61 protein-coding genes and 1 other annotated feature (1 of these 62 running past the window's edge) are annotated in these 57,671 nt (G+C 45.0%); of the genes, 15 read left to right on the top strand and 46 right to left on the bottom strand.

Annotation, left to right across the window (positions count from 1 at the left end):
* Nucleotides 1-605, bottom strand: partial view of a Y-family DNA polymerase gene (locus FC96_RS10565; protein ID WP_056942974.1) — the 5' portion only. 703 nt of this gene lie to the left of the window's left edge; 605 of the gene's 1,308 nt are visible here — the first part of the coding sequence; its start codon is at nt 603-605; the stop codon falls past the left edge of the window.
* 189 nt (nt 606-794) lie between these two features.
* On the opposite strand from FC96_RS10565, the gene FC96_RS10560 reads away from it, so the two are divergent.
* Nucleotides 795-2,774, top strand: coding sequence for an ABC transporter ATP-binding protein/permease (locus tag FC96_RS10560; RefSeq protein WP_056942973.1), 1,980 nt, complete (start codon nt 795-797; stop codon nt 2,772-2,774).
* 134 nt (nt 2,775-2,908) lie between these two features.
* The gene (locus FC96_RS10555; RefSeq protein ID WP_056942972.1) at nt 2,909-3,406 is read left to right on the top strand and encodes a DoxX family membrane protein; all 498 of its coding nucleotides are present in this window, start codon (nt 2,909-2,911) and stop codon (nt 3,404-3,406) included.
* 74 nt (nt 3,407-3,480) lie between these two features.
* Here FC96_RS10555 and FC96_RS10550 read toward each other — a convergent pair whose 3' ends face one another.
* The gene (locus tag FC96_RS10550) at nt 3,481-4,809 is read right to left on the bottom strand and encodes a dihydrolipoyl dehydrogenase family protein (protein ID WP_054659850.1); all 1,329 of its coding nucleotides are present in this window, start codon (nt 4,807-4,809) and stop codon (nt 3,481-3,483) included.
* Nucleotides 4,810-5,388: 579 nt separating this feature from the next.
* Between FC96_RS10550 and FC96_RS10545 the strand changes: the two genes are divergently transcribed.
* The 7 genes from FC96_RS10545 to FC96_RS10515 all read left to right on the top strand — a co-directional run bounded on the left by FC96_RS10545 (nt 5,389) and on the right by FC96_RS10515 (nt 10,168).
* Complete coding sequence (locus FC96_RS10545; RefSeq protein WP_056942971.1) at nt 5,389-6,189, top strand: amino acid ABC transporter ATP-binding protein; 801 nt, start codon at nt 5,389-5,391, stop codon at nt 6,187-6,189.
* 3 nt (nt 6,190-6,192) lie between these two features.
* Complete coding sequence (locus FC96_RS10540; protein WP_056942970.1) at nt 6,193-7,014, top strand: transporter substrate-binding domain-containing protein; 822 nt, start codon at nt 6,193-6,195, stop codon at nt 7,012-7,014.
* Between the two features lie 15 nt (nt 7,015-7,029).
* A complete protein-coding gene (locus FC96_RS10535; RefSeq protein ID WP_054659844.1) occupies nt 7,030-7,740 on the top strand; it encodes an amino acid ABC transporter permease in 711 nt (236 codons plus the stop codon).
* On the top strand, nt 7,737-8,441 hold the full coding sequence (locus FC96_RS10530) for an amino acid ABC transporter permease (protein ID WP_056942969.1): 705 nt from the start codon (nt 7,737-7,739) through the stop codon (nt 8,439-8,441). Before FC96_RS10535 ends, FC96_RS10530 begins: the two co-directional genes overlap by 4 nt.
* Nucleotides 8,438-9,481 (top strand): uroporphyrinogen decarboxylase family protein, encoded by a 1,044-nt coding sequence (locus FC96_RS10525; protein WP_056942968.1) that lies wholly within the window; start codon nt 8,438-8,440, stop codon nt 9,479-9,481. The genes FC96_RS10530 and FC96_RS10525 overlap by 4 nt, the downstream gene beginning before the upstream one ends.
* 125 nt (nt 9,482-9,606) lie before the next feature.
* Complete coding sequence (locus FC96_RS10520; protein WP_054659840.1) at nt 9,607-9,864, top strand: SDR family NAD(P)-dependent oxidoreductase; 258 nt, start codon at nt 9,607-9,609, stop codon at nt 9,862-9,864.
* Between the two features lie 100 nt (nt 9,865-9,964).
* Nucleotides 9,965-10,168: an SDR family oxidoreductase gene (locus FC96_RS10515; RefSeq protein ID WP_056942967.1), complete on the top strand. Its 204-nt coding sequence runs from the start codon at nt 9,965-9,967 to the stop codon at nt 10,166-10,168.
* Between the two features lie 179 nt (nt 10,169-10,347).
* Here the strand turns inward: FC96_RS10515 and FC96_RS10510 are convergent, their stop codons facing one another.
* The 12 genes from FC96_RS10510 to FC96_RS10455 form a co-directional block, all read right to left on the bottom strand.
* Nucleotides 10,348-10,800 (bottom strand): GNAT family N-acetyltransferase, encoded by a 453-nt coding sequence (locus FC96_RS10510; protein WP_056942966.1) that lies wholly within the window; start codon nt 10,798-10,800, stop codon nt 10,348-10,350.
* A 13-nt stretch (nt 10,801-10,813) separates the two neighbouring features.
* Entirely contained in the window at nt 10,814-11,563 is a 750-nt protein-coding gene (locus FC96_RS10505; RefSeq protein ID WP_056942965.1) for an amino acid ABC transporter ATP-binding protein, read from the bottom strand.
* Nucleotides 11,560-12,342 (bottom strand): amino acid ABC transporter permease, encoded by a 783-nt coding sequence (locus tag FC96_RS10500; RefSeq protein WP_056942964.1) that lies wholly within the window; start codon nt 12,340-12,342, stop codon nt 11,560-11,562. The genes FC96_RS10505 and FC96_RS10500 overlap by 4 nt, the downstream gene beginning before the upstream one ends.
* Nucleotides 12,343-13,191 (bottom strand): transporter substrate-binding domain-containing protein, encoded by an 849-nt coding sequence (locus FC96_RS10495; RefSeq protein ID WP_056942963.1) that lies wholly within the window; start codon nt 13,189-13,191, stop codon nt 12,343-12,345. It lies immediately after the preceding gene.
* A gap of 14 nt (nt 13,192-13,205) precedes the next feature.
* A complete protein-coding gene (locus tag FC96_RS10490; protein ID WP_054660076.1) occupies nt 13,206-14,120 on the bottom strand; it encodes a glutathione S-transferase family protein in 915 nt (304 codons plus the stop codon).
* A gap of 154 nt (nt 14,121-14,274) precedes the next feature.
* On the bottom strand, nt 14,275-15,243 hold the full coding sequence (locus FC96_RS10485; protein WP_054659827.1) for a glutathione S-transferase family protein: 969 nt from the start codon (nt 15,241-15,243) through the stop codon (nt 14,275-14,277).
* Between the two features lie 17 nt (nt 15,244-15,260).
* Nucleotides 15,261-16,406 (bottom strand): amidohydrolase, encoded by a 1,146-nt coding sequence (locus tag FC96_RS10480; protein WP_056942962.1) that lies wholly within the window; start codon nt 16,404-16,406, stop codon nt 15,261-15,263.
* A 301-nt stretch (nt 16,407-16,707) separates the two neighbouring features.
* A complete protein-coding gene (locus FC96_RS10475) occupies nt 16,708-17,421 on the bottom strand; it encodes a gamma-glutamyl-gamma-aminobutyrate hydrolase family protein (protein WP_054659825.1) in 714 nt (237 codons plus the stop codon).
* A gap of 9 nt (nt 17,422-17,430) precedes the next feature.
* On the bottom strand, nt 17,431-19,041 hold the full coding sequence (locus FC96_RS10470; RefSeq protein ID WP_235804759.1) for a peptide ABC transporter substrate-binding protein: 1,611 nt from the start codon (nt 19,039-19,041) through the stop codon (nt 17,431-17,433).
* A 46-nt stretch (nt 19,042-19,087) separates the two neighbouring features.
* Nucleotides 19,088-19,322, bottom strand: a binding site (T-box leader).
* 74 nt (nt 19,323-19,396) lie between these two features.
* Nucleotides 19,397-19,936, bottom strand: a complete 540-nt coding sequence (epsC, locus tag FC96_RS10465) for a serine O-acetyltransferase EpsC (protein WP_056942960.1) — start codon at nt 19,934-19,936, stop codon at nt 19,397-19,399.
* The gene (locus FC96_RS10460; protein WP_056942959.1) at nt 19,902-21,086 is read right to left on the bottom strand and encodes a trans-sulfuration enzyme family protein; all 1,185 of its coding nucleotides are present in this window, start codon (nt 21,084-21,086) and stop codon (nt 19,902-19,904) included. The genes epsC and FC96_RS10460 overlap by 35 nt, the downstream gene beginning before the upstream one ends.
* A gap of 14 nt (nt 21,087-21,100) precedes the next feature.
* Nucleotides 21,101-22,012 carry a PLP-dependent cysteine synthase family protein gene (locus FC96_RS10455; RefSeq protein WP_056942958.1) on the bottom strand — a complete coding sequence of 304 codons (912 nt, stop codon included), beginning with the start codon at nt 22,010-22,012 and terminating at the stop codon, nt 21,101-21,103.
* A gap of 428 nt (nt 22,013-22,440) precedes the next feature.
* Here FC96_RS10455 and FC96_RS10450 point away from each other — a divergent pair, with 428 nt between their 5' ends.
* The 4 genes from FC96_RS10450 (at nt 22,441) to FC96_RS10435 (ending at nt 28,535) form a co-directional block, all read left to right on the top strand.
* Nucleotides 22,441-23,490, top strand: a complete 1,050-nt coding sequence (locus FC96_RS10450) for a prenyltransferase/squalene oxidase repeat-containing protein (RefSeq protein ID WP_056942957.1) — start codon at nt 22,441-22,443, stop codon at nt 23,488-23,490.
* Between the two features lie 589 nt (nt 23,491-24,079).
* Nucleotides 24,080-25,162: a hypothetical protein gene (locus FC96_RS10445; protein ID WP_056942956.1), complete on the top strand. Its 1,083-nt coding sequence runs from the start codon at nt 24,080-24,082 to the stop codon at nt 25,160-25,162.
* A 258-nt stretch (nt 25,163-25,420) separates the two neighbouring features.
* Nucleotides 25,421-27,565 (top strand): DUF5776 domain-containing protein, encoded by a 2,145-nt coding sequence (locus FC96_RS10440; protein WP_056942955.1) that lies wholly within the window; start codon nt 25,421-25,423, stop codon nt 27,563-27,565.
* An 88-nt stretch (nt 27,566-27,653) separates the two neighbouring features.
* Complete coding sequence (locus FC96_RS10435; protein WP_056942954.1) at nt 27,654-28,535, top strand: DUF4430 domain-containing protein; 882 nt, start codon at nt 27,654-27,656, stop codon at nt 28,533-28,535.
* Nucleotides 28,536-28,679: 144 nt separating this feature from the next.
* Here the strand turns inward: FC96_RS10435 and FC96_RS10430 are convergent, their stop codons facing one another.
* The 10 genes from FC96_RS10430 to FC96_RS10385 all read right to left on the bottom strand — a co-directional run bounded on the left by FC96_RS10430 (nt 28,680) and on the right by FC96_RS10385 (nt 37,257).
* The gene (locus tag FC96_RS10430) at nt 28,680-29,414 is read right to left on the bottom strand and encodes a DUF4430 domain-containing protein (protein WP_056942953.1); all 735 of its coding nucleotides are present in this window, start codon (nt 29,412-29,414) and stop codon (nt 28,680-28,682) included.
* Between the two features lie 34 nt (nt 29,415-29,448).
* Nucleotides 29,449-30,024, bottom strand: coding sequence for a histidine phosphatase family protein (locus FC96_RS10425; RefSeq protein WP_056942952.1), 576 nt, complete (start codon nt 30,022-30,024; stop codon nt 29,449-29,451).
* Nucleotides 30,021-30,788: an adenosylcobinamide-GDP ribazoletransferase gene (locus FC96_RS10420; protein WP_056942951.1), complete on the bottom strand. Its 768-nt coding sequence runs from the start codon at nt 30,786-30,788 to the stop codon at nt 30,021-30,023. The genes FC96_RS10425 and FC96_RS10420 overlap by 4 nt, the downstream gene beginning before the upstream one ends.
* A 29-nt stretch (nt 30,789-30,817) precedes the next feature.
* Nucleotides 30,818-31,555 carry an AIR synthase related protein gene (locus FC96_RS10415; RefSeq protein WP_054659799.1) on the bottom strand — a complete coding sequence of 246 codons (738 nt, stop codon included), beginning with the start codon at nt 31,553-31,555 and terminating at the stop codon, nt 30,818-30,820.
* A 22-nt stretch (nt 31,556-31,577) separates the two neighbouring features.
* On the bottom strand, nt 31,578-32,081 hold the full coding sequence (locus FC96_RS10410; protein WP_235804758.1) for an ECF transporter S component: 504 nt from the start codon (nt 32,079-32,081) through the stop codon (nt 31,578-31,580).
* Between the two features lie 101 nt (nt 32,082-32,182).
* A complete protein-coding gene (locus tag FC96_RS10405; RefSeq protein WP_056942949.1) occupies nt 32,183-32,917 on the bottom strand; it encodes an ECF transporter S component in 735 nt (244 codons plus the stop codon).
* The gene (locus FC96_RS10400; RefSeq protein WP_056942996.1) at nt 32,914-34,569 is read right to left on the bottom strand and encodes an ABC transporter ATP-binding protein; all 1,656 of its coding nucleotides are present in this window, start codon (nt 34,567-34,569) and stop codon (nt 32,914-32,916) included. The genes FC96_RS10405 and FC96_RS10400 overlap by 4 nt, the downstream gene beginning before the upstream one ends.
* A complete protein-coding gene (locus FC96_RS10395; RefSeq protein ID WP_235804757.1) occupies nt 34,548-35,480 on the bottom strand; it encodes an energy-coupling factor transporter transmembrane component T in 933 nt (310 codons plus the stop codon). The genes FC96_RS10400 and FC96_RS10395 overlap by 22 nt, the downstream gene beginning before the upstream one ends.
* A gap of 93 nt (nt 35,481-35,573) precedes the next feature.
* On the bottom strand, nt 35,574-36,533 hold the full coding sequence (locus FC96_RS10390) for a prenyltransferase/squalene oxidase repeat-containing protein (RefSeq protein WP_056942948.1): 960 nt from the start codon (nt 36,531-36,533) through the stop codon (nt 35,574-35,576).
* 16 nt (nt 36,534-36,549) lie between these two features.
* Nucleotides 36,550-37,257, bottom strand: coding sequence for a DUF4430 domain-containing protein (locus FC96_RS10385; protein WP_056942947.1), 708 nt, complete (start codon nt 37,255-37,257; stop codon nt 36,550-36,552).
* A gap of 406 nt (nt 37,258-37,663) precedes the next feature.
* Here FC96_RS10385 and glpK point away from each other — a divergent pair, with 406 nt between their 5' ends.
* Both glpK and FC96_RS10375 read left to right on the top strand, forming a co-directional pair.
* Nucleotides 37,664-39,163: a glycerol kinase GlpK gene (glpK, locus tag FC96_RS10380; RefSeq protein ID WP_056942946.1), complete on the top strand. Its 1,500-nt coding sequence runs from the start codon at nt 37,664-37,666 to the stop codon at nt 39,161-39,163.
* Between the two features lie 185 nt (nt 39,164-39,348).
* Nucleotides 39,349-40,446, top strand: coding sequence for a helix-turn-helix domain-containing protein (locus FC96_RS10375; protein WP_056942945.1), 1,098 nt, complete (start codon nt 39,349-39,351; stop codon nt 40,444-40,446).
* Nucleotide 40,447: 1 nt separating this feature from the next.
* On the opposite strand, the gene FC96_RS10370 is transcribed toward FC96_RS10375, so the two are convergent.
* The 22 genes from FC96_RS10370 to FC96_RS10265 are packed head-to-tail and all read right to left on the bottom strand — an operon-like array spanning nt 40,448 to nt 57,156.
* Nucleotides 40,448-40,924, bottom strand: coding sequence for a EutP/PduV family microcompartment system protein (locus FC96_RS10370; protein ID WP_235804756.1), 477 nt, complete (start codon nt 40,922-40,924; stop codon nt 40,448-40,450).
* Nucleotides 40,925-40,977: 53 nt separating this feature from the next.
* The gene (locus FC96_RS10365) at nt 40,978-41,685 is read right to left on the bottom strand and encodes an MIP/aquaporin family protein (RefSeq protein WP_056942944.1); all 708 of its coding nucleotides are present in this window, start codon (nt 41,683-41,685) and stop codon (nt 40,978-40,980) included.
* A 31-nt stretch (nt 41,686-41,716) separates the two neighbouring features.
* Nucleotides 41,717-42,499 (bottom strand): tyrosine-protein phosphatase, encoded by a 783-nt coding sequence (locus FC96_RS10360; RefSeq protein WP_054659778.1) that lies wholly within the window; start codon nt 42,497-42,499, stop codon nt 41,717-41,719.
* Nucleotides 42,489-43,493, bottom strand: coding sequence for an oxidoreductase (locus FC96_RS10355; RefSeq protein WP_156403218.1), 1,005 nt, complete (start codon nt 43,491-43,493; stop codon nt 42,489-42,491). The genes FC96_RS10360 and FC96_RS10355 overlap by 11 nt, the downstream gene beginning before the upstream one ends.
* A gap of 10 nt (nt 43,494-43,503) precedes the next feature.
* Complete coding sequence (locus tag FC96_RS10350) at nt 43,504-43,848, bottom strand: BMC domain-containing protein (protein WP_056942942.1); 345 nt, start codon at nt 43,846-43,848, stop codon at nt 43,504-43,506.
* A 16-nt stretch (nt 43,849-43,864) separates the two neighbouring features.
* A complete protein-coding gene (locus FC96_RS10345; RefSeq protein WP_056942941.1) occupies nt 43,865-45,049 on the bottom strand; it encodes an acetate/propionate family kinase in 1,185 nt (394 codons plus the stop codon).
* 15 nt (nt 45,050-45,064) lie between these two features.
* Nucleotides 45,065-46,186 carry a 1-propanol dehydrogenase PduQ gene (locus tag FC96_RS10340; protein ID WP_056942940.1) on the bottom strand — a complete coding sequence of 374 codons (1,122 nt, stop codon included), beginning with the start codon at nt 46,184-46,186 and terminating at the stop codon, nt 45,065-45,067.
* A gap of 3 nt (nt 46,187-46,189) precedes the next feature.
* Complete coding sequence (locus FC96_RS10335; protein WP_056942939.1) at nt 46,190-47,617, bottom strand: aldehyde dehydrogenase family protein; 1,428 nt, start codon at nt 47,615-47,617, stop codon at nt 46,190-46,192.
* Between the two features lies 1 nt (nt 47,618).
* Nucleotides 47,619-48,095, bottom strand: a complete 477-nt coding sequence (locus FC96_RS10330) for a GlcG/HbpS family heme-binding protein (protein ID WP_054659774.1) — start codon at nt 48,093-48,095, stop codon at nt 47,619-47,621.
* Nucleotides 48,096-48,100: 5 nt separating this feature from the next.
* The gene (locus FC96_RS10325) at nt 48,101-48,676 is read right to left on the bottom strand and encodes a cob(I)yrinic acid a,c-diamide adenosyltransferase (RefSeq protein ID WP_056942938.1); all 576 of its coding nucleotides are present in this window, start codon (nt 48,674-48,676) and stop codon (nt 48,101-48,103) included.
* Between the two features lie 14 nt (nt 48,677-48,690).
* On the bottom strand, nt 48,691-48,963 hold the full coding sequence (locus FC96_RS10320; RefSeq protein WP_191976666.1) for a EutN/CcmL family microcompartment protein: 273 nt from the start codon (nt 48,961-48,963) through the stop codon (nt 48,691-48,693).
* Nucleotides 48,951-49,454: a PduM family microcompartment protein gene (gene pduM, locus FC96_RS10315; RefSeq protein WP_054659769.1), complete on the bottom strand. Its 504-nt coding sequence runs from the start codon at nt 49,452-49,454 to the stop codon at nt 48,951-48,953. Before pduM ends, FC96_RS10320 begins: the two co-directional genes overlap by 13 nt.
* Before the next feature lie 30 nt (nt 49,455-49,484).
* Nucleotides 49,485-50,117, bottom strand: coding sequence for a phosphate propanoyltransferase (gene pduL / locus FC96_RS10310; RefSeq protein ID WP_054659767.1), 633 nt, complete (start codon nt 50,115-50,117; stop codon nt 49,485-49,487).
* A gap of 28 nt (nt 50,118-50,145) precedes the next feature.
* Nucleotides 50,146-50,424, bottom strand: coding sequence for a BMC domain-containing protein (locus FC96_RS10305; protein ID WP_275452783.1), 279 nt, complete (start codon nt 50,422-50,424; stop codon nt 50,146-50,148).
* A gap of 12 nt (nt 50,425-50,436) precedes the next feature.
* A complete protein-coding gene (locus FC96_RS10300) occupies nt 50,437-50,940 on the bottom strand; it encodes a BMC domain-containing protein (protein ID WP_054659765.1) in 504 nt (167 codons plus the stop codon).
* The gene (locus FC96_RS10295; RefSeq protein ID WP_054659763.1) at nt 50,937-51,305 is read right to left on the bottom strand and encodes a glycerol dehydratase reactivase beta/small subunit family protein; all 369 of its coding nucleotides are present in this window, start codon (nt 51,303-51,305) and stop codon (nt 50,937-50,939) included. The genes FC96_RS10300 and FC96_RS10295 overlap by 4 nt, the downstream gene beginning before the upstream one ends.
* Before the next feature lie 2 nt (nt 51,306-51,307).
* Nucleotides 51,308-53,137, bottom strand: coding sequence for a diol dehydratase reactivase subunit alpha (locus FC96_RS10290; RefSeq protein WP_056942935.1), 1,830 nt, complete (start codon nt 53,135-53,137; stop codon nt 51,308-51,310).
* 15 nt (nt 53,138-53,152) lie between these two features.
* Nucleotides 53,153-53,674, bottom strand: a complete 522-nt coding sequence (locus FC96_RS10285) for a diol dehydratase small subunit (RefSeq protein ID WP_056942934.1) — start codon at nt 53,672-53,674, stop codon at nt 53,153-53,155.
* Between the two features lie 12 nt (nt 53,675-53,686).
* Entirely contained in the window at nt 53,687-54,403 is a 717-nt protein-coding gene (locus FC96_RS10280) for a propanediol/glycerol family dehydratase medium subunit (protein WP_056942933.1), read from the bottom strand.
* A gap of 19 nt (nt 54,404-54,422) precedes the next feature.
* A complete protein-coding gene (locus FC96_RS10275; protein ID WP_056942932.1) occupies nt 54,423-56,099 on the bottom strand; it encodes a propanediol/glycerol family dehydratase large subunit in 1,677 nt (558 codons plus the stop codon).
* A gap of 15 nt (nt 56,100-56,114) precedes the next feature.
* Nucleotides 56,115-56,831: a propanediol utilization microcompartment protein PduB gene (gene pduB / locus FC96_RS10270; RefSeq protein WP_056942931.1), complete on the bottom strand. Its 717-nt coding sequence runs from the start codon at nt 56,829-56,831 to the stop codon at nt 56,115-56,117.
* A 37-nt stretch (nt 56,832-56,868) separates the two neighbouring features.
* Nucleotides 56,869-57,156 carry a BMC domain-containing protein gene (locus FC96_RS10265; protein ID WP_054659756.1) on the bottom strand — a complete coding sequence of 96 codons (288 nt, stop codon included), beginning with the start codon at nt 57,154-57,156 and terminating at the stop codon, nt 56,869-56,871.
* Nucleotides 57,157-57,671 lie beyond the last annotated feature (515 nt).

Raw genomic sequence — 57,671 nt, 5'->3', positions numbered from 1 at the left:
CAAATGTCGGTCATGTCGGGCACCGTCCAAATTTTGTCCGCCACGGTCTCATAGTGAATCTCACTGATGAAGGTCGGTGTGTGCTTCGCGTAAATGTCTAAGGCAATCTTTGCTTGAACCGGGTTGTCACCAATGCCAATGGTGGTGTACAACCCCAATTCCTTGCGCACCGTATGCTGAATTAGTTGGGCGACCTCCCGGGGTGAGTCCCCGAACAATCGCCACGAGTGGGTCAAATCTAGAATTGATTCATCAATTGAGTAGGACCAGAGATCCTCATCGGCCACGAACCGCCGAAAAATATTATTGATTTGCAGGTTGCGCTGAATATATAGGTTCATTCGGGGCGGGACCACTTTTAACCGGGAGTCCTGCGGTAAATCCCGTTGACGCGACACATTGGCCTGAAGGTGAAACAATTTTTTAGCCTCCGGTGACGTGGCTAAAATCAGGCCACCATTCGTGTTCTCCTGTTCACTCATCACGACCAACGCCACCTTTAGCGGATTCAAGCCGCGCATCACAGCTTCCACACTCGCGTAAAACGATTTGTTGTCGATTAAGAAAAAGACGCCGCGAGGTTCCTTTTTATAATCATAATCCATCTTACTTCACCACCCGAACATGTGTTTGTTTATAATCATAATACAAACATTTGTTCGGCCGGTCAAGACTCATTTACCGCATTTCTCATGATTTAACTAAGTCGCCGGATTTACGGTTGACGTGGTATAACACATACATTATAGTTAGCAGGTTGCAAGGTTTAACAGAAATTCTAGGGAGGTACCACATTGGCATTTTTAGAATTACACAACATTCACAAGTCCTACTACCTCGGGCAAGAAGAATTTCCAGTTCTAAAGGGCATTGATCTGAACTTTGAACTCGGTGAATTCGTTTCTATTCTTGGTGAATCCGGTGGTGGTAAATCGACCTTAATGAACATTATTGGCGGTCTCGATCGTAACTTCGAAGGGGATGTCATGATTGACGGCACCAAGCTTGATCATAAAAAACAAAAACAGCTAGACGATTATCGTCGGGGAACCATCGGCTATATCTATCAAGCCTATAACCTCATTTCACACCTCAACATTGTCGACAACGTCATGGTTTCGTTAAACATGACCACGTTAAACAGTGGTGACCGACGTAAGCGCGCTGAAGAACTGCTGACAAAAGTTGGTCTTGGTGATCAACTTAAGAAACACCCGAACCAGTTATCCGGTGGGCAAAAGCAACGGGTGGCCATTGCCCGGGCCCTCGCCAGCGACCCTGAAATCATCATTGCTGATGAACCAACCGGAGCGCTTGATTCTGTGAATACGGCTGAGGTCCTCGAAATCTTAAAGGGCATCGCCGCTGACGGCAAGCTCGTCATCGCCGTCACCCACTCCCAAGACGTGGCTGACCACGGGACCCGAATCGTGCAGTTAGTGGATGGTAAGATCAACGATGACATGCGCGTTCGGCCCGCTTACGACGTCGCGCAACCCCAACCGGCATTTAAATCCAAGCCGCTCTCAGCAACGGCAAGCTATAAAAACGCCTTTCAACACTTGATGTATAACTTCTGGCGAAATTCTATCATTATGATTGGGACCGCCATTGGACTGTTCGCAGTCATGTTATTCACCGGGTTAGGAAACGGGGTTAACGCCTTCATCCAAGACCAGATCAGTTCGATGATCAATCCGACCTCAATTACCGTCATTAATAACCCGACCGGAAAACACCTCTCGTCAACCCAGTTGCAGCAGAAGATGAGTCAGTACGCTAATCAACCTCAAAAGCTGTTAATCAGCGATACTAAACTTAAAAAATTGAACACCGTTAAAAATGTAGATAGTGTTGAAGCGGGTTACCAATTCAGTAACTTCACATTAGCTTACAACAAGAAAAACGTGACGGGCTCTAACTTCCAAACGTGGACAAAAGCCTACGCATCAGACACCGTTAAGTCTGGTCATAAACCAGGTAATAACGAAATTGCTATTGATAAGAACCAAGCCATCAACCTTGTCGGTAGCGACTACAAGAAAGCCCTAGGTAAAACGGTCTCGTTAACGTTAGCCACTGTGACTAAAAACAACCGCCCCGTTCAAGTTCACGGTAAGGTTAAGGTTGTTGGAATTACAAGTGGTGGGCAAGGAAACTCAATTGTTGGGACCAACTACACCACGATGCGCCGCCTCTTGGAACGCAGTCACGCGGTCACTGATGCGAACTTTGTGTCAGTTAACGCATCGAGTGCCACGAAAGTTAAAAAAGCTGCGGAAGATATTCGGAACCTGAAAGATAACGGCAAGTATCTATTTGGCGCAACGACGGTTGGTGACATTCTAGACACCGTCAACCAATACGTTCAGATTGCCTCGATTGTTCTCGCTGCAATCGCTGGCATTTCGCTAGTGGTCTCCGCGCTCATGATCATCGTCACCATGTACATGTCCGTTTCTGAACGAACCAAAGAAATCGGAATCTTGCGGGCGTTGGGTGAACGGAAGAAGGATATCCGACGTCTCTTCACTGCTGAGTCACTCCTAATTGGTGTCTTTAGTGCTGTTCTTGCAGTAGTCGTGACCTGGCTAATTGGTAGTGGATTGAACAGTATGCTGTACGGTATCGTGAAGTACAACATGGTTCAAATCACTCCTGGTAATGTGATTGGCACGTTTGTCATTGCCTTGATCATCGCTTTCCTAGCTGCGCTATTACCAGCACGGCGGGCTTCACGGCTGAACCCAATCGACGCCCTTTCTGCCGATTAACCCTTAATTTTAACAACGCTAATCCCTTCAGCATGATGCTGGGGGGATTTTTTAGTGGGCATCGAACGTTATTGTTTGATTTTTCACATAATCAGTCATATACTTACTAAAAATACTTACAAGGAGTGAGTACAATGGTTAAATGGTTACGTCATTCGACAAGCGGCATGGTTATCACAACGTTGCTTCGCTTGTACGTTGGATTCTTATGGATTGGCGATGGCTGGTCAAAGGTGTCAAAGGGATTTGATGCGACTGGTTTTATTACTAATGCCATCAAAAACCCGGTGATGACCCCTGAAGGGCAACCCGCATACGGCTGGTATACCAGCTTTTTGAAGGGGTTTGTTCAACCTCACATGTCGTTGTTCAACGTCATGGTCTCATGGGGCGAATTATTAGTCGGTTTAGGCTTATTCTTCGGCACATTAGCAACTGCGGCTGCCTTCTTCGGGATGGTGATGAACTTCGCTTACTTATTTGCTGGCACTGTTTCGGTTAACCCGCTATTTATTATTATTGAAATTTTTATTTTAGTAGCTGGCTTTAATGCAAGTAAGATTGGTTTGGATCGTTGGATCATCCCATGGTTACGGGATCACGTTTCGTTTTTGAAACGGTCGGTTGAATAAAAAAATCCTCGAGATAGTATCTCGGGGATTTTTTTGTGGTCTTCATTCGGACGTCACTGATACGAGCTCATCCGCTATAATTTTTCCCACGCCGACGCTGCAATCGTTGGGAATAAATGGACAATCCGGCCAATTTGACTGGCATCCAGCCCAAACTCAATAGCCGGTAATAAGGTGTCGATGGCATTGTCCGCCTCTTCACTACATTCAGTGGCCCCAATCAGCTTATGATCAGCGTCAAAGACTAACTTGCTAGCACCCAACGTTTGCCGGTCAACTTGCCGGTACCAATCATCCTTGATCTGATTCGTCACGACTTTATCACCCTTTTTCTCGGCCGTTTCCACCGATTCACCCACCTTAGCAATTCGTGGCGAGGTGAAAACCGTCGACGGAATCGCTGGATAGTCAATTGGCTGATCCGTTTGCCCTGAGAATAACTGCATCAGGTAGACTGATTCAAAAATGGCCGTTGGTGTTAGCTTCGGCTGTTGTTTATCAATGACATCACCCGACGCATAAATGTTAGCCACACTGGTTTGTAGATGATTGTTAACCTCGATCCCGTGTTCGTTAAACACCACGCCAACCGTTTCAAGGCCAATGTTTTCCACGTTAGGAATCCGGCCCGTTGCATCTAAAATCCAATCCACTGTCAGACTTTGGCCATCACCGTATATGACCGTGTAGGCGTCACCGGACTGAGCAAACTCGCTCACCTCGGCATTTTTAACAAACGTCACCCCACGCTTAGTCAGATCATCGATAACCGTTTCAACGAACGGTTGGTGGAACTGTCGCAGCGCTCGGTCGCCGTGCATCAGCACCGTCACCGCTGCCCCAGCAGCATTCGCCATGGTGGCAAATTCCATGCTGATGTAACCCGAACCAACGATCGCCAGCCGTTTTGGTAGCGTCGTCAGATTCATAAAATCTTCACTGTCATGCGCAAGTTCCGTGCCCGGAATGGCCAACTTGTTTGGCCGGAGCCCCGTCGCAATCACGAGCTTATCGGCCGTGATTGGCTTGCCGTCCACCTCAATGGTGTGCGCATCCGTTAATTCACCACGACCCGTGATAATTTGGACACCAACACCGGTCAGCAACCCGCTAATCATGTCGGGGAGCGGATCAATGACGGCCTGCTTTTGAGCGACCATTTGGCCCCAATCCAACGACCAGTCGCCATTAACAATGCCTTCCAGCCGTTCTTTGGCCCGCGTCAATTTAACCGGGGCATCCAACGTAATCTTTGCGTTGCACCCGCGGTTCGGACACGTCCCACCAATTAACCGGCTTTCAATGACGCCAACTTTCTTGCCCGACTGAGCCAATGGAATCGCACCATCAAAAGTCCCGTGACCACAGCCAAGGTATAAAACATCGTAATCATAATCTGCCATCCGTCATCCTCCTTATCAATTCGGAAACGTTACCATACAAGTTTAGCGTAACTTATTTGGACTGACGAAGGCAATTGATATGAATTGGAAAATTAATAGTGCACAATTAATTATGAATAAGTTTGTTTCTCCGGTTCTATTTATCAGAAATTTAATCTGATAAATCAGCGCTGCAATGGGATTTTCAGCATTTTTCACATTTATTTTCTAAAATTCATCATTGACAATAAGCTCACTTAGACTTATTGTAATCACATTCAGATGTAATCGAATTTTAATAATTGATGTTGATGGGAAGAGTACCTAAGATTGCCAATCCACTAGAAAACCCGGACGATGGAAAAGGGGGGATTGGGTCATGGGGAATATGAGCCTGGATATCATTTAGAAGTGCAAGCTTCTAAATCGCAAGGATGCGTTATCATCCCTAACTTGAACACGAGTTGTTGAGATTTACTTTGGTAACAAGGTAAATAAATTAGGGTGGTACCGCGAGAAAACGTCCCTTTACTGGCTTTTAGTCAGTAAAGAGGCGTTTTTTCGATTTCTCTGAATATTTAAGAAAGCGAGGTCTTGAAAATGCTAAAGTTACGAAATATCCATAAGCAATATTCTGATAGAACAGTATTGAATGGAATTGATTTAGACGCTAAAAAAGGTGAAGTCGTCACCCTTATTGGACCAAGTGGAACTGGAAAAACGACTCTACTCAGAACCATTAATTTACTTGAAGTCCCGCTTGAGGGAAAAATAGAAATTGATGACTTATCTCTGGAAGCCCCCAATTTATCAAAAAACGATAAACTTGCCTTACGACGTAAGACGGCTATGGTTTTTCAACAATACAATCTTTTCAAAAATGAAACTGTTTTTCAAAATGTTGTCCAGCCTCAGTTGCTAGTTAAAAAGCGCAGCAAAATTGAAGCTCATCAGATTGCCATAGAAGCGTTAAAGCAGGTTGGTATGCAAGATTATCTGAAATCTTACCCTAGTCAACTATCTGGAGGACAACAGCAGCGCGTTAGCATTGCCAGAGCCTTAGCACTAAACCCCGAGGTCATTTTGTTCGATGAACCGACAAGCGCACTAGATCCAGAGTTGTCCCAGGAAGTATTAACTGCCATTCGGAAAGTTAAGCAAGCAGGTATCACTATCATACTGGCTACCCATGAAATGCGATTTGCCGAAGAAATATCCGATCAAGTAGTCTTCATGGAAAAAGGTATCATCGTTGAAAATGGGACTCCCGAGCAAATTTTCCATCATCCTCAAAAGCAACGCACACAGGCATTTTTAAAACACTACGTTCAGCTGCCTAGTATCAAAACAGTTGATGCATCATCCCGGTTCTCCTCAATCAAAAAAATAAAGGTGGTTTAATTCATGTCAAAGCATAGAATCAGATTTAGCCTTATCTTAACACTGATACTCATCACATTAACAGCTTGCGGAAAGGCTTCTAGCCAAAATAAAAATGACTATCAGGTCGCTGTTTCATCTGCTAGCAAACCACTTAGTTATACAGAAAACGGAAAACTCACAGGATACGAAGTGGACGTTCTAAAGGCCGTTGAAAAAGAACTGGGAAACGTCAAATTTAATTTTAACGCGGTTTCTCAGACTGCAGAATTAGTTGGACTTGATTCAAAAAAGTATGACTTTGCAGCCAATGGTTTTTATAGTAACCCAGAACGAATTAAAAAATACCACGTTGGTCAAGAAAATGATGGATTAAGTTTAGTCAAAATATACACCAACAAAAAGAACGTAAAAAACAAGATTTCCAATCTAGATGATCTAAAAAAACTTAATCTTGCTCCAGTTAGTCCCAACGGAGGCATGTACAATCTCCTAACTACTTGGAACAAAGAGCATCCGGAAAGCAAAATTAATATTAAAACAAGCGACGAATTTCCACTGCAACAATTACTTAAAGATGTAAATAGTGGCAAATACGATGCCTTAATTGATCCCTCTAACCTTGGTCAAGAAGATATTATTAAAGGATTGAAGTTGTCAAACGTTGCGACCTCAGCCCCTGTTCGAGCATTTCCAACCTTCTTCTTGTTTACAAAAGACAACGCTTCGATTGCAAAGAGAGTCGATAAAGCACTAAAAAGCTTAAAAGATGATGGCACATTGGCAAAACTATCAAATAAGTATTTTGGTGAAAATGTTTTTAAGTACGCCGTTAAAGAAAAATAAAAATGAGGCGATATCATGACTTTTTCAGTAGTTCTTAATACGTTTGTCCAATTATTTAAAGGAGTCCCTGTGACATTAACCTTTATCATCTTTGCTTGGATTTTAGGATCATCCTTATCCATTCTTGTAACCGCTGGACGGCTAAGTCAACATCAATGGTTGAGAGCTATTTTAACCGTCTACGTTTCTTTTATTCGCAGCGTTCCTATTGTTTTACAGCTATTTTTAGTCTATTACGGGCTTCCGTTAGTTGTGAAACTTAGCCTTGGAATCGATTTATCTTCAGTTAGTAAAATGTTGTTTTGTGTAATTACATTTACACTGTACTATGGCGCTTACCTATCTGAAATTCTGCGACCTTCTTACTTAACAGTATCCGCTGAACAACGAGATGCTGCTTTATCCATGGGTTATACACCCCTACAAGCTGATATTCACGTTTTGATTCCGCAGACCTTGTCCATTGCAATTCCTGGCCTTGGAAACGAAATTATTAATCTGGTTCACCAATCATCCATTCTCTTTGTATTGGGTACTGTTGATTTGATGGGGCAAGCTGACACAATTGTCTCTAATGACTACACCTCATCACCACTATTAACTTATTTTTGCGCAGGTCTAATCTACTGGGCAATTGTCATTATTTTGAACCTTGTCCTTTCTTTTCTTGAGGTTAGAATTGACAAATTTCGTGATCTCCCATCTGAAAGGAGTCTTATACGATGAATCAAAAAATTTTTCTATCTGATTTCTGGAATATATGGACAGTGGTTCCTCAAACTCTTTTTTTAAGTCTACTAATTCTACTCCTTAGTATTATTTTGGGCACGGGGTTAACCCTATTACGTCAATCCCAAAATCGACTTACGCGAATTATTTATCGTATTTACATTTCGTATTTCAGGGGTGTCCCTCTATTAATTCACCTACTCGTTTTCTATTACGCACTACCACCGATTGTTAAACTCTTTAGCGATCATCTTAACCTGCATGTAGACACACTACACCTAAATCCAATCTACGCCGTCTTGATTTCTTACACTCTTTACGCCGCAAGTTTTTTATCCGAAATTATTCGCAGTTCTTTCAAATCAGTTGGCAAAGATCAACTTGAAGCTGCAGCAGCACTTGGTTACACCAAGTACCAACAGTTTTTCGCCATTAAACTGCCACAAGCATTAACAGATGCCATACCCAAAATTTTAAATTACTACACCTTGTTAATCCGCCAACTATCACTAGCATTTTTGGTTTCTGTTGTCGATATTTTTGCAAAATCAAAATTAGAATCTGCTGATAATTTCTACTATATTGAATCGTTTCTCGCTGCTGCACTTGTTTATTGGATTTTATGTATTGCATTGACGCTACTATTCTCAAACTATGAAAAATACCTTCGTCGATTTGAAAGGAGCAATGCCGCATGAACCACTATGAACGCATTAAAGCCACCTTGCAACAACACCCTGTTGATCGAGTCCCGGTCAACTTATGGGCCCACATGCCAGAGGTTGATCAAAATCCGAAACTCCTAGCTCGAAAACAAATCGAATTCGCAAAAAAATACGACTTCGATTTCATCAAACTAATGCCATTCGGGCTGTATGGTGTCGAAGACTATGGAGCCGAAGTTAAGTATTTTACCAAATTAGACCATCCAGCAGTTTTACATCGACCAGGCATTACAACCTATCAAGATTGGAATCGCCTACAACCCCTATCTGGAACATACGGCACCTACGGAAAGCAAGTAGAACTGGCCAACTACGCTCGAGACTTTTCAAAGAACCAATTTCCAATCGTGCAAACCATTTTCACTCCACTTACTAACGCTTTAAAACTTTCTGGAGATCGATTGCTTTTAGACATTAAAGAACATCCCGAAGCTGTTAAATATGCCTTAAGTGTTCTGGCTGAAACCACGATTAACTTTATTAAAGAAAATATCAACGCTGGCGTAGACGGTTTCTTTTTCGCGACACAAACTGCAACTTCTAACCTTTTCACAAGAGAAGAATATCTTGAGTTTGGTGAACCTTTCGACAAAGTTGTACTTGATGCTTTTAAGGATAAAACTTGGTTCAACATTGCTCACATTCATGGCGATCATACTTATTTCGATATTGTATCAAAATACCCCGTTCAGGCACTAAATTGGCATGATAGATCTGTATCACCAAGTTTATCAGAAGCTCGGAAGTTAACAAACAAAACACTGATTGGTGGGTTACATGAATTGCCATACCGTAATAAAGATACCGGAGAGATCGAACAACCTAGCATTTTAAAGTCAGGCAATCCAAAGCAAATTCTCACCCACGTTCAAGAAGCTATCAGAGAAGTTGACGCTAAAGGAATCATTATTGGCCCCGGCTGTGTTGCAAGCCAATCAATTCCAGAAAAAAACATTTATGCTATTCGATCAGCTGTTTTAGGAGAATCAAATATCACGGCAGAATTCGGATAGTACTCTCAAACTGTTTAGTCAAAGACGTAGCCATTATGGTCATTACGACCTAGGCTACGTTTTTTAGAATCCCCAGTTATTAATAAGTCGGATACTAAGCCACTATCTAAAGGCGGGCTTGTCTTATGACACGTCAATTAGCGGATAAAATTGCCATTGTCACTGGTGGTGCTACCGGTATCGGTAAAGCCATCATCGAACGGTTCGTGGCTGAGGAGGCAACGGTTGTTTTCACCGACATTAACGAAGCATCAGGAAATAGCTTGAAAATGCGCTTAACTCCCCCAAAACCGTCTTTCTCAAACAGGATACAAGTTACGAAGCGGATTGGGATCACGCCGTCACCAAAACCGAGCACAAATTGGGACCAATTAATACTTTAGGCAATAACGCCGGGGGTTTCCGGTTAATTAGTATGGCTGACACACCGTTAAACAATGGGACTGGCTCATTAATATTGACGCAAAGGGCGTCTTTTTAGGGATGAAATCAGTGATACCCCAAATGGCCGATTACGCGGCAAATAAGTACCAAGCCCCTAAGGACCAATTAGAGGACAGTTACCATCCAATGGCCCGGGGAAAAACCGCAGAAATCGCCCGTGCCGCGTTGTTTTTAGCTTTCTATGAAGCCTCATTCATTACCGGTGTCGAGTTACCGGTTGAGGGTGGGTATATGGCTCAATAGCCCACAACATAAAGGCTTACTCGGCACCGCACAAAAAGACACAACATCCCAATCAATCAGGAATGTTGCGTCTTTTTGTGCGGTGGTACCCGTTCTTACCCCAGACCCTAATCCTGGGACCTGACTTTTACCATTTTTGACTTAATCAATACGAGCCTTTTTTCTACAATACCACCAATTTAAACTTCAGCTGGCAACAGCTGCTTCTCCGTATAAATTGTTGAAACCCCATCATCTTGGACAACCGCGCCGCCTTGAGGAACGTAGCCAAGTTTCTGATAAAAGCCGATTGCCGTATCCAAACTGGTAATGACCACCTGGTGATAACCACGCTCCTGGGACCACTGTTCTGCCTTTTCAATCAACAACCGACCAAATCCCTGGCCTTGGTAGCCGTCAATGACTGACACTCGCTCAATTTTAGCAAAGTCGGTGTGGGTAAAATTCAACCGGCATGTCCCCACTGGCTGACCGTCTTGTTCAATCAATAAATAGTGGTATGGTTGATCCCACACCTCATCAAACTCAATCTGCTTAGCTGGAATGCTACCATGAATCTTAGTCTGCCGACGGATGGTATAAACATCGGCAAGTTGCCAGATTTGGCTCACTCGGTAAACTTCAACTGTCATTTTAGTCCGCCTCCTAGATAGCCCGTGCTTGATACCGCTGTAAGAACTGCTTGACCCGATCATTTTGGGGGTGATCAAACACATCGCTAGGCGACCCGTCCTCCAAAATTTGACCCTGATCAAAAAACAACACTCGTGATGCGACTTCTTTGATAAACGACAATTCATGAGAAATAATAATAACGGTCTGGTTAGTATCCTGCCTGATGACATCTTTAATTGTGTCCAGGACATCACCGACCAACTCTGTATCTAGGGCTGATGTTGGCTCATCCAACAGCAAGACGTTTGTCCCCATCGACAGCGCCCTCGCAATGCCGACTCGCTGCTTTTGACCCCCTGATAGTTGCCCCGGGTACTTATTGATATGATCTGCCAATCGAACCCGTTGAATCTGTTCTACTGCAACCTTCTGTGCTTCAGATCGTGATAGCCCTTTCACTGTCACCAATCCCTCGCTAACATTTCCTAATATGTTCTTTTGCCTGAACAAATTAAATTGCTGAAAAACCATGCTCGATTGACGCCGAAATTGGATTTTTTGCCGGTTAGAAATTTTAGGTGCGTGGTATGTTAATCCATCGATCGTTAACGAGCCACTATCTGGGGTTTCTAGTAAATTCAAACAACGTAGCAACGTTGACTTTCCAGCCCCTGAAGGGCCAATTAATCCAATGACTTCACCCGACTCGATCCGTAAGTTTAAGTCCTTAAATATAAGTTGGCGGTTAAACGACTTCGTTAATCCCTTTAATTCGATCACTGTGTCACCCGCTTCCTAATGAAGAACCGGTTTAGCCCAGATTGCTGATCATGATTGGCCACTCGTAACTCAGATGCACGTTCAAAAACTGTAAGCCGCCGTTCTAATAGCCGTAAAATTTGCTCAGTAATAATCGTTAATCCCCAATAAATAATCGCTAGTGAAAGGTAAGATTCAAAATAACGATAACTATTACCGGCCAAGATTTGGCCTTCCGCCGTTAGGTCGACCACGGAGGCCACAAATGCCAATGACGTGTTTTTCATTAAGCCAATAAAGGCGTTCCCAAGTGTTGGAAGCGCCACCACGAACGCTTCGGGTATCGTCACCCGGCGCAGCACTTCCCAACGAGTCATCCCAAGCGATTGGGCCGCTTCCAGTTCTCCTTTATCAACTGCCAAGATGGCCGCTCTGATGTTTTCCGAATTATAAGCTGCTTCATTAAGCGAAAAGGCTAATAAGACAAAAGCTAAGGCCGGAATGGCGTTCACACTGTAAGTTGTCCCCTGATAGTAATTCAGATATTTCAAAAAAATTGGGATGCCGTAATAGGTTAAATACAACTGCACGATAATGGGCGTCCCCCGAATAAAGGACACAAAGACTGCAACAACCTGACTCAAGACGGGGATGCGGTTAAGCTTGACGATGGCGAGGACGAGCCCCACTGCCAACCCGATAATCATTGAGAAAAAAGTGATCATTAACGTGTTGGGCAAGTATTGAAGTAACGTCGGAATTTGGGTGAATATCAGCTTAAAATCAATAAGGTGTTGCATTTAATCGCCTTCTTTGGGGGTATAGTCACCGTAAAAGTACGTTTCACTAATTTTCTTGGCAGTGCCATTCGCTTGAATTTTAGTAATCGCAGCGTTGATTTTTTTTAGCAATTTTTTACCCTCTGGCGTTTTTTCGACCAACAAATAGCTGTACGGGGTACTTGCCGAAATCTGTTTACTATCTAACTGAGTTAAATTGACTGCCTTGATTCCTGATAGATGGTACGTCTTTTGATAATTTTGATAAAGTGGTTTATCGATTAACACGTAGTCGTACTTGCCATCTTGAACGTCCTGCAGCGTCTTAGCCGGATCTTCGTTTGAATAGGTAATCTTTGATTTAACCTTCGCCTTTTTGTTAAACGTTTCAACGGCGGTCGTAAAATTGACGCCGGGCGCGCTAATCGTTGTTTTACCCGCAATGTCATCAAACGATTTGATGGTATGATTGTTTTTTTTCACAACAATCACATACTGGTCCTTAAACGTCGGCTTTGAATAGTAATACTTTTCGCGCCGTTGCGGATTGGACGCGAAGTTATTGGCCCCCACCTGGAAGCGTCCCGAATCAAGGCCCGCCAAAATTGAGGGAATCTCGGTCTTTTGAAAATTCACTTTTAATCCCGGGATCTCTTTTGCAATGGCTCGCACCGTGTCAATGTCATACCCCACCAACTTTTGGTGACTGTTCACGTACGTAAACGGCTTGGGCGCGCCGGACGTTCCGACCGTAATGGTCTGGGTCTTATTGTCGGCTTTAGTTGATTTTGAACAGCCTGAAAGGCCCAACCCACCGAGGATAATCAGGGCGGCCGCTGCTAAAACGGTTAAACGCTGTCTTATTTTCATTTGTCTTCCTCCACTTAGTCTTCATCCCAGATCCGTTGATCCGGACCCTTTGACAAGATGTTGTACGGATTGTCCTTAATCAACTGATAGCCCTTTTTGATTGCTTCAAAGTTCGTCGTATCACGAAATGCCGGAATACGATACAACGTCTTGGCATACCGCCACAAGTTAGGAAAATCAATGAGGCGATTACGATTGCAGTGAAAGACGGGATAGTAGGCCGTATCAAACCGGGCAAGGGTCACGTAGAGGCGCACGTCTGAGTCGGTTAGCTGGTCGCCGAATAAAAACCGCCGGGTCGCCAACCGCTCTTCCAGCCAATCCAACCGTTTAAACAACTTATCATAAGCGGTCTCGTAGGCCTGTTGAGATTCAGCAAAACCTGCTTGATAAACCGCGTTATTGACCTCATGAAACAAGATGCTGTTGAGTTGATCAATCTCTTCTCGCAAGTCGACCGGGTAAAGATCGGGAGCATCGGCTTTTTGATAGTCTTTAAAGGCCACTTCAAACTGATTAGTTAACGTATGGTAATCGTTATTCACGACTTTTCCTGACGTGATATCAATTAAAGCTGGAATCGTTGCCCGATTACTGTACTCGGCATCCGCTTTTAAGTACGCCTCGCCGAGGTAGTGAATCCCTAATACCGGGTCGACGTCATCCAGATCCAGCGTAAAATCCCAGCCCTCAGACGTCCGAATCGGTGAGACTTTCCCGACACTAATCACGTCTTCCAATCCCAACAATTTGCGCACAATAGCGGCCCGGTTTGACCACGGGCAAATCTCACCCCAAATTAAGCGATAACGGTTGGGTTCAGCGGCTAGTTCATCGGGGCCGTCACCAAAGCGTTGGGTAAATTGGTTGGTCTGGCGTTCAAACGTTCCGTCATCAGCAACTTCTTTGGCCTTTTCACTGGTCGAAATATGGCTACTTAAGATCTCATATTGATACGCGTCAACTTCCCGTTTAACGGCTTTCCCGGAAGAAAAATCAACGACACAAAAGGCGTTTGCGTCACTTGTATCAATAGCTTGTAATTCTTGAGATAGTTCTTTTTCTGTCATCTTTAACGCCTCCTTAGGCTTGTGCTTCAAAGCGATTGCGATTATTGGGTGCGAGCCAAACCGATTCATCAGGGCCTTTAGGAATGGCTTTAAACTCATCAGTTGTTCCCGTCAAATGACCCGAGGTATGATAGTGGATTTTAATGGCATCAAATTCCGTCGCTTCCTTAAATGCTGGAATACTATACAGATCCTTAGCGTATTCCCAAAGGTTGTCATAGTCACGAAGGCGGCGCTTGTTGCAACGGAACTTGTCATAGTAGGCAGCGTCAAATCGTGCTAACGTCGTATATAGCCGGACATCCGAATCCGTCAGTTGATTGCCAAATAAGTATCGGTGATGACTCAAGCGTTCTTCCAACCAGTCTAACCGGTAAAACAGCCGGTCATACGCCGCTTCGTAAGCTGCCTGTGACGTGGCAAATCCCGCTTTATAGACACCGTTATTAACATCGTGAAAAATAATGTCATTTAAAGCATCAATATCTGGCCGCAACTTTTCTGGGTAAAGGTCTGGGGCATCTTTTCTTTGAAATTTTTGCCATTCAACTTCGTAGTAGTTCGTCAGTTTGAAATAGTCGTTCTGGACAACCTTTCCACTCTCAATATCAACAATCGCTGGCACTGTCGGGCGACCGTCATAGTTAGGATCGGCCTTTAAATAGGCTTCGGATAATTCATGAATGCCCAGTACCGGATCCACACCCCCGTCGTCTAGGTCAAAATTCCAATCCGCAAATTCTTTCTTAGGCCGAAGCGGGCTGGCTTTGCCAATGCTGATAGCGTCTTCTAGTCCCAGAAGTTTAATGACAATTGCGGATCGGGTGGCCCAGGGACAAGCGGCTGACCAAATTAACCGGTACTTGCCGGCAACCACGGGTAATTGACCAGCTTGGTCCCCAAACGGTGTACTAAATTCATTGCCTTGCCGTTCAAATTTTCCGTTCGTTGCAATTTCAGATTTATACAATAATTCTGTCATTATCGTCACACTCCATTTTATTTGGTTGAAAGATAAGTCAATAAGGCTTTAGCGTTGTAGTAGTACCACTTAGCGGCAGGAAGCAAGCCAGCATCGTCTAGTCTTAAATCAGCATGGTGCCAATCAGAATTACCATGACTGCCAATAAAGGCAAAAACGCTTGGAATCCGCTGACTAAAAAATGCAAAATCTTCCCCCGCATTTGATGGCTGAGGCGCCACCACGTCGAAGTGCTCGCGACTCTCCGCTTCAACGACCGCTTCTAGTTCTGGATTGTTATCCACGACGTCCGGCCCCGTCTGCCAATTAATTTCAGCTTGAACCCCAAAGGTTGCAGCTTGACCATTGATAACTTCCGTAAATCGCTGTTTTGCAACCGCCCTTGCCTGATGATCAAAGGTTCTAACGGTCCCTTCAAACCACGAAGAGCCCGGAATGACATTCCAAGTGTTGCCTCCTTCAATATGAGTCACCGAGATAACCGCTGTTTGTTGGGGATCCTCGTTTCGACTGACGATGGTCTGCAGGGCATTAACCGTGTGTGTCAGGGCGATAATTGGATCACGGCCAAACTGCGGCATGGCGGCATGGGTACCCACCCCGGTAAACGTCACCTTGAATTCATCAACGGCGGCCATCAGACCACCGGGTAATAAACCAATCGTGCCCGCTGGCAAATCGGGTTTATTGTGGAACCCGATAATGGCGTCTAGCCCCTCAACGCCCCCGGCATCGCGAACCTCTTGGGCACCGACGTGGGTCTCTTCAGCCGGTTGAAAAACGAGGCGAATGGTACCGTTCAACGACGCCGCTTCTCCAGCTAGTAACTCAGCGGCTCCCAGTAATGCCGCCATGTGAAAATCGTGCCCACAAGCGTGCATGACCCCGTCATTTTCGGAACTAAAGGTTAGCCCGGTCGCTTCTTTAATCGGCAGTGCGTCAATGTCGGAGCGCAAGCCAACAACCGGTTGACCATGACCAATTTCAGCGATGACCCCGGTCCTTAACCCCGCTGGTGTGATGATCCGATACCCCAGTGCCACTAATCGTTTCGTGAGATACGCTGTCGTCTGGACTTCGTGGTCCGACAATTCGGGATACTGATGTAAGTAATGCCGTGTCTCGCGAATCGTTGTTTCTAAATCCGTCTGAGTTGCTGTCATTGTGACGTCACCTTTCCTTTCAACAAAAAAAGTTTCCGCCCCCTAACCAAACAATCTGGTTAAGGGACGAAAACTCGCGATACCACCCTACTTCGCCGCACTATTACTAATGCAGCCTCTACGACACCTGTTGATGTCTGGGATTATAACGGATCCAACCGTGGCAGAAGCTTGCACTCATGTCAGATATTCAGAGTTCATCTTCGTTAGTCCTAGAAACTATCCCTTCTCATCAACACCGGGATTCGCTGTTAATTTCCTAACCCACTACTCTTCTCTTCATCTTCATTAATTAAACTGATTAAACCAAATCCACCAAATGCTGGAACACCTCGCGGAATTCCGGGTGGGTCTTAAACATCATCTCAGGATGGAACTGAACTCCAAAAACCTGACCATCGGCTGATTCAAACGCTTCAATGACCTTGTCGTCACTGACTGCAGTGGTCGTCAAGTCAGCCCCCAATTGGTCAATGGCTTGATGGTGGAAGCTGTTGACTAAGAACCGGTCACCAAACTTGGCTTGAAGCCAGGACCCCGCTGTAGCGGTCACATGCTGCGTTGGAATTTCCCACGACGTTGGGTGTTGGTTGTGCTTACCAGTGGCCCCGATCTGCGTGTAGATGTCTTGATAAAGGGTGCCCCCCAACGCCACGTTGACGATTTGCAGGCCGCGGCAGATTCCTAGAACCGGCTTCCCCGCTTTGACCGCCGCTTTCACCAGCGCAATTTCAAATTCGTCTCGGTAGATATCGGTTTCTTCAACCTCTTTAATTGGCTCCGCGCCGTACAGAATCGGTGTGACCCCTTGTCCACCCGTTAGCAACAGTGCGTCGACCGACTCGATATACGTTTCCGCTTCGTCAGGCTGGCCCAGCGGTAAGATGAACGGGACCCCGCCCGATTCACGAATGCCATCCACATAATCAATCTGGATGTAGTCAATGTAGTTCGTATCAAACCGATCGCTCGGGTGAATCCAGTGGTTGCTTGCTATTCCAATTTTGACTGCCATGTCATCCTCCTATTTCCAACTCACATACTCGTAACGTTGATACCCAATCAGGGGATATTCCAACCCCTTCAGATCTGTTGACCGCAAATGAACTGATGCGTATTGGTACAGCGGTGTGACCCCTTGCTCGGCGTTCAAAAGTTTAGCGGCTTTCTGTTGTAACACCACCCGTTGAGCAGCCGTTTGATGATCCGTATCGTTAATCTGATCAATCAATTTCTGATACTCAGCGTTGTGCCATTTCGTGAAATTAATCGTGCCACCATCGGCCGCAATGTTTAAATAATCGATTGGATCGGGATAATCCGTGCTCCAACCCATTGTCAACGTCTGGAAATTCCCGCTAGAAAACGTGTTAACTTCCTGTGACAGTGGTTCCGTCTTAATCGTCACCTTCAACCCGGGGAGCTGCTTTTCTAACTGCCCTTGAAGGTATTCGCCAACCTGCTTATACGCATCCGTATCAGCCGTCACAATTTCTAAGTTGATGGTCTTCTTACCTAACTCCTGTTGAGCCTTAGCAAAATCTGCTTTGGCTTGGGTTGGATTATACGCCAATCCATCGCCAACCCCAGCGTTAAAGTCTTGACCATCAGCTTGTTTAACCTCACCTTCCGGCACAATGGACTTCGCAGCAATCGAGCCATCCTTCAAGACGTTTTTAACGAGGTCTTCGCGGTCAATGGCAGCGCTGACTGCCTTTCTAAGGTTCTGATTCTTAGTAGTGGCATCCGTATTACTCCAAGGCAGGAAGGCCAACTGGCCATACTTACTTTGGACCAACTCATCTTTATACTGTTTAGCGGCCATGGCGACGGTATTGCCAGAAATCTGAGTTTCTTGAACTTTTTTAGCTTCAAATAAATTAAGGCCGGTTTGTGGGGTCTTGACCACTTGGAAATTAATCTTCTTGATTTTGACCTTGTCCGCATCGTAGTATTGCTTGTTTTTCTCGAGATTCCAGCTATCCTTTGAGGAATTCCAGTCCTTGATTTTATAAGCGCTGTTCGACACGGCATGCGCTGCGTCAGTGTCGTATTTACTTCCCCACTTATTTAGTGCTTCGATATTCACCGGATAAATTTGGGAAGCTAAGATGTAGTCAAAATACGGAACAGCATGCGTTAATTGAATTTGCAGTTTATATTTTCCGAGTGCTTTAACGCCTAACGTACTTGGCTTTGCCTTACCAGTCGAGGCGTTCTTGTAACCCACGAAGTCTTGAAGCCGTTGGGCCCGTTGGGACTTCGTCTTTGGGTTCACCTGCCGTTGGAGGGCGACCACAAAATCGTTGGCCGTGACTTGCGACCCATCGTCCCACTTGGCATCCTTTCTTAGCTCAAAGGTGTATGTCTTGCCATCGTTCGTTGGTTTAACAATTTTAGTTGCTAGAGCTGGGACGATTGTGCCCTTATTGTTCGTCTTGTATAGCCCATCCAGCGTCTGTTCCAACATGAAGTCGCTCCCCACGTCACTCACTCGACTGGGGTCCAACGTCAACACATTGGCTTGCGACGTCACATTCAACGTTCGACTCGTCCCACTTGCCTGATTGCCACAACCCGCCAAAAGACCGCCTAAAACCAAAATGGTCCCGATGCCTGCTAACTTACCCTTCATGCTCAACCGTCCCTTCTTCATCAAAAAACGCCCTGCTACATTGCTGTAACAGGACGTTGACACGTGGTACCACCCGAATTTGCAGCCAACTCACGCTGACCACCTCAGAAACTCTCCAACTGGAAAGTCCAAAACAATAACGGGTTTCTACCGCTTAACTAGCTTGCACCGGTTAAAAGCTCCAAGATCATCTTCAACCAACCCTTAACGTCGCGATTTCACCGTAGCTCGCGCTCTCTGCACCATAATGATTGGCCTACTCTTCTCTTCATCACTTCATTTAATTACAGTTATAATGCTCACTGTTTTTTAATCTGTCAATCTGATTTTGAAAAAAATTTCAACTAGCCGAAAATTAACTCAATTGGCGGAAGGTCAGCACCTTTCGAGAGGCCGACTGTAACGGGCGCGCGGGGTTGCCCACTGCGGTGGTATGCGGGGCAACATCTCTTAAAACAACCGCACCAGCGCCAATCTTTGCGCCCTCACCAATGGTGATTGCGCCCAGAATAAGCGCATTGGCGCCCAAAAACGCACCGTGTTTAACGACCGGATGGCGCCGGCCGACATCCGTTGGATAACGTGCGCCCAACGTGACGCCGTGCAAAATCGTCACGTCATCTTCCACAATTGCCGTCGCCCCAATCACAACGCCCACCCCGTGGTCAATAAAGACCCGGTGCCCGATCACCGCTTCTGGATCAATTGAAATCCCGGTCGTCATGGCCGACCACCGACTGACAATCCCGGCCAGTACATAACGGTGATACCGCGCACAAAAATGGGCGATGCGGTGCCAAAAAAGGGCGTGCAAGCCCGGGTAGGTCAAGATCACTTGGGCAAGGGAATGCGCCGCAGGATCACGCTTGAGAATGGACCTTGCCGTTTGCCACATCATCAGCCTGCTCCTTTACACTTTGAAACCCCCGCGTCAGATCCGCCAGTAAGTCCCGTTGGTCTTCGACCCCGACGGAGAGGCGAATTAACTCATCTTTGATGCCGTTCTTGAGCCGTGTTTCCCGCGGAATGGCACCGTGGGTCATCAACGCCGGAATCTCAATCAAGCTTTCTAACGCGCCTAAACTTTCAGCTAACGTGATGACCTGTAAGTTTTCAACAAACGTTTCCGGATTGAGACCATCTTGAAGTTCAAACGAAATCATGGCACCGAACCCGTGCATTTGCTTCTTAGCAACGGCGTAATCCGGGTTGTCGGGGTCACCGGGATAGTAAATTTTGGCAACGGCCGGTTCGTTCTTTAGGAAGTTAAAGACCGCTTCCGCGTTAGCTAAATGGGCGCGCATTCTAAGGGCTAGCGTCTTCATCCCCCGTTGTAATAGCCAGCTTTCTTGGGGTGCTAAAATACTGCCGATGGCGTTTTGCAGGTACCCAATTTTTTCACCGAGCGCGTGATCCTTAGTGACGACTAACCCACCGATGACATCGGAATGGCCCCCCAGGTATTTAGAAGCCGAATGCAAAACGATATCGACACCCAACTCTAGTGGTCGTTGGACGTACGGTGAACTGAACGTATTGTCGATAATGGTCAGCAACTCATGATGGTGCGCAATTTCTGCTACGGCGGAAATATCGGTCACCCGTAACAGGGGATTGGTCGGTGTCTCAAGGTAAATGGCCTTGGTTGCTGGCGTAATCGCGGCGGTTACCGCTTCTAAATCCCGGGTATCAACAACTGTAAAGGTCAACCCGAAGCGCTTTAAAACCGAGTCAATCAAGCGGAACGTGCCACCGTAAACGTCATCACCAATCACAAAATGGTCGCCAGCTTGAAACATTGAAAAGACGGTATTAATAGCCGCCGATCCGGATGCGAAGGCAAAGCCGTCCGAGCCACCCTCCAATTCCGCGATTAACGCCTCAACAGCGTCCCGCGTTGGATTACCAGTCCGTGAATACTCGTACTTGTTTTCACCGATCTTTTTTTGCCGGAAAGTCGATGCCATGTAAATCGGCACCGAAGTCGCGCCCGTTGCTGAATCTTCGCTAATCCCGCCGTGCAATAATTTCGTTTCAAATTCCATTTGAATCATCCTCCCTAATTATCGTAAATGTTTTCACTCATGTAACGCTCGCTGCTATCTGGAAAGACCGTGACAATCGTACTGTGGTCTGGTAAATCTTTGGCTACCTGCAGACTGGCTGCCAGCGCCGCCCCTGATGAGCTCCCAATAAACAGGCCTTGGTGGCGGGCCATTTCACGAACCTGAGTAAACGCGTCCTCGTCTGAAATTGTTAAAATTTTGTCTGGTACAACATCCTCAAAAAAAGGTGGTATAAATTCAACGCCGATGCCTTCCGTCTTGTGCGGATGGGCGGGACCACCGTTTAAAATGGATCCAGCGGGCTCAACAACGACCGTTTGGATGTTTGCATTTTGTTCTTTCAGGTATTTTGCAATCCCCGCAAACGTCCCACCGCTGCCTGCGCCAGCGATAAAAGCATCAATAGGTTGCGCCAAATCTGCCACTAACTCGGGGGCTAGTGTGTGATAATAAGCCGCCGGATTCGCCGGGTTTTCGAACTGCATTGGGACGTAACTATTGGGCGTCGCCGCCGCAATGTCACGAGCTTTGGCAATCGCCCCTTTGATTCCCTTTTCGGACGGCGTATTAACCAACTGCGCACCCAATGCACGCATCAGTGTCTGCTTTTCAAAACTAAACTTTTCTGGCACCACTAAAATGGTCTTAAGCCCGTGTTGTTGTGCGGCGAGTGCAACGCCAATCCCCGTATTACCAGCAGTCGGTTCAATGATGGTCGTTGCATCGTTAATTTTCCCTCGCTCGATCCCGTCTTTGATGAGGTACTGACCAAGCCGATCCTTGATGCTGCCACCTGGATTAAACATTTCTAACTTGGCGTAAATGTGACTATGATTGGGCACTTCAATCGCTAAATCAAGTAATGGCGTGTGACCAATTAGGTCGTTAATTGACTGGATAATCATCCGAATCTTCCTTTCTGGGTACAAAAAAAGGGGCACGGAATTCGTTTCAGAATTCGCGCGCCCCTAGTCCATCTAGCCTTTCAGCTAGCGACTTTTAGGTTAACTCCACCTTCAAAAGTCAATGCTTAACAGGCCAAACATCGCAAGTTGCGCGACATTTGACAACAGTTAACGCTAGCATTGAACATTTCGTTGGTCATGAGCTTTCCTCCGCTCTGGTAATTGGTGTTAGTGTACGAGGTTTGAGTGGAGATGTCAACTGGGAATTTGAACATTGGTCATCTGGCCTTAATAATGGCACGAAATTATCGTCATCGACACCATTTGATTAACCAGTACAAAAAAGTGCTAATTCTGACGCTAAGTCGACAAAGAACCTCTACTGCTTGATGCTAAAATACTAACAGAAACTTTTAGGAGGGACTCCCTTGAAAAAACACATCTTACTCGCAACCATCCTTACCTCAACATTGTTCGTTGTTGGCGGTCTACAGCGCGATTCGGCTCACGCCGCTACGACGTTTAAGACGTCGACAAGTAAAGTGGTTAAGTCGAAAACTAGCGCAACTGTTCGTTACGCGAAAGAAATGCTTGCCACTAACAAAAACGGCTTTACGACTGATGCTGCACCGATTTTTAGTCGTTCAGCCTACCCAACTAGTGGCGCCGCTGACGGCTATTCTGATTTTCTTTTGGGATTAAAAGGAAACGGTTACAAGTTCACCGGTCGTCAGAAAGCCTTTATCCGAAAGAACCTTGTGCTTAATTCAAAAAGTGACGCTGCCACTTTATCGAAGGCCATTGTGGGGCTAAAAGCAATTGGCTATAATCCCCAAAAATTCCGTCCGTATGGGAGTCAAAAAACGCTAAACTTAGTCGCCCAGCTGTATCAATCAAATATCAACAACCAGACGACTAGTGCCTTAAGCCAGGTATTAATCGCCGTATCTACGGGAAATTATAAACAACCGAAAAACGCAAAATTTAGTCGAACAAAATTAGCTATGACGCTTTCAGCCCTCCAACAAACTAATCATGGATGGGCCTATGACAACCAACTATCAAACGTTGATACGGATACAACGGCCATGGCTATCATTGCCCTAGCACGGTCAAAGTCAACGACTCAGCAAGTTAAGGCCAGCCTAATTCAGGGCCAGAACTACCTCAAATCAAAGGTTGCGACTACTGGCGCCTTTGGGTATCAGTATCTCGGTAAAACGGTCCTCAATGCCAATTCCACAGCGGAAGCCGTATTAGCCTACGCAACAAAATTGAACACCGTAAAATACGTCAACCATTCACGATCAATCAAGACCCAAAACGTCTCCCCATTAACTGCATTATTCAAATACGTTAACTCAACCGGCTCTATCAAAGGCGCGTCTAGCCAGTTATACGGCATTGGCCAAGTTAACCTAGCCATTGCTGCTTATAAAACCGCCCTGCATCACCGGTCGGTGTATACGATTAACTAGCCACCCCTTTATACAATATCCTCCTAAAAACACCCAATCTTGCAGTGCGTAGCATCCCGCAAGATTGGGTGTTTTTATAAATGAAAATTAGGACTGCTTATGAGAACGTGGCTAGCCACAACCTCTATGCTTATAACCACTGGTGATTCAGCCATTTAAATCATTTTCATTACAGAATGCCATTAAAGTGAAGCAACCGTTTTATACGGTAATCAAATATCTATAAAAAATCATAAATCGGCCACAAATTAAACATAATTTTAATTTATAGTTAAAACTACAGATAGGAAAAGCGCTTACATATAGATGACCTTTTCAATCATTCGGTATATAAGTCGTGTTATCGAAAACGGCCACCTCTGTGCCCCAACTTTTTCGTATCAATCGCTGGTTTAAATTTTTAAGCGATAATCTATTAGAGAATGGGTGATGGTCGAAATGGAGGTCAGTCTGCTTCAATATAGCGTAACACTAATCTGAAAGCGACACTGGCAACGCTTTTCAACAACTTACTAACTGCTACTACCAATCACAAATCAAAGGAGCCATAAACCATGAAAAAACAACAGCCAAACAATCGACGCTTAAAATGACGTTCAGCTTCTTGCTTTTCTCTAGTACCTTTGGTTTCACTGTCGTAGGCAATACGCAGGCCCAAGCAACGGAAACGCCCACAGCGGTTGTTCAAAACGTGAAAACTAGCACGCCAAAGGCGCACGCAACCTTCACCACCTCAGTTAAATCCATTAACCAGGTCGTCCAAGCTGATGATTACGCAACCGCAATTACCCAAGAGGTCAACTGGATCAACACCCAAGTCGCCGCCGAAAAATTGACGGGATGGGATGCGCTAGCTCTCGTTCGTAGTTCAACCGGCATTACCGATGCTCAAAAAACTCAAATTCAAACCAACATTGAAACAAATTACGCAGATCCAAGTACCCAACACCAACCTACCGATTACGCCCGTGATGTCATTGGCTTAATTTGCGTCGGCGCTGATCCAACAAACGTGAACGGCCAAAACCTGGTTCAAGAAGCCGTCACAAACGGTATTGCCGCAGACGCCGATGTCTATGCGGTCACTTATGGCTTAATCGCTGCTACTGCGGCACAATCAAGTAATCTTGGCAATGTTCAAACTGCCGATCTCCAGATTATGGTGACCAACTTGCTGGGTATGCAAAATTCCGAGACGGGGTATTGGACGGATCAATACGGGTACACCTTGGATACCACTGGGATGGCTTTACAAGCCTTAGCGCTTTATCTTGGAAATTCAGAATTTGACACCGATGGACGCATTACTAATGCTGTTAACTCAGCATTCAATACCATTACTCTCATTGGCGGTAACGGTGCTTTACAAGAAGACGGTAACTTCAAAGATCCGTTTGTTGCTGATGCAGCCGTCAATAGTTCAAGTGATGCAATGCTGATTGCCGGGTTGGCAGCTTGTGGCACTGAACTCCCAGACGAGTCACCACTAAGTGCTCTTTTATCTTTCCAAGTTCTACATGGAACTGACGCTGGTAGCTTTAATTGGACACCAGAAATGACATACGATAGACAACTTTCAACACAACAAGCCGTTTATGCGCTAGATCAATATAGCTATAGCGTCGATGGTAAAGGATCAATCTTTGACTTTACCGCAAATCCAGTTAACTAAGCCAGATATCAAACTTTATAAAACAGGGCGCCCCGGAAAGGGCTACCCTGTTTTTTCGTGAAAACAAGACTCTAATGATACGATTTTACTATAACCGTTTATTTAAGCTAATTAATCGTAGCTCTTATCGCATTCCGGGCAATTCGTAATACAATTTTGCAAGACTTTCTGAAATAATTGTATTCATAATGTTGTTTTTTTAGAATATATGTAAGCGTTTTAGTGTTTTTAGAAATCTAAGAAAGGCACATCTAACTTATGAAAAAAACTGTTTTAGCGTCAAATTTATTATTACTGTCAACCTTGCTCGGATTATTGCTTCCAACTTCAAAAATTTCAACACTGGTTTCCTTTTTCAAGGATACTGAGGTATCTGCCGACTCTACCTCGGATACTCAGCAGGCGGATATTGACGCAGCCACAGCAAGAGTGAACGACTTGGCTTCTAATATAACTACTGAGATCAACAACTCTGATGCCTCAGAACCAGTAAAACAGATTGCTATCAACAATCTTGCAAAACTACAAAAACAACTTGATTCTGCTGTTAACACCTATAAACAAGGGGGCACTCAATCCACCTTCCAAAGTGTTGTTGATACTTTAATTCTATTTATTAACGACGTAGCCACTCCAAATGATTGGCAATCAGCAATTAATCTGCAGACAAAAATATTTGCCGAACGAACCAATGAAATTAACGAAATAACTGAGACTGATCCCGATAATGCAGCGGCGAAAACCAACAAGGATGCCATGGGAACCGGAAAGTTGAAACCTATCGAGACCCTTGCGAAAACTAAGTCCAAAAAAAGCTCGATAACCTCAATATGTAACACAATCATCGGTATTCCTTTACTTAGTAAGAGCCTCCAAGGAACTAATTCAACATCCACACCAAGTACTCAAGATTTAAAATTTGCTAACTTCATTCTTGATAGCATGGCTGAGTCTAGAGAAGATGCCATAAACGCTCTTGTCACCCCTACTGAAGACCAGAAGAACGAGGCCGTTAATGCCCTTAAAACCGCGTATTCTGACGACAAAAATCAGCTAAATGCGCCGAGTGTCACACTAAGTGATCTCCAACAGATGTTGCCAAATTTTTACAAACAATTTAGCAACATTGTTCCTACAACGGATGGTAATGCTGCTAGTGACTCTAGCAAGACTAACGCCATTGCCGCCCTAAAAGCTGCCTACGATACGACCAAGCAAACGCTCGATGCTGTTTCCGGCTTCGATGATGCTGTAAAAACCGCGTTAGCAAATGCCAAAACGTTATTGAATCAGTATACGAGTCAAATCAATGCTGCCACTAGCTTAAGCGACGTGAACACTATTCTAAACACCGGTAAAAATAAGATTAAATCGGCTAGTTACCTTTACCCGACTAATGATGATGTAACGGCCACCGTCAAAATGATTGATGATGCCGCCGCAGCTCAAATTGCCAGCATCAATGCTGACACAGGCGCCTCGGATTCAGCTAAGACCACCGCAATCACGACCGTTAAGAATATTACCTCGCACTATAGCCAAAACGCCCAAGCCAAAAACATCACGTTACAAGTTCTAAAAACCATCCAAACGGCTTCCGTTTCAAGTCTCAAAGCCATCACTCCAATCCACGACCTAACCACTAAAACGGTCACCGCCAGTCAACTTAACACTGCCACCAACGCCATCATTACGGCTGGAAATGCTAAAAAGACCGTCATTCAAAATGACCCAGCTCTATTAGCCACTGACAAAGAAGCAGCGTACACCGCAATTGATGGATTGGTAACCACTTACACCAATCAACTTAAACAAGCAACGACGACCACGGCCTTAAGCCAGGTTCAGAGTGCGGGTGTCACAGCAATCACCAACTTTCAAGCAACTCAGTCGGTAACAACCACCAGCCCTGTAACACAGCTGATAACTACAAAAACAACCATCATCAAACCAACTAACCAAAAACTAGTTTATGCCATCTCAAGTTTGAAACTCTATCAGAGTAATCAGTTGAAAGGCAAGGTCATTGCATCCTATGTCAAACATCGACGTACTAACCGACCCGTTTTCAAAGTGCTGAGAACGGTTAAAAATGACGCTGGAAAGAAAGCCTACTACGTGCAAAACCAAGTTAGCGGCAAAAAGGGGTACATCACAACCAACGCCAAATCGGTGGCTTACACCTATTACCAAACAACCCCTAAGCAGATTAGAGTCATCTCTAACGGTGGCCTTAACCTGTACAAAAAGTCGACGCTTTCTGGCAAGCAACATCACTATCAGAAAGGACAAAGCTTGAAGGTTCATAAACTTATCAAAAGCGGCACCATGACGCGGTTCCAGTTGATGAATGGGAGCTACGTCACCGCCAACAAAAAACTGGTCATCAGCACCGCCTACTAGCGAATTAATCCCGTACCACCATTCCTCTATTTGGTCACAATGTGCAACATAAAAATACAATGGCTCATACAGTAAGGAGATATGCAAAATGAAACGACTTCGTTTAACAAAGTTATTAACCGTTACCGCGCTTTTACTTGGTGGATTAGCGCTTGGAACCGGCACCAGTTCAACCGCCCCATCCGCTCAGGCTAAAACAAAGAGCACCAAGGTGGTCAAAGCGACTTACAAGCGCCTTACAAAAAAAGCCTACCACGTCACAAGTGGCGTCTTCTATAGCACTAGCAAATTAACGCGGGCAAACCACTACGCCGTTAATTATCCCCACACAACTTTTTACACCTATAGTCAGGCCACGATTACTCGCGCAAACGGTAAACGATCCGTTTACTACTACATGACAACCAGCAACCACAAAGTAAAGGGGTGGATTTGGCACGGATATTTAAAGAAAGGTAGTGCTCCGGCTGTCAAAAAGACACCTGCAAGTCAAACAACCACCACAACTACGACGACCACGGTAACTACGCCAACAGCACCAACAACAACCACAACTGGCTCTCAAGCACCAATTACGCCACTCGTTGGCAATACTGGTACGTCAACTAACACCAACGTCAATACCGAACAGGTTCAAGTTCAAATTTTCGGACCTCTCGAAGAGGGCAACAAGGTGCTTAAATCTGGGAATGTCGCCATCAAGGACGGCGATACGGCGTTTGATGTTTTGAAACAACTCGACAGCGACATTTCCTACACCGGTTCTGGATCATCAACTTATGTCACTCGGATTGGTAGCTATACTGCTGGTTCCGGTGGTGTCGGCGGCGGTTGGTTGTACAACGTCAACGGCTCTTATCCAAACGCAAGCGCTGGATCTTACAAAGTTAAGAGCGGCGATCTTGTCCAATGGGTTTGGACTTCTACGCTTGGCGATCGTGGCTGGACCGGCAGCAGCCAGAGCTCATAATCAACTCATCAAATCTACTCACCCTATAAAAAAAGAAGCTCTCTCAGACCAGTATCTGATCTGAAAGAACTTCTTTTTTGGCTTTTGATATGCGGTTACACAATAGTTCGCGGCCCGCATCGATTCCCGCTCAAGGTAGTCTGGCTATCCTTGCCAGCCACGGTCGCCAGCCTTTTCACTCCAGGCCCACTGAACCTTATCGCCATTCTTAAGCTTATAAGCACCAGCACTGCGGTTTGAGTAGTGCCCGTTCACCTGATATACCCAGCCACCACCAACACCGCCACTACCAGTTTTTTTGCCAGCAATCATCGTGACGTATGTCGAACTCCCTCGACCGGTATAAGCGATCTTAATCCCTTTTCTTTTAGTCAACGACTGCAGAACACTAAATGCAGTCGCACCTGTTTTAAAAGAAACGGGACCTGATGCAATGATCTTATTTCCCTCACTCAAAGGACCATTCACCTGAACGGTCACCTTCTTGTTAGACACATTGGTGACCGTTGCTTTACCAGCTTTTAGGTACCCTTTCCAAATCCAGCCAGCGACCCGACCATTGGCTGATCTGATATAGACATATGCGGTCGTCTTCTTGTTACTTCGAGTCACCTGGGCTTGCCGGTAAGTGTAAAACGTCGTGCCCCTATAGTTGGCACCATTATGGACCATTTTGGTTAATCGATTTGATGAATACATCACACCCCGAGAAACGTGAGTTGCTTTTTTACTGATGTTCATCGTCTTAACCCGAACAACCTTAGCTGATTGGGCCTGGACAGGTTGAGGAGCTGTGGTCGAGAAACTCCCCGCTATCAGCACCCCCATCACAACTAAGATTCCTAAAACAAACGCCCTCATAAACCGATAATACTTCATTCTAACAACCCCTAACTTTTATTCGTGGGTTTATTTATCGATCCCACTCAATCACTTTAACCGTCCCATCCGTCATTTCTAGGCATGTGTAATGTCCTTGCGTCAACGTAATATCCCAGAACTCCCGATCTGGAAACAAGTGGTGTAAAATCACCCGAATCGTTCCCAAATGGGTGACCAACGCCACCGTCTTTTGCTGACTAGCGGTCACGAGCTGGTTAAATCCGTCAATGATTCGCGCCTCGTGAATGGCATATGGTTCTGCTTCCGGCGGTGTGTAGCCGAATGGATCGGCCAACCACCGTTCCCACTTAACGGGAAACTGAGCTTGAATTTGATCAGCATCAAGCCCTTCCCACCGGCCAAATCCCCACTCGTCTAAAAAAAGGGCCTGGTCATACTGGCGATTTGGAAAAATTATGGCTGCTGACTCGTGAGTTCGTCGGCGACTACTAGTTAATATTTGGTCAACGCGTGTCGCCGCCAGTTTCGTTTCAACTTCCCGGCACTGATGACGGCCGACTTCATTAATGCCCACATCCGTAGTGCCGTAAAACTTTCGTTGCCGGTTATAGTCCGTTTCACCATGGCGCATAAAATAAAGTCTCATAGCCACGTCCCCAAAGCACCCACCGAGAACAAGAAAATTACGTTCGTCATTGGCACAACACCACCCAAAGAATCCCCGCTAAAGCCACCTAATTTTTTCAAAATAAATCGGCGATAGACCAGTAAAAACAACACCTGAATGAGATAAATGATCACCCCAGCAACCTGGTAAAATCCGACTAGAAAAGCAATGGCAATGACCTGTGCAATCACGATGTTGCTGGTGGCAACATTCGACCAAATTTGGCCAAGACCACCGTGAGTCGCGTTACGATACTTCATTTTATAAAACAACAGCACAATGTCACTTTTTCCAACCATGTGCATCAATAGAATCGCAATATAACCGTCCCATAGCTGAAACTGATCGACATAGTTGGTAAAAATCCCAACCATAAATAGATAGTAAAAAATGAGCGCTAAGGCCCCCATCGTTCCGAGACGGCTATCCTTCATAATCTCAAGCATTCGGTCTTGTTTTCTGGAAGAAAAGATCCCGTCTGAGAGATCCGCAAACCCGTCCTGATGCATGGCACCCGTTAAACAAACGTCGGCCAATAACACCACCATAAACGCTAACGGGGCGTGAACGACCAGTGCACATAAATAATAAATTGAGGCCTCAATTAGGCCAATCAGTAACCCAAATACTGGTAAGAATTTACTCCCATGGTTAAGGTAATAAAGTTCATTGCCTAAGTCGCCCGGAATATAAATTCGGGTGAAAAATCGAAAGTACGCAACCATACTCTTAAACAGTGTCATGCTATGTCCTCGTTTAATTAAATTATCGTTTAACGGTTAACCGCCTTCAGATGAATGACGGGAGTCGCTGTCGGAAACAATATCTCGAAGTGGGAAGCGGCACTGGTTGAAACCAGCGCTAAAATGACCGTTGATGGTCCGGCTGACCGACGATAAACTGGCCTATCCAACTGTTTAGAATCGTATTCAAGTCTATTGGTATGGGCTAATTCGGCAACTTCATGGGCGATTCCTCGCGAGCCAACTGGTATTAAATCAACAACACCCGGACACTGTTTAATCTGCCGAACAGTTTCGTACGAAACCACTTCGTCGAGGTGTGCCAGCAGGTCTTCGCCAACGTATGGGACTCCGATTTGATAAACTTCCGCCTGATCGATTCGATCCGATATTCTATGACTCACACTTTCGGCAACGACCGTCACCCCAACGGAAGTCGTTTGCGTCTCCATGTTGTCTTCCGTACTGCCGTTGATTGGCAGATCAGCGTAGCCCGCCCGCGCCAACTCTTGTTTGAGTCCTCGAATCACTGCGGCCCCTGTCGGTTGCATTTCGTTTCCCAACGTATCAACCACCATCAGAGGCGTTGCCCCGTAACACAATAATTCTAGGAGTGGTACCCGAAGCGAAAAAGCAGCGACGGTTTCAGTTGCCGTTCGAACATTGTCCAGTGGTTTTTCGCCAATGCCAGCACTTGAATCACATGCAACAACCAGTGTCTTATCCGGTGCTATTTGAAGCAACGTTAAATCCCGGTATTGTCCCACAAAACCACCCCTTTCAGGTCATTCACACTAAAAATGAGGCGTGTGTCATGCGTGATGGCAGCGCGACGTACACCACTTCACAAATCACAATATTGGCTACAGTCGCTAGCGTTAGAGGAACAAAAAAGGCCAAAACCGCGGCGCCCATAATGGGATATAAAATAACTAAAGCTAAGGGAACGTTAACGGCGTAGCCGACAAAGTCTGATAAGAGGACTCGCGATATTGTTGAAAATTCAAATCCATGGCGCATTTTACCGAAAAGAAACATACAAACACCCATGCATCCTGCAATGACCCCATGGACGGGTAGTGAAAGGGGAAATCCTGCTAAACCGGCTGATAACAAATGGCCAAAAATACCTAAAATAGCACCGTACCACGGCCCCATTAGAATTGCGCCTAGAAATGCTGGCATCGAATCAAAGGCAATGGACCCCATCATTTTTAAGTTAGCACCAATGACGCAAAGCGCCAGAAACATCGCCGCTAAAACAAGTCGTTTTAATTGGTCAGTACGTTGCAATGGAATCATCCTCCCAAATTTTCGTGATTAGTCCTCTAACTTCCAAAAAGCGCAATCTTACGACGAATTGCGCTTTCTCATTCAACAGACACCTATCAATTTCAAAAACTTTGTTGATTGATCTCATCTTGAACGCCTGCCAGTCCATATTTGTACTTAAATCGCGTAATAATGCGGTACCACGATTGATAGAATAAATAAAGTAAAATGGCAGTGGTAACACCATGAGCAAGATCAAAGTAAAAACTAGCAAGGTAGGCAGCGATAAAAGTCTTTATGTTGAGTGGCTGCACGTAGACCATCACGTACCATAAATCCATAATCCAACCGAACAAGAACCCGTAAACAAGTCCCAATATAGCTAAAAAATAACGGTTATGTGCGATCTTAAAATTACGGATTAGCCCGGCGGAAATGCCCATTGCACCCCACGCAAACATTTGCCAAGGAGTCCAAGGCCCCTGTCCTAAAAACAGGTTCGATACGACCGCCGAAGTTGAGCCCACGATAAACCCCGCTTCCGGTCCAAGCGTCAATCCGGTCATCACAATGACAAAGCTGGTCGGTTTCACGTCGGGAACAGCCGCCATCGCAACCCGGCCAAGTGCTGCCACCGTCGCTAAGACAGCCAAAAACACAATTTCTCTAGCTTCCGATTCCCGGGTTTCAAAATGCCAATAGAACGGTAACATGCTGGCAGCTAGACAAATAAAACTCAAAATCAAATAGTGTTGGTCCCCATTAAAAAAAGTAATCCAAACTAGACAAAGAACAAACACACCAATTGAGATGGCGTAACCCATACTTGGTTTAAAAGTTTGCGACAAGGATTTCATGGAATAACCTCCCCCCGTTCAATAACGTTGGGCAACTGATAACGAAGAAGTCGGTTCACCGTTGTGGTATAGAAGAAATTGTCAGCAAAGAACTGGTGTGGTTCGGCTTGCGCAACCAACTTACCGTCAAAAAGCAAGGCACAGCGGTTGGCAAACTGGGCACTGAAGTTCATGTCATGACTGACCATGATGATGGTTAGATTCTGCTCAGTCTGCCGCTTCTGTAAAATATCACCCAATTTTTGGCGCCGAATCGGATCTAATCCCTTCGTTGGCTCATCAAGTAATAACAACTTGGGATTCGACATCAACAAGAGACCCAATGCAATGAGTTGTTGCTCACCCCCACTCGCATCGTGCGGGTTACGATTAGCAATTTGATCGATCGTCATGTCTCGCATCATATTTTGAGCTGCTTCTACAGGCGTCGCCATGTTTAGCTGTTTAGCACGTTCCTCATATTCCTCCTGAACGGTATCGTAGCTGAAATAGTCGCTCGGTGTTTGCGATAAATAGGACACTTCACGATAAAATTGATCCGTTTTTTTAGTCCAAGTCGCGAGTTTCTTATCAAGTAACTTGACGCTACCACGTCGAAGGGTAATAAATCCCATAATTGCCTTTAACAGCGTCGTTTTACCGGTCCCGTTTTTACCAATAATCGCCAACCAGTCTTTTTGATGAACACTCAAATTGAGATCGTCTAAAATATAGTGACCATTTTTATCGTACTCAAACGACAGGTGACTTAGTTTCGCCACAACGCCATTTTCATCATGGCTAATCCGTGACTTTGCTTCTGCTTGCACCTCGACGTGTCCTCGTTGCATCAGTTCACGACCAGTAAGCACCGTTAACGGTAGGTCTGACACAGGTAACTGCGCTGCTATTTGCTGATTTAAAAATAAAAAGGGAACGTCTGGAATAAAGTTCCTTAAGTGGGGTTCCGTCCAAAGCTGCTTTAAAACGGCAGTGGTTGGCCCATCAGCCATCAACTCCCCCTGCTTAAGAATCCAAAGTTTGTTAGACAGCGGCAACACATCATCTAAGATATGTTCGCTCATCACAATAGCAATCCCTAATTCATCATGAACTCGATTCAATAAAGAAATGAACTCTTTCGTTGCGATCGGATCTAGTTGCGCCGTTGGTTCATCTAAAATAAGCAGTTTCGGACGAAGAATTAATACGGCGGCTAAGTTGACCATCTGTTTCTGACCACCAGATAAGTTGTGGACATCCTCATACAAAATTTCTTGCAGTCCCAAAAAACTCACTAATTCAGCAATCCGTTGCTGAATCACGTCAGCGGGCACGTCAATGTTTTCTAGTGAAAAGGCCAGTTCTTGAATGACATTATCCATCACTAATTGATCATCGGGATTTTGAAAAACCATTCCAATGCTTTGGGCACTTTGCCGTTTTGCCAATTCAGAAATCGATTGCCCTTCAAACAGAATTTGGCCTTCACGTTTACCCACGGGCCACAGCTCTGGCTTAAATTGCCGTAACAGGGTCGTTTTCCCACTTCCCGAATCACCAGCAATGGTAATAAAATCACCCGAATTTATTGCCAGGTTGATGTTAATCAGACTTCTTTTCTTTGCTAATGCATACTCAAAGTTGAAGTTTACGACTTTAATAAGTTCCACCACAGCCACTCCCAAGCCTCTAAGATTAATGGAAAACTAAACAGTACAGCGACCCCCAACAAAACGAGCCAACCCGTAAGCGATAAGCCGAGTGATCCCAATGCGGGATACACAACCATTCGGCCAATTCCTTGACTGGCAGCATAGAAGCACAGACCGCTAAGCGGAATAAACCAGCCAAGACATAAAAGATCGCGTTGTTTGAACCGGTAACGCTGATAACTCGAACGCTGACCACTACCATATCCACGAGCATTCATCGAATCAGCTGTCTGTAGCGCATCCGTAAATGATCGAACTAATAAAACCTCCATCATTTTCACAACGCCAATACTCCGTTGGCGCGAACTACCACGATTGACATTGATACCCCGGACGGTTTGAGCTTGTGAAATGTTTTTTAATCGCCTGATGAAAAGTGGGACAAATCGCAACGTAATCATCGTCAACAAGGTTAACTTGGGCGATATTCTTGAAAAGAGATACATAAACTTCTGACTCGTTAACACCTTGTTATATGACAAGAAAGTCAGCAAGACGATCACTAGCGATAACGCCATCATAAAGCCGTAAAAGATAGCCTCAACCGTAATTAACGTTCCGCCAAACGTCCAAATGACATGGGCCCCGCGGTTATTAATGAGTGGATTTAAAACCATAATAAACGCCACCATGAAAATGCTGCCTTCCAACACCATGACCATTTGCTTTCTAACGCGAGCAACGTAGTTCACGCCAACCACAATCAGAAGTTCAACCAGCAAAAAAATGGGGTGTAAAAAAACCATTGAACACGCAATAGTGACCACGTAGTAACTGAAAGTCACCCACGGGTTTAGTTGTTCAAAAACGAGTCGTGAACGCACCGCACCAGTTGCCCGTGATCGCTGTTTCGCCATCTGCTGGTCCATTAAAAACACCTCCACGTTACCTATCCAGACTAAGTTTCTGTTTGATGTTTTCCAAAAACTGCTTCGTTCAGCAGATCAGGTTCGATCTAACCATTAAAAATTAAAAATTGAGCCTTTTTTCAACTTCAAATTACGATATTGTTCCATCGCGTAGGTCGCTTGCTGAGTGGCCATTTGAAGTGATCCGCTATTACTACCGACAAGCCATCTAAACTGCCCGTTTGATTTTTGATATTTGATGAGTCGTCGAATAGGGGTGACCCCACTCTTTGTCTTGAGCGTCTTTTCAGTATCGATACCAACCGCCGATAATCCAGCAATTGCCATGGCATCGGAATTGGCATTTGCCTTTTTGGTAAATGCACTACTAATCACAAAATCTCCCGTCGTTTTTTGGAAAGCCGTATTCTTTAGTAGATTAACCGCCTTTGTAATGGCCGTTTTCACGCTTGAATAGCTTCTGTGCATCCCTAACGCCATCAGGGCCATCCCCGTAATATCAACGTCGCTCCCAGTTCCGGTCAAAGCCCATCCACCCTGAGTGTTTTGAGCCTTTACAACTTGACTTAATAACGTCTTGATAGTGGCATTGCTCGTTGTACCGTAATTCTTTGTGCTTAGTGCAATAATGCCAAAAATCTTGGCCGTGATCCCGGAGTTTGACTTTGGTGCTGTTTTAATAATGCCGGTTACCAAATTCTTCCCCTGATACTTGGTGGGATTGTACCCGACTGATACTGCACCAATCAAACTGCGTTCATAATCCACTGCGGCGTAGTGGCCCTGTAAATTACTGAATTGCCCCGCCAAATTCTTAACAAACACCTTTCTGGCGGCTGAGCTCATCCCATACGGCGAACGGCGAACGGCCAGTGCATCCCAACTATCCAAACTTTGCTTCGCAGTATGGCTTTTAATGAAGCTGGCCCCTTTATTAATTGATTGCGTGTAATAAGGCGTTGTTGCTTTGGTCCGACCTGTAAATAGTGCGCTAGACAATAAAATTGTTCCTAGTACCAGCAAGGTTGATTTAATCAAATTTCTTTTTTTCACTTTTTAGTTCCTCCCTTTACCGTTGACTGACCTGTGGCGCATCCCGGTCCTTACCTAAGTTTTCGGTGTATAGCCATTGGATATGGTCACCGTTCTTCACTTTATACTTACCCGATGAAAACCCTGGGAATTTGTTATTAACCGAATAAAGCCAGCCACTGCCAGAACCACGGTCAAATTCAAACAACCCACTAATTCCGCGAATATAGGTCGTTCCGCCACCTCCTTGGTAGGCAACTGCAACATGTTTCTCTTTCGCAACATTTTTCAAGACCGTACTGACAACGTCGCCGGTTTTAAAACGGACATTGGTGGCCTGCATCATGACCTTATTGCCTTGAGTCATCGGACCTCGGACAGTTAATGAGCAAGTTTGTCCATTGATCTTATTTGTTTTTTGTGCAGAATGGTTCTTTTTTTGAGCGGTCGCCTTCGTGCCCTTTTTCGTTGAGGTAATTGCAACAACTTTGCTTTTTGTGGTTTGCTTATGCGACGGATCACTACTTGTTTTTGTATCCTTAACTTTAGCCGCAACCTTTTTCTCTGGAGTTACAGAGCTTGTGGATGTAGCCGAACTACTACTCGCCTTGGAACTCTGATCACCGTTATAAGAATTCGAAACTTCCTGACTATCGCTCTTGCTCATGACCGAGTAGCCAGCAAATCCCAATCCAAATATCACGAATAGACTAACAACGAGTAAGGTTATTTTTCGCTTGGACATTATTGGGGCCTCCTTAAAAATTCATCGTTTAGGCATAGCTGACTAACCAATATCTGATGGTCATCGCACTTCGGATAGCGCTTTCATTCAAGGCCAATCACCATGTTCAATGTTTGTTTTGATAATCCTATTTTATCCTAGAACCCTTTTTAATTCGGCGAATCATCCGGAGTTGTCCTTTCTAAGCTAGCAATCGGCAGAAGTGAACAAGAAAATGGCTCAATCTTGCCGACCCCAGACTAAAATAGAACAATTTTGGCTATTTACTAACCGGAAATCTCGACTAAAATTGTCATAAACTGACTATGATCACAAAATCACAATATCTAAATTTAAGCTCACATAACTGTCAATTTAGTGTAAAATGCAGGTGAACCGGATTCATCGATAAAGGGAGGTTAGTGTGATGACGCAAAACTATATATTGTCGCTTGATATCGGAACCACGCGAGCGTCCGCAACCTTGTACGACCGCAATTTTAATGCGCTCTTTTCTTCCAGTAAGCATCTCAACCAGTACTCACCTCAACCAGGCTGGTACGAACAAGATCCCGATGAAATTTGGGAGAAACTCATGTCTTGTGTCACTAATTTATTAATTATTAGCAAATGTAAGCCTTCAGAGATTGCTGGAATTGGGATTTCTAACCAGCGAGAAACCACGATTGTCTGGGACAAGACAACTGGAAAACCCATTTATAACGCGTTAGCTTGGGAATCTCGCCAAACGGAACCACTCGTTCAAAACCTGATTAATGCTGGATATACTGATACCATCCATGACAAAACCGGGCTTTTCATTGACCCCTACTTCTCCGCCACCAAAATTATTTGGATTTTGAGTCAAGTTGATAACGCCCGTAAAATGGCAGAACACGGCCAACTACTATTTGGAACAATCGATTCATGGATCGTTTGGAAGTTAACAAAAGGTGCACTCCATATTACGGATTACACCAATGCTAGTAGAACGATGATGTTTAATATCCACACCCTGCAATGGGATGCTGACTTATTGAAAATTTTTAACATTCCGGCCTCGCTATTACCAGAGGTAAAATCAAATTCAGAGGTTTATGGGAATACGAACGCCGACGTCTTTTTTAACGCTGAGATCCCCATTGCAGCACTAGCGGGTGACCAACAGGCGGCACTAGTTGGCGGTTTAGCAACCAGTGTCGGCGAAGTGGAGGGGTCGTACGGGACAGGCGCCTTCATCATTATGAATACCGGCAAACAGCTCGTGATGTCCAAACGACATTTACTGACCACTATCGCTTATAGTATTAACGGTGAGTGCACCTACGCCATCGAAGGTAGCATATTCGTTGCCGGATCGGCCCTCCAGTGGTTGAAAGATAATCTAGAAATGATTGACAACGTTGATGACGTCGAACAATTGGCCAAAAAATCAACCGACGACGGTCGCTTATACGTTGTGCCATCGTTTACTGGCTTAAGTGCACCATACTGGAATGCCAACGCTAACGCCGCCACTTTCGGCATGACGCAAAAATCGACAAAATACGACTATGTTCGGGCAACACTTGAATCAATTGCCTATCAAACGAATGATATTCTAACGAGCATGGTGAAAGACTCAAACATGCCTATTAAAAATATCCGCGTCAACGGTGAGGTCGTTAAAAACGGCTACTTACCGCAGTTTTTAGCGGATCTAACCGGTACGACGCTCCACAAAAAAACGGCCCCTAACATTGACTCTTTAGGTGTCGCTTACTTGGCTGGATTAGCGGTCGGGTTATGGCGTGATTTTAACGAAATCTCACAACTCCAGCAGAATGATGAAGCACTTCAACCCAATATGTCACCAGAAACAAGAAAAAAAAGGTATCATGGCTGGCAACGGGCAGTAAAAGCAGTTGAATTTTATACAGAATCCTAACTTATTATTCGGACGTTTTCACATTGTGAATGGCATAACTTTTAATTCAAGAACAAAATAGTACTATCAATCACAAAATAACGCCATTTTAAGGCTGATAGTACTATTTTTTTGCTGTCTTTTTATGTTAAACTTGGGGCGAATAGAAATAGTGTAAGCGTTTTTACAGAAAGGGGATTATCAGCATGCCTAAAGTTTCACTAGATATGCCAACATTACCCGAATACACGAGCCTCGGTGATTATTTACAGTCATTTTCTGATATTACCCAAATTGATGCCATGTTTTACGGGTTATCTGGGATTCTTGTGCATAAAAATCATGTTTTTACCGATGAAAAACTCATTCAACAACAATTAGACTTAGAGCAAATGATTAATTACACCATTTTCCCCGTCACATATAATGCTAATTTTTGGGGATTTATCCTGTGTAATTCAGAAAAAGTGTCTCAGCAACGAATTAAGTTGTCAAAAGACTACCTATCAAACGTTTTCCAACAGGTTTTTAGCGAAGTCCATAACTGTACTGACTCAAAGGTTTTGGATCCCTTAAGTAAAGACGAATTTAGCCAGATCAACTATCTCAGTATCCTGCTAAAAATGTCCCCCCGCGTTCAGGATAAAGGAAACGAAAATGACGCTCACGAACCGCAAATTATTTACGATCGAACGGAGTCCTACACCAGTTTAAAGAAGGCTAGCGAATATGTTTTACAAAATATCGTGAAGCCACTCTCGCTAAATGAAGTTGCCAATAAAGTGTACTTATCGCCTTCATACTTGAGTCGATTGTTCAAAAAGTACCTTAACGTCACTTTTGTTGACTACGTCAATCACATCAAAATTGCCAGAGCTAAGGAAAAGTTGGCACTGACAACCCGGCCAATTAACGTCATTTCAGCTGACGTAGGCTTTACCCAAACAAGCTACTTCACCAAAACCTTTAAAAAAATGACGGGAACTACTCCCTCTAAGTTCCGGCGTCAAAACACACCAACCGCAAAGATTTTCACGATTCCTCATACCATTGATTGGGCAACTGACGATACCGTGTTTGACGTGTCGAAACGCTTTTTTAATAAACAAGGCATCGACTTTTTCTACCAAACGGCTAACACGTTCTTGTACGTGAACAGCATTGACAACCTGACCGACTCCGCTGAAAACCGTGGCTGGTTATTTACAATCGATGGCCAACAGCCCACAAAGTCCGTCAATGAAATCCCGGTTCAGACGATTTCAGAAATTCAGTGGCTTTATACCGATTTACAAAATATTTGATTCATTTTGCTGTATTCGATTCCTTGGATGCAGCTTTTTTGATGGCTTCTTCTAAAACTGGGATGTTTTCCCCATCCTTAGCCGATACCGCGACAATCTCTTTAGCGCCAGCCGCTTTTAACTGGGCCGCCACTCTCAGATAATCTGGGTGCTGCACATCGTAGTTTACCAGGTCCATCTTGTTAACCACCCCAATCATTGGCATCGCGAACATGGTCGAGAAACCTTGAGGAAAGATTAGCCGTTGATCGTTGACGCCTAAAATAATAACGACAACATTCGCATCCATGGCCGTAGTTGCAATATTGGTATACATCCGGCGATGCTCAATGTACTCACCTGGCGTATCGATATAGTCCTGGAAAAATTCTACCGACTGGGTTTTATTATATTTAAACTCTTGATGCGTGAGTCGTTGAATGGTGGATGTCTTGCCACAGCCAATTGGTCCAACAAACATGGGTCGCTTTTTCATCATGCCTCTCCTTCTATTCTAAAAAAACATTCGCTGAGCGAATGTTTTTTAAATTGTTACACTAAGCTGACTTCCAAGAAACAAGCAATTGCGCCACCGACAATCGGCCCAACCATTGGCACCCATGCATATTCCCAATGGGTATTACCTCGGTTTGGAACGGGTAAAATGGTATAAGCTAATCTTGGTCCCCAATCACGAGCTGGGTTCAACGCAAACCCAGTGGTGCTCCCCAACGCCATCCCAATTGCAGTAATTAAAAACCCAACAATTAGTGGTTTTAGCCCCTGAGTGAAGTCGCCTAGGTTCAATAGAATAAAGATAAATGCAAACGTCGCAATGACTTCGGATAAGAAATTGGCGAAGGCCGACTTAATCGCTGGCGCCGTTGCGAAGATGCCCACTTGGTTGCCGTCCTCTTCTGTTGTGGTTTCCTTAAAGTGCGGGTAAAACTGAATAATAACAAGGGCTGCACCAACGAAGGCGCCTAAGAATTGACCAGCCAAGTATGGTCCCACAAGCGACCACTTAAACAATCCAGCCAATGCAAAACCAATTGTAACAGCGGGGTTCAAATGACCGTCCGAGCCAAGTAAACCGGCAACGTAGACGCCCATTGTCACAGCTAATCCCCAAGAAATCGTCACGTAGGTCCAGTCTGAGCCTTTCGCATACGCTTTTTTGAGGTTGATACTTGCTCCCGTACCAGCACCCAATAATATCAAAATCATTGTCCCAAAGAATTCTCCAATAAATCCATTCATCATTTATCACCAAGTTTCTTTTTATTTTAGCTTACTTAATTAACACCTGTTTCAACGAATCAATCAGCGATTCTGTCAGACCAACCACATCTCGCACATAGGCGTCAATCCCACCAAACTGGTCGTTTATGAGCGATACCGCTTGTTCAATATAGGCTCGTCGGACAACGACCAAATCATGGACGGACTGAATAAAGCAACTGCCTAAATGGTCCTTTTTTGCTTGGTCAAGGCGCCACTTAATTCGATCGGTCGACGCAGCGTTTGAGGCTAGGTAAAAGTCCATGTTAGCTTGTTCTGATACGCCTAACACCGCCAGTAATAAGTAACTGCAAAACCCGGTTCGGTCCTTACCAGCTGAACAATGAAATAAAATTCCGCCATCTTCGGCGTAGGTAATAATAGCTTCAAAGAAATCTTGATAAGCGGCAATTGCATGGGGATCAATCACCATTTTGCGGTACGATCGCAGCATGCGGTTATACCCAAACTGATCATCGTCAGCATAAAGTCGCTTGATTTCTTTGTCCGACATTGTGCTACTCGTCGGATCATCGTCAAACACTGGTATTTTAAGGTATCTCATTTGCGGCGATAGCCGATCCGGAAAGGTGGCCATTTCATTAGGAGAGCGCAAATCGATGACCGTTTTAATGCCATATTCAGCCAACGTGGCCAACCCTAAATCAGTCACGTCTGACAGGAAGCCCCCTCTAACAAGTTGAAGCGGTTTAAGCGAAGGGCCGTCTGTTCCGTTCACCTCACTAAAGTCACGAAAGTTAAACGTCCCTGGAATTTTCAAATCAATCGACATTTAACTCATTCCTCACCTTTTTTAACCAATTTGGATCTTTTATTAGGGCCGAACCAATCCCAATAAGTTCTGATCGTTGCCCAGCATCAATCACATCTGGACCCGTTTTGACACCACCAGCAACCATGACAGGACAGTGAACAACCCGTTTAAATAAGGTCACGATTTCCGTTTGTGTCGCTGGCATTGTTGCGCTTGTCTGCGCATAATTCCGAAGCGATAGACTCAAATACGTGATACCACAGTCATCTAATACCCTTGCTAACGCCAAAGTATCCACCAAACTCATACCATCCGCTATCAGCTCTTCTGGACTTAGTCGGTAACCTAGAGCGAAATCGTGGTGAAACGATTTGACTAGGGCCGTTAACCGCGTCATGAGTTCCACAGGGAACCTTAGTCTTCTAACCAACGTTCCGCCATACTTATCCGTTCGAGCATTAGAAACGGGTGAAACGAATTGTTGAAGCAAGAACGAGTTAGCCCCGTGCAATTCCACACCATCAAACCCCGCTCTTTCAGCCCGATGCGCAGCGTCAATGAACTGATTCATCACCTTTGACACGGCCCTATCTGATAACGCTTCTGGCACTGGAAACCCAGCAAAGGGGGCCGCAATCGAACTCGGTCCTATGATCGTTTGTCCTTGCGTGGCCCCCTTATTTGTCGCCCTTCCAGCATGAACGAGTTGCAAAACCGCTTTCGTTTGGTTCTGATGAATCGTCTCAGCAAGCTGAGTTAGTCCCGGTATCGCCTCCTCGGTGTCAACAGCCACCGAATTGGGGGCCGTATTTCCAGCGAGATCAACGTAAGCTGACCCGACAACATCCAACCCAACATCCCTTGACCGACTTCGGTGAAAGGCCAGATCACGTTGGGTAATTTGCCCGTTTTCCCGACTGAGTTGCATGTCAAGGGGAGTTAGAACAAAATGATTCTTCAGGATCAGACCAGCTCCTAAATCAATTCGACTAAATACCATGGATGTTTCCAATAAAATCACCTTACGTTCTTGTGATGCTTGGAATATCGAATCCCAGCATTCCGTGCAATGTATCAATGACTTGCCTGAGAGCAGACTCAACTTCCGATACTTCGCCGACAACCACTACCGATCCGCTGAACCGATCAATAAAGCCTAGCGTAACATTACCCGTCTTAGTGGCGACATCCCCTGCGATGATGGAGGCTTCAGCTGGGGTAATCGTCAGAATTCCCAACGCATTTTTAGGTGCTTGAATCCCCAATTTTTCGTAGATATCAGCGGTTGGATTGGCCACAATATGAGCAAGGGTCACTTGTTTACCAGGCACATACTCCTGAATTGTTCGTTCGATTTCTCTTGCCAAGACCGCTCCCCCTTACTTATAGACCCGCCGTTTTAACAACGTCCCGGGCAATCACAATTTCTTCATCAGTCGGAATAACTGCGACTTTGACACGGCTATCCTGACTTTCAATTGAAACTTCATTATTCTGGTTTTTGGTATCGTCAATCGAAACACCCAAGTATCCCAGTTTCTCGCAGACCAGTTGGCGAATGCTACTACTGTGCTCACCAATTCCAGCGGTAAAAATCAACGTATCCAGGCCATCTAGATCGGCAGCATAAGCACCAATGTAGTGTTGAATTTGGTGAACAAACATCTTAACTGCTAGTTGGGCACGGTGATTCCCTGAATCTGCCGCCTTTTGAACTTCCCGTAAATCATTCGAAACACCAGAAATGCCAAGTAATCCCGACTGCTTATTTAAGAGTTGCCGAACGCCTTCTGAATCAAGTCCCCGAGTCTCTTCAATAAACGGAATAATTTCAGGATCAATGTCACCAGTTCGACTTCCCATCACTAGGCCTGCTAGTGGTGTGAACCCCATTGACGTATCAATGGACTTGCCATCCTTAATCGCACACAGGCTACTTCCGTTACCGAGGTGGCAGGTAATCACTTTGTGACTGACTTCTTCGCCAAACAATTCCTTTGCCTTTTCGCTCACGTATTCGTGCGAAGGGCCGTGGAATCCAAATCGGCGAATGCCATCTTTTTCATAGTAATCGTATGGTAGGGCGTACATGTACGCTTCCTCTGGCATCGTCTTATGAAATGAGGTATCAAATACGGCAACCTGAACAGCGTGCGGCAATGCTTTTTCAAATTCCACGATTCCCTTCAAATTCACGGGATTATGCAACGGTGATAGCACGGAGAGTTCGTCAATTTTTTGTTTAACTTGATCATTCACGACCACCGATTGATCATAAGCCGAACCACCATGAGACACCCGGTGGCCCACGCCTTTGATATCATCCTTAGACTTAATAATCCCACTGTTTAAAAGCATCTCAAGCAATTTCTTAATTGCTTGCCCGTGGTCGGCGATTGGTTCGATGGTTTTGCTAGCTTTACCATTCAGCACAAATTCAACAATGGCGTCATCGAACCCAATTCGCTGAATTTGGCCATTTGAAAGCACTGTCTCGGCTGGCATTTCAAACAATTTGAATTTAAGAGATGAACTGCCAGAATTGATTGCTAATACCTTATTTGACATACTTTGCCTCCAAGACTATTTAATAATCGACTTATAAATTGCAGCTAGGTCGTCATCGGTTGGCACTACTGGATTTCCTGGGAACGTCCCATCCGCCTTTGCCCCGCTAACAATTTGGGCGGTCATCTTTGCCGCTTCAGCAACGTCAATGCCAAACGCATTCAAAGTAGCTGGGCAGTGCATCTGCCGCATCATTGACTGAATGCAAGCCACCAATCGTCGAACCGCGACCTTATCACCCATGCCATTTGAAGCTAATCCTGCCTTACGCGCAGCAGCTGCATACTTTGCCAACGCAAGGTCACTCTTACTTGCGTTGTAGGTCACAACGTATGGTAAAAGCATCGCATTTGCCAGCCCATGAGGAACATGGAATTCTGCCCCCAATTGATGGGCAATGGCGTGACAAATACCCAATCCAGCGGTATTAAACGCAATCCCTGCTGCGCATGAGGCTTCATGCACGACCTGACGAGATTGAATATCTTGACCATCGTTGTAACAATCAACTAAGTGGTGGGCAATCGTATCAACCGCTTTTTCAGCTAACGCATCCGTCAATAGGTTGGATTTTGTGGCAACCAATGATTCCAGTGCGTGAGTCATGACGTCGAGACCAGAGTACGCCGTGACACTTTGTGGCGCTGTCGTGACCAACTTAGGATCGAGCAGCGCATAGTCTGGTGTCAGGTGATCGTTCATAATTGGAAATTTCCGATGATTAGCCGTATCTGAAATCACACTGGTGTTGGTCACTTCAGATCCGGTCCCACTGGTGGTTGGAATTGCTGTAAAAAATTTAATATCCTTTTGCAGAATTTTTTCGCCAAAGAACCGAATTGCTTTACCAGTATCAATGGCTGAACCACCACCAACGGCAATGACAACTGTCGGTTGAAAGTTTAGATACTTTTTGACCCCCAGAATAATGTTCTCCAAAGGCGGATCAGGTTTTACATCTGAAAAAATAGTCACACTGTTACTGCTGTTGATTTTCGATGTAATTTCTTTTAATGTCGGCGTATTTGGTAAAAATGAATCGCAGACCATAAAGATTTTCTCGTTGGAAATATTGGTCAGTTCATCTAGACTGTCAACACCAGACAAAATTTTTGTTGGAATTGAAATGGTTTCCACGATTTACGCCTCCCATGAACGAAGTGAAAAGGCTTCCGGCGAGTTCAAACGGCGGCGACGAGTAAACGATTTAGCTGTCGTCGTCCCTTCACCAGTTGGTGTTGCAATCGTCAAAGCAGACGCTCCTGAGTGCGCACCAGTCGATGAAACCCCGGTACCAGCATAAGTTGGCCCATTGACAACAAAGATTGACGTATTCATTCGATGAGCCGCTTTATTGATGTTTGGCAGATTCTCAGAGTGAATTGAGGCAGTATGATGTAAGCCTTGTTCGCTTTCTACTGCAGCTGCCAAAACACGGTCAAAGGTTGGGCACGATACAATCGGTAATACCGGCATCAACATTTCTGTTGTCACCAACGGATGGTCAAGTGGGGTTTCCACAATAATCAGCTTGGGACTACCTGAATACGCGATCCCAGCAGCGTTCAAAATCAAAGTTGCGTCCTTACCAACAAACTTACGATCAGGATCACCCTTCGGTCCAATTGCCATCTTAGCAATTTTGTCTGCATCAGCAGGATCGCTCAATAAGAAGGCGCCTTCATTTTGCATAGCTGCAATTAATTCATCTTTAACACTGGATTCCACGATAACTTCTTTTTCAGCGGTACATAAAATGTTGTTATCGAATGAAGAAGAATCCACGATGTTATGGGCTGCCAATGCAATGTTAGCCGTGGCATCAACCATAGCAGGCGGATTACCAGCACCGGCACCAATCGTCTTCTTGCCACTAATCATGGCTTGGTGAACAACGGCTGGGCCACCAGTAATTGATAACATTGCGATATCTGGATGTTGCATCATTTCTTGCACGGATTCAATTGAGGGTTCTTCAATTGAAACCACAACGTTGGTCATACCAGTTGCTTCGAATACGAATTCGTTAAGCTTTTCAACCGTCCAACGCGTAATGTTCTTGGCACCAGGATGAGCACCAAAGTACACGGTATTGCCACCAGCAATCATTGCGATCCCATTTGCAATGACCGTTTCTGATGGATTAGTACTTGGACCAACCGCACCAATGACGCCAAATGGTGCATATTCATACATCACAAGGCCGCCATCACCAGTTTCGGCTTCTGGTTGAAGAATTTCGGTCCCCGGCGTGTTGTACAAAGCATTGTTGAGCTTAGCAATCTTTGCTTCAACGGTTCCCATCCCAGTTTCATCGCGAATGTCGTTGGCCATTTTTTCGATATAAGGCCGAAAGCCATCTTTAATGGCATCAATAATTTTTTCACGGAATGCTAAGGGCTTGTCGACTAGAACGTCTTCCGTTGCCTTTGCGGCTGCAATGGCTTCATCAACCGTTTTAAAAATACCGTGATTAGACGCATCAACATGATTAGCTGTCGGTGCCGTACTAATATTTGCTAGCTCTTCTGTTAATATCTTCTTAATTCGCTCTTCCAATTGGTCCATATTACTGAATCTCCTTCATAAACGATGCAACTGTCGCTTCACAGATTGCTTGATCTTCTTCGATTAAACCGCCACTGACGCCAACGGCCCCAATAATTTGACCATTAACCGTAAGCGGAATGCCACCAGGAAATGAAACGAGTTTGCCATCAAGCATTGTTTCCATCTGATATAGTGGCGCCCCTGGTTGGATATCTTTACTAATATCCTTAGTGGGTTCCTTCATTGAGATAGCGGACCACGCCTTTTTAGGAGCTAATTCGCTACTAACTAAATTAGCGTTTGGCATGTGGTATAGCATCCGTTCTACGCGGCCAGCATCCATAAAGCAGAAGGTAACGCCGACACCGAGTTCATCAGCCTTCTTAATGCCATCATTAATCGCGGCTTCCATCCGTTGTTTGTCAAATAGCTGGTCCTTGCTTGCTGTTTCGGACAGTATTCCTTTAATAATTTCACTAATGTGTTCTTCGTTCATCACGATTACGCTCCTTTGATTGCATCATACTTAGCTGATACTTTTTTGACCAACTCATCCACTTGAGCCTCGAAATCCTCCGATCGGGCGAGGATGTAGAAAAAGTCGGACATCCGGTTGACGTATTTTTCTAAAACCGGGCGCATGTCTTGGGTTTTAAGAAACCGAACAAATTGCCGTTCTGCGCGTCGACAAACCGTGCGACAAACGTGCAATTGCGCCCCCGCCAAACTTGTCCCTGGCAAAATGAAGCTGGATACTTTCGGAAGTTCTTCAGTGTACTGATCAATGACTTGTTCGAGGAACTTAATGTCGTCTTCCCCGATCGTCACGCTGTTCTTTAAAAACTTTTCGGTATCAGCTGTCGCAATTTCACCCTGTAAAAAAAACATTTTGTATTCAATGCGACGAAGGATTTGCTGATTTGCTGTGGACTTACATAGCTTTTCAGCAACACTGACATTTGCATTCAGTTCGTCAAACATGCCATAAGCTTCCACTCGAGTCGAGTCTTTGTCGACTCGTGCGCCGTCATACAAGCTTGTCTGTCCCTTATCGCCGCCCTTTGTATAAATTGCCAAAAAGCAGTCACCGCCTATCCTGTCTGAAACTGGTCAATGATGCCGACAATGGCACAATCCACCACGTCCCGTTCATTTTTTTCCACATCATGATTGGCCCGTCTGGCACCGGCGCCTCGCACCAGTAAGACATATTCGCCGACCCCTGCACCAACGGTATCAGCGGCCACTTCTTGAGCTCGTGAGGCTTGTCCGTCGGCATCAACGGGTTGGACGATCATTAGCTTTCGCCCGATGAGCGACTTATCTTTTTGGGTCGAAACAACGCTTCCGACTACTTTTGCCATATACACTCTGCATCATTCCTCACTTGTAATTGAATATCCTTACTACGAACAAGGTCCGCCGCTTCAGAAGTCAAATTCTGATTCCGAAGTAAAACGACAACCGATTGATCTGGCAACTGCGCAATCCGACCTCTTGATATCACATGCTCTTCCAGTGAATAGACGGGTCGCTTAGCATCAACCACGAACAATAGCGGCCAATCTCGAATCATCTTAATGGGAATGAAACGGGAAACTTCGTCAGACACTTCAAACCGAAATTGAATATCATACTCGAATCCCTTCATCACCCACTTCACCCAGTCGTTATCGCTATTGAGCTGGTACAGATCACGGAGAAAATTTAAGGGAGTGGTCATCACATCTACATTCGCATTGTCGATGAATACCTGAATTTCAGGAGCGTTAAGCGTCTCGGAATAAACCACCTGATGAAATTGTGTCTGGCGTTGTTGAATCTTTTCAACAACTCTAGCCATTAGGTTATCCATAAGCTCACTCCTCCACCATTGTTGCGACCGTTATTTAGGGTCAACAATAATTCGACCGGTTGTGTTAGGCCCGACATTTGCGGCACTTGCCTCGTCCGTATCGATATGCATTTCAAGTAAGAAATCTTCCCGTGGGCGAGCAATCACATCAGCAAACGTGGTGGTCCGATCTGGCGTTTTGATTTCAACCGAAACCGAGTCGCCTAACTTAACGCCAAACCGCTGAGCATCTTCAAGGCTCATATGGATATGCCGCTTAGCAACAATGACGCCTTGCACTGTGACTTCACCGTCTGGCGTTACCAATTTGACTGACGGTGCGCCTTCCAAGTGACCAGACAAACGGATTGGTGCGTCGATACCCAACGTGTAGGTTTCAGACTTCGCAATTTCAACTTGCGAGTGATCCCTGTTAGGCCCAAGGATTCGAACATGCTTAACGGTTCCCTTTGGTCCAACAACGTCAGCAAACTGGTTCGATGCAAATTCATTGTGTTGATATAACGGCTTAAATACCGTCATTTCTTGACCGGGGAACAAAACCTTAAAATCAGCATCCGTCAAATGAATGTGATGGTTTGAAACACCAATTCTAATCTGGTTTTGTTGTGTTTCCTCAAGAATAATTTTCTTGATAATGTTTCTTAATTCTTCATCATTCATAGTCGATTCCCATCCCGTATCTCGTTAATTATTTCTTAGCTGGTAAGATGTTTTCCACTTCAGCGTGTGGACGAGGGATGACATATGAAGACATCACTTCACCAATGTTTTCGGCAGCGGCTACACCGGCATCAACGGCGGCTTTAACGGCACCAACATCGCCTCGAACCATAACAGTAACTAAACCGCTACCAATTTTTTCTTGACCGACCATTTCAACGTTGGCAGCCTTAACCATTGCATCGGCTGCTTCAATAGATGCTACTAAACCCTTGGTTTCAATCATTCCTAATGCGTTATTCATAATAAATTCCTCCATTTATTTGTTGTCGTTATTATTTGGTGTATTCTTCGGTTTTACATTTTTGTTATTAGTGCTTGGTTTAGACGGTTTAGCACGATTCCGCGGCGTCGTCCGCTTAGGAGCCGGCTTCGTCTCCGGTTGTTCCTGGGCCTTTGGTAAATCAGGCTTTACTGTGTCATCTGGTGTCGCTGCCTGCGTGGTCTCAGTGGCTACCTTTACTTCTGGCTCTGACGGTTGCTTTTTACCTAAAATAGCATCCGATTGACCAATGGCTTCAACCCCTTCAGCCGGATTAGCGATGACCGTTGAGGAAATCGTTTTATCTCCGGCTGTTTCGGCGCCAGCGTCCACAGCAACGGATACGGCAGCCACATCGCCGGTGATACAAATCATAATCCAACCGCCACCGCGAGTGTTTTCTAGAACTTGAAGTTCTACGTCCGCGGTCTTTAACATTTTATCGGCCGCGATGATCGCTGTTGACAGACCCTCAACTTCTAAATAACCCAATGATTTCATTTAAATTCACTTCCTTCACCAAGCTTGAATGGTGTCCCTTTGACAAGCCTTGCCGCGTTGGTCCCCATCATTCTCATAATGGTTGGATTTCCGCGTTTTACCGTAAACAAGGGCTCTTGTTCGGCCAAGTTCTTATAATGTAAGACCACTTGGGTTGCATCAAAAGCAAGGCCGACAGATAATTTCGATGACAATGCCGCTTGGTAGGCATTTGAAACGATGTTTCCCTGCTCAATCGGACTAATTGAAACTGGAATTTCCTCTTCTTCAATCCCATTAAAAAGGTCGTCTAGGTCACTTAAATCAACATCATCATTGGGTACAGCCAGCACGATCGAAGGAATCCGTTTGTCAGTCTCAATCATGATTAACCCCTTCTTTCGTTGGCGTATGAAATGATCAAACCTGTGGCCACAGCGTTCCGTGGTCCCTCTACGGATCGAACATTTCCGCGACCAGCTACTAAGCTGTAATGGGATAATTCGTCAGTGACAAATTGTGGGATTTCAAAGTCTAACGCTGACCCACCAACAATCACAACAAACGGAATATCCCGAATATTTCCGGTAGGGCTCACATGTTGAAGTGCCCGTCGTGCATTTTCAACGAATACCCGCTTCTTAGCACTTTGGCGGACATTTTTAACTTGTTCAATCCCTAGATTACCCGGGATTGGGGAGTAGCCTTCAGGTTTAATAACCACCACTTTTGCAAAAATTTCAGCAGGTAATGGTTTATCAAAGAACTGAACAGTCCCGTCCTCATGCCGAATCTGGAACAAATTTTCAACCTTTGCTAAGGGGTACTTTTTGATCTCCTCAGCAAGGTAAACATCATCCAAGCCGAGTTCCGAGTTGATAATCATCGTGACCATGTCACCAGCACCGGCCAAGTGAATGGCGACGATGTCGTTGTCCCGATTGATGATTGAAGCATCTGTCGAACCAGCGCCAAGGTCCAAGATTGCAATCGGCTTTGTTGTCCCGGGTGTTGTTAGCGCTCCCAGAATAGCTGCTTCGGCTTCAGCACCACCAATTTCAACCGGCATATCCAAAGTCTCTTTGATCAGGTCAGCAATCCGTTGCATTTGCAAGTGATCTGACTTCACCATTGCAGCAATTCCGACTGCTTGTTCGTTAGAAAACTCGCCTGCTAAGCCACCTTGCACTTTAACCGGAACCGACGTGTTAACGGCCAGCAGATCTTGAATGGCAATCTCACTGTTTTGCTTCCCCGTCAATTCCGCCATCGTCTGACGAACTTTCTCAAGCATGCCGCCAACGTTAGTGCCCGACTCACCTGTAATGTCGCTAATGGCGTGGAAGGTATTCACCTTTTGCATGATGGCTTCGGCCCCACCGGCCACGTTGACACTTTCAGAACCATTGTCACCTTTGATGGTAATGCTTCCTGCTGGAATCGTTCTGGCCTTAACATCGCCTTCTGGCGTCTTAATCACGACAGCGGAACGATTGCCAATCAAAGCTCGTGATACGGGGACAATGTTTTTCGTCTCGTCAGAAGTCAACCCAAACAGGGTAGCAACACCATACGGATTAGACAGTTGTGAGATTACTTTTCCTTTATCAGCAACCTCAACTGCTGCCAGCATCCCTAACGGCACCTTATCAATTAGAGACACCTCATCCACAATTGGGATTCGGTGTTCCAACCGATTGTCAATCAATACACCATCGTCGTTTTGCAAAATCGCCGCGGTGACTTTATAGCCTTTTTGGATATACATGTTGATTAACTTAGCAGCGTCTGCAAAGTCAATTCCACCAGGTACCACCACAATGTACGCGTCTGACAAGTTGCCACTTTGAACCAAGTCTAGAATGCTGACCGTATATCCGGAACCAATCCCCAAGCCGCCTGGTGTATTGGGATTATGCCCAATCATTGTCGACTCAGTGATAATGGTTTCCGAAATCGTCTCCATTGCAACATCACCAATAACCGGTGTCGCTTCATTTACTCGAACGAGATCAATGTCTGACGGCTCTAATCCCGTTTTTTGTAAAACCTGAGCGATGGATTTCCGAATTCCAATCATGTTTTGCTTTGTGCCTTTAATCCCGGTTGTGTCAGCAATACCGGAACCAAGAAATGTGATCTGGCCTTCTTCTGAGACTTCGGCGAGAGCAGTTTCTGTCGACGAATTCCCGATATCGACACCGATAACTCGCTTCATCGCTTCCACCCCTAACTAATTGTCACCCTTGAGTTTTTTATTCTTCTCATAGTACTGAGCAGCTTCTTTAAACCATCCAGAACAAATTGTTGCGTGATACTTTGTTGCCAATTCATCTGAAATGTCGAGCAAATCCTGTTTGCTTGACCGGTATGGCCGTAACGCACCGTACATTTCAAGTAGCCGGTCATCTGGAATTGCGGTTAATTCAGCAGCCCGCGCCATATTCCGTTGAATAGCTGACCGACCTGCATGATCGGCAATTTCACCTTGATATTGCAATGTGTCAGAGGTAATCCGAAGATCCTTTGACCCAACTTTACCGCTCAAGACGTTATCAATTGTGATGTCATCTAGAGACTGGCCAGATGGTGATTTAACGAGTTCTGGATGCTTCTTGTACAGCGGATAGTCGCTGGCACCAAGACCCTTACCAGAAGTTGCGTGAGTTGTAGCGGTAGCGCCACTAGTTGCGGTACCAGATTGGGACTGCAATTGTTGCGCCACTCTAGCAACTAAATCATCAATTTCGCTCATTCTGATTCCTCCTTAATCGAAGTTAACTTCAATTTCTTCAGCAGGCTTCCCTTGGACGACCTGCTTGGTTTCTTTGATATGCATCAACGCCGAGATTGCTTGATAAGCCACCCGGGCCATTTGGTCGTTAACCGTTGGCACTGGCGTTGGTGACATATTCTTAGCGTATTCCGCTGCGTTCTTCCCAATTGCCCGGTAAGTATCGAGGGTCAAAACGGGGGCTTGCGGGAATAATTCCAAGTTTGAAAGCGGCTCTTGATCCTTTTGATGGATAATCGTCGTTCCCTTTGACTGGATAGCGATCGCAATGCCGGAACCAGATAATTTATCCGCTTCAGCGCCACAGAACGAAACGTCTGACGTCCGGTAAATCTTAACGACTCGAGCCTTGAGACCTTCTTCTTCAATACCCGCAATCAGTTGACGTAAAATATCCTTATGCGGAATGCCTCTCATGTTGCTCGTCAACACCTCGGCAAAGGCCGGTGCAACACCGATGACAACTTCGTCTTGGGAAAAACCTGGTTTTGCAACACCAACGTGTTTGAACCAATCCAATTTCTCCTCCGACACAGCGTGAGACAGGGTTGAACGATCATCGTCAGCAGTTGCAACACTCGTACTTGCTTGACCTTCGCCAAACGAAATTGGTTTATCCACGTTACTTGATTCAGAAATAACCTCTTTAATAATTCTTCTTAACAAGTCTTCATCAATTGAATTCGACACGGTACATACCCCCTTTTCTTTAAAATTTCATGTGACCTGGATCCAGTGCAAATGGGACGTCTTTAATCCGTTCCCATTCCTCTGGGTCTTCATCCAACCGGTATCCAGTACCAGGGCCTTGATAATCATTAGGGTTATTAACAGCAGAAATGACATTCCAATCCTTATCAAAGATGGCTGACGTTTGAAGGAAGTCACCACACACTTTTTGCTTTTGAAGGTTCAAAACTTCGGTCGCAATATCCTTAAACCCTGATTCATACAGTGCTTTAACAATATCAACTGCTGTCACGCCCCGATTCAAGAGATCTTCAGCAGCTTTCATATCTTCGACCATGTTCCGGTCTGGCATGTCCTTTGAAGTGTTGGCATAAGTTGCCGCTTCAACTTCTTCATCGGTAATTTTTGGCAAGCCAAGTTCTTCAAAGACTGCCTGAACTGCCTTAGCCGCTTTATTCCGAACTTTGATGATTGTTGCTTCATCTACCGGGTGGATCCCACCATTAATCATCAAGTCACGTTCCATGATGTAGTAGTCGTCGTAATCCATGGCATCAGTATTTGAACCCGCAAACGTATTATCGTAGTTTGGTGTTGATGAGTAACCAGATGAAACGTAGTCAGTCCCGGCAATAAACTGACCCAATAGCCGTTCAGTCCGCCGCATATCCGAGTGAGAGAAGGCTTGGTCATTACCTGAGGCACATTCGATATCCATCATCATGCATAAGAGGTTTTCACCCATAACTGAGCGAATTCCAGAAGGCACGGCGCCTGGGATCCCAATACAACTCACACCACCGTTTTGGAGGCCTTGGACACCTGATGCTTTGGTAATGAAGATACATCTTGCTTCAAGGTAGAGCATTGATTTTCCTTCAGTGTTACCCATCATAGCTTCTGAGCCAGAACCTGAGGTAAATCGCATCTTCAACCCACGAGAGGCATAACATGAAGCTAAAAATCCTTTAGACCATGGGGTGTCATCACCATCTGTAAATACTTGGTCGGTTCCGTAAACGGAAATCGTTTCAGCATAACCAGTGAATCCTTTCATCCCCATGTTAAGTTCCAACGCTTCTTCAACAGAACATTGGGTCAAGACACCTGGACGTCCGGTTTGCGAGCCAACTAACAGTGCAATGGCATTAAGTGGTGCGTACCGGGCAACCGCCGTCGTTGTTTCTTGCTCCGGAAAACCACGTTCGGCTGCATCGGCTGCATCGGCTGCAATCAGCACAGGATTATCACGAATGTTCGTCACATGCGCTTGAGTAGCCGGCGTCCGACGAGGTCGCATTTTTTGGCTAGCCATGATCATCTCACCGAAATTCAATTTGCTAATAACTTCTTCAGCCTTAGCTGGTGTTAAAGCTAATGTAACGTTGATAACTTCCTTACGAGAAACATTGGGATCCACTAACATATTTGCAATCTTAATAGAATCCATTGCCATAACTTTTTCAGCATTTTTTAAATCGATTCCGTAGGTTGCAATATACATGTCAATCAGGTCGAAGTCGTCGCGTTTCTTGCTATCCAGTTCAGTAACAACACCATTCTCAATCTTGATACTTGGCTTTGGGTCGTTAGGCCCCATCATTGCAATTAAACCTTCATCTGGCCACTCTTTGACGAACCCATCTTCATGAATAGGCCGCTTCTCTAATTCTTCAAATCGCTTTTGTCGTTTCACGTTTTAAACCTCCTTCTACTTAATGTATGAAGGGAAGTCGTTTACGGGTTCGGCCCCAAGTTCAGCCAATAACTTTAACCCGACTTCTCGTCCAGCAATAACTGCTTGACGGACGGCTCCTGAGTCCCCACTAATGTGAAGAATCCCTTCGTTTGAGAAACTTGTTCCGTGAGCTGGTGAAGCAAACGATAAGACGTCAACGGATGCTGTTTTAACCGCCGTATCGCCCATCACAACACCAATACCAGATGGCGCACCACAGATTAATCCATATGCTTTACCGATTGGCGCCCCAAAAGCTAAGTGGCAAGCACCTGAAGCACTCGCCGTGAATTGCAGTTCAAGATGCCCCGCTGGTGAATTATAAACATCACCAAACCGCTTGCTTAACCCGTCCAATGCAACTTGAATCGCTTGCCGCACATCCGAAGGATCATTTCCGCCGATTAGAATCAATGATCCATGGCCAGCACCGCCCTTGGTATCACGTGGTAGTTCAATGTCCAATACCTCTGTGTTGGTAGCCTTCACGGCATCATCCATCGCCATAATTTGAGGACCCGCACCTGTCCGGGCACTCAGTACACCAATAACAGAATATTGCTTTTGAACACTCAATTGACCAAGCAGTAGTGGGTCAACGCTTGGAATACACATTCCGATGGTGTCACCAATTTCGCTTGCACCTACAAATTCAGAGACTGAACTAGTAGAGTTTAAAAAATTGTTCATGTCACGCCTCCTAACTCAATGACTTATAATTTGAAAGTTAGTTTTCTTTAGTCGTTTTTGGTAAAATCTTTTCAACATCAGTATGAGGACGAGGAATAACGTAGCTTGAGAGCACTTCACCAATATTTTCAGCTGCAGTTACACCAGCATCAACGGATGCTTTAACGGCGCCAACATCACCGCGAACCATAACAGTCACTAACCCATGACCAATTTTTTCTTGACCCACTAGGTCAACATTTGCGGCCTTAACCATTGCATCGGCAGCCTCAATTGAAGCAACTAAACCTTTTGTTTCGATTAAACCCAAAGCTTCTTGTTCCATGACGAGATCCTCCTTAAAGTTTGTGCAGAGTATAGCTTTCTCATTGAAAGCACTTACATTATATTGAATTTTGCTTGCACTATTTTAGAGACTTAAACATTTCACTAGCTGAATTCAGACACCTCAAGTGCAGGATTATCATAATTGGAACAACAAACTATCATTTTGAATACTGACTCGTTTGTTTATCATTATCTAAAGATAAAATTAGCGGCTTTTTTAATTTGTTACTTTCTTGACAAACAGGCCTACTTTTCAATAGTGATGTTAATTTTTATCAAAAAGTGTAAAATAGCACAAATAATCAAGCTAAGCGCTAATTATTTTATATATATTTAAAGTATGACTTAAAAAAGTTACTGTTATAAAAGTACATAAATAATTTCTTTTATACTTTTATGAAAAAGATTCCCAATTTGCATTCGTTGCTTATGCGCGTTAACTTTTAGACTGTAAATAATTGATTTAAAGGAGTTCAACGTTTATGAAGGAAAATTTTGATTTTTTAATGCCTA

Source organism: Secundilactobacillus kimchicus JCM 15530, assembly GCF_001433995.1.
Taxonomy (GTDB): Bacteria; Bacillota; Bacilli; order Lactobacillales; family Lactobacillaceae; genus Secundilactobacillus; species Secundilactobacillus kimchicus.
Note: the sequence above shows the minus strand (reverse complement) of the source record. Positions and strands in the feature narration are given on the sequence as shown.

Bases quoted from the DNA above. Each gene is read 5' to 3' on its own strand.
- FC96_RS10555 (WP_056942972.1), top strand. From the start codon at position 2,909: ATGGTTAAATGGTTACGTCATTCGACAAGCGGCATGGTTATCACAACG.
- FC96_RS10550 (WP_054659850.1), bottom strand. From the start codon at position 4,809: ATGGCAGATTATGATTACGATGTTTTATACCTTGGCTGTGGTCACGGG.
- FC96_RS10545 (WP_056942971.1), top strand. From the start codon at position 5,389: ATGCTAAAGTTACGAAATATCCATAAGCAATATTCTGATAGAACAGTA.
- FC96_RS10540 (WP_056942970.1), top strand. From the start codon at position 6,193: ATGTCAAAGCATAGAATCAGATTTAGCCTTATCTTAACACTGATACTC.
- FC96_RS10535 (WP_054659844.1), top strand. From the start codon at position 7,030: ATGACTTTTTCAGTAGTTCTTAATACGTTTGTCCAATTATTTAAAGGA.
- FC96_RS10530 (WP_056942969.1), top strand. From the start codon at position 7,737: ATGAATCAAAAAATTTTTCTATCTGATTTCTGGAATATATGGACAGTG.
- FC96_RS10525 (WP_056942968.1), top strand. From the start codon at position 8,438: ATGAACCACTATGAACGCATTAAAGCCACCTTGCAACAACACCCTGTT.
- FC96_RS10520 (WP_054659840.1), top strand. From the start codon at position 9,607: ATGACACGTCAATTAGCGGATAAAATTGCCATTGTCACTGGTGGTGCT.
- FC96_RS10515 (WP_056942967.1), top strand. From the start codon at position 9,965: ATGAAATCAGTGATACCCCAAATGGCCGATTACGCGGCAAATAAGTAC.
- FC96_RS10510 (WP_056942966.1), bottom strand. From the start codon at position 10,800: ATGACAGTTGAAGTTTACCGAGTGAGCCAAATCTGGCAACTTGCCGAT.
- FC96_RS10500 (WP_056942964.1), bottom strand. From the start codon at position 12,342: ATGCAACACCTTATTGATTTTAAGCTGATATTCACCCAAATTCCGACG.
- FC96_RS10495 (WP_056942963.1), bottom strand. From the start codon at position 13,191: ATGAAAATAAGACAGCGTTTAACCGTTTTAGCAGCGGCCGCCCTGATT.
- FC96_RS10485 (WP_054659827.1), bottom strand. From the start codon at position 15,243: ATGACAGAATTATTGTATAAATCTGAAATTGCAACGAACGGAAAATTT.
- FC96_RS10480 (WP_056942962.1), bottom strand. From the start codon at position 16,406: ATGACAGCAACTCAGACGGATTTAGAAACAACGATTCGCGAGACACGG.
- FC96_RS10475 (WP_054659825.1), bottom strand. From the start codon at position 17,421: ATGGCAGTCAAAATTGGAATAGCAAGCAACCACTGGATTCACCCGAGC.
- FC96_RS10470 (WP_235804759.1), bottom strand. From the start codon at position 19,041: ATGAAGGGTAAGTTAGCAGGCATCGGGACCATTTTGGTTTTAGGCGGT.
- epsC (WP_056942960.1), bottom strand. From the start codon at position 19,936: ATGTGGCAAACGGCAAGGTCCATTCTCAAGCGTGATCCTGCGGCGCAT.
- FC96_RS10460 (WP_056942959.1), bottom strand. From the start codon at position 21,086: ATGGAATTTGAAACGAAATTATTGCACGGCGGGATTAGCGAAGATTCA.
- FC96_RS10455 (WP_056942958.1), bottom strand. From the start codon at position 22,012: ATGATTATCCAGTCAATTAACGACCTAATTGGTCACACGCCATTACTT.
- FC96_RS10445 (WP_056942956.1), top strand. From the start codon at position 24,080: ATGACGTTCAGCTTCTTGCTTTTCTCTAGTACCTTTGGTTTCACTGTC.
- FC96_RS10440 (WP_056942955.1), top strand. From the start codon at position 25,421: ATGAAAAAAACTGTTTTAGCGTCAAATTTATTATTACTGTCAACCTTG.
- FC96_RS10435 (WP_056942954.1), top strand. From the start codon at position 27,654: ATGAAACGACTTCGTTTAACAAAGTTATTAACCGTTACCGCGCTTTTA.
- FC96_RS10430 (WP_056942953.1), bottom strand. From the start codon at position 29,414: ATGAAGTATTATCGGTTTATGAGGGCGTTTGTTTTAGGAATCTTAGTT.
- FC96_RS10425 (WP_056942952.1), bottom strand. From the start codon at position 30,024: ATGAGACTTTATTTTATGCGCCATGGTGAAACGGACTATAACCGGCAA.
- FC96_RS10420 (WP_056942951.1), bottom strand. From the start codon at position 30,788: ATGACACTGTTTAAGAGTATGGTTGCGTACTTTCGATTTTTCACCCGA.
- FC96_RS10405 (WP_056942949.1), bottom strand. From the start codon at position 32,917: ATGAAATCCTTGTCGCAAACTTTTAAACCAAGTATGGGTTACGCCATC.
- FC96_RS10395 (WP_235804757.1), bottom strand. From the start codon at position 35,480: ATGGACCAGCAGATGGCGAAACAGCGATCACGGGCAACTGGTGCGGTG.
- FC96_RS10385 (WP_056942947.1), bottom strand. From the start codon at position 37,257: ATGTCCAAGCGAAAAATAACCTTACTCGTTGTTAGTCTATTCGTGATA.
- glpK (WP_056942946.1), top strand. From the start codon at position 37,664: ATGACGCAAAACTATATATTGTCGCTTGATATCGGAACCACGCGAGCG.
- FC96_RS10375 (WP_056942945.1), top strand. From the start codon at position 39,349: ATGCCTAAAGTTTCACTAGATATGCCAACATTACCCGAATACACGAGC.
- FC96_RS10370 (WP_235804756.1), bottom strand. From the start codon at position 40,924: ATGATGAAAAAGCGACCCATGTTTGTTGGACCAATTGGCTGTGGCAAG.
- FC96_RS10365 (WP_056942944.1), bottom strand. From the start codon at position 41,685: ATGAATGGATTTATTGGAGAATTCTTTGGGACAATGATTTTGATATTA.
- FC96_RS10360 (WP_054659778.1), bottom strand. From the start codon at position 42,499: ATGTCGATTGATTTGAAAATTCCAGGGACGTTTAACTTTCGTGACTTT.
- FC96_RS10345 (WP_056942941.1), bottom strand. From the start codon at position 45,049: ATGTCAAATAAGGTATTAGCAATCAATTCTGGCAGTTCATCTCTTAAA.
- FC96_RS10335 (WP_056942939.1), bottom strand. From the start codon at position 47,617: ATGGACCAATTGGAAGAGCGAATTAAGAAGATATTAACAGAAGAGCTA.
- FC96_RS10330 (WP_054659774.1), bottom strand. From the start codon at position 48,095: ATGAACGAAGAACACATTAGTGAAATTATTAAAGGAATACTGTCCGAA.
- FC96_RS10320 (WP_191976666.1), bottom strand. From the start codon at position 48,963: ATGGCAAAAGTAGTCGGAAGCGTTGTTTCGACCCAAAAAGATAAGTCG.
- pduM (WP_054659769.1), bottom strand. From the start codon at position 49,454: ATGGATAACCTAATGGCTAGAGTTGTTGAAAAGATTCAACAACGCCAG.
- pduL (WP_054659767.1), bottom strand. From the start codon at position 50,117: ATGAATGATGAAGAATTAAGAAACATTATCAAGAAAATTATTCTTGAG.
- FC96_RS10300 (WP_054659765.1), bottom strand. From the start codon at position 50,940: ATGAAATCATTGGGTTATTTAGAAGTTGAGGGTCTGTCAACAGCGATC.
- FC96_RS10295 (WP_054659763.1), bottom strand. From the start codon at position 51,305: ATGATTGAGACTGACAAACGGATTCCTTCGATCGTGCTGGCTGTACCC.
- FC96_RS10290 (WP_056942935.1), bottom strand. From the start codon at position 53,137: ATGAAGCGAGTTATCGGTGTCGATATCGGGAATTCGTCGACAGAAACT.
- FC96_RS10285 (WP_056942934.1), bottom strand. From the start codon at position 53,674: ATGAGCGAAATTGATGATTTAGTTGCTAGAGTGGCGCAACAATTGCAG.
- pduB (WP_056942931.1), bottom strand. From the start codon at position 56,831: ATGAACAATTTTTTAAACTCTACTAGTTCAGTCTCTGAATTTGTAGGT.
- FC96_RS10265 (WP_054659756.1), bottom strand. From the start codon at position 57,156: ATGGAACAAGAAGCTTTGGGTTTAATCGAAACAAAAGGTTTAGTTGCT.